The sequence below is a fragment of the Microlunatus sp. YIM B11417 genome (genome assembly GCF_059617205.1).
In genome coordinates, this window is record NZ_JCAMPJ010000008.1 from 113,140 (window position 1) to 170,040 (window position 56,901).

51 protein-coding genes (2 of these 51 cut by a window edge) are annotated in these 56,901 nt (G+C 70.6%); 13 read left to right on the forward strand and 38 right to left on the reverse strand.

Features of this window, described 5'->3' with window-relative positions; translation table 11 throughout:
- The 5 genes from AC6CCG_RS28045 to AC6CCG_RS28065 all read right to left on the reverse strand — a co-directional run.
- Positions 1–441, reverse strand: the 5' portion of a protein-coding gene (locus AC6CCG_RS28045; protein WP_496658060.1) for a Gfo/Idh/MocA family protein. The gene continues 549 nt to the left of window position 1, outside the view; only the first 441 of its 990 coding nucleotides appear in the window; the start codon lies at positions 439–441; its stop codon lies off the left edge, out of view.
- A complete protein-coding gene (locus AC6CCG_RS28050; RefSeq protein WP_496658061.1) occupies positions 438–1,682 on the reverse strand; it encodes an ROK family transcriptional regulator in 1,245 nt (414 codons plus the stop codon). Before AC6CCG_RS28050 ends, AC6CCG_RS28045 begins: the two co-directional genes overlap by 4 nt.
- A gap of 94 nt (positions 1,683–1,776) precedes the next feature.
- Positions 1,777–2,808, reverse strand: coding sequence for a LacI family DNA-binding transcriptional regulator (locus AC6CCG_RS28055; RefSeq protein WP_496658062.1), 1,032 nt, complete (start codon positions 2,806–2,808; stop codon positions 1,777–1,779).
- Between the two features lie 33 nt (positions 2,809–2,841).
- Complete coding sequence (locus AC6CCG_RS28060) at positions 2,842–3,318, reverse strand: DUF6912 family protein (protein ID WP_496658063.1); 477 nt, start codon at positions 3,316–3,318, stop codon at positions 2,842–2,844.
- Positions 3,315–4,757: a WS/DGAT/MGAT family O-acyltransferase gene (locus tag AC6CCG_RS28065; protein WP_496658064.1), complete on the reverse strand. Its 1,443-nt coding sequence runs from the start codon at positions 4,755–4,757 to the stop codon at positions 3,315–3,317. The genes AC6CCG_RS28060 and AC6CCG_RS28065 overlap by 4 nt, the downstream gene beginning before the upstream one ends.
- Before the next feature lie 138 nt (positions 4,758–4,895).
- On the opposite strand from AC6CCG_RS28065, the gene AC6CCG_RS28070 reads away from it, so the two are divergent.
- Genes AC6CCG_RS28070 through AC6CCG_RS28080 form a run of 3 tightly spaced genes read left to right on the forward strand, consistent with a single transcriptional unit; the run spans position 4,896 to position 7,780 of the window.
- Positions 4,896–6,056 carry a Gfo/Idh/MocA family protein gene (locus AC6CCG_RS28070; protein WP_496658065.1) on the forward strand — a complete coding sequence of 387 codons (1,161 nt, stop codon included), beginning with the start codon at positions 4,896–4,898 and terminating at the stop codon, positions 6,054–6,056.
- A gap of 20 nt (positions 6,057–6,076) precedes the next feature.
- Complete coding sequence (locus tag AC6CCG_RS28075; protein ID WP_496658066.1) at positions 6,077–6,814, forward strand: GntR family transcriptional regulator; 738 nt, start codon at positions 6,077–6,079, stop codon at positions 6,812–6,814.
- A gap of 18 nt (positions 6,815–6,832) precedes the next feature.
- Positions 6,833–7,780, forward strand: coding sequence for an alpha/beta fold hydrolase (locus AC6CCG_RS28080; RefSeq protein ID WP_496658067.1), 948 nt, complete (start codon positions 6,833–6,835; stop codon positions 7,778–7,780).
- A 34-nt stretch (positions 7,781–7,814) separates the two neighbouring features.
- Here AC6CCG_RS28080 and AC6CCG_RS28085 read toward each other — a convergent pair whose 3' ends face one another.
- Positions 7,815–8,312, reverse strand: coding sequence for a phosphoribosyltransferase (locus tag AC6CCG_RS28085; RefSeq protein WP_496658068.1), 498 nt, complete (start codon positions 8,310–8,312; stop codon positions 7,815–7,817).
- Positions 8,313–8,484: 172 nt separating this feature from the next.
- On the opposite strand from AC6CCG_RS28085, the gene AC6CCG_RS28090 reads away from it, so the two are divergent.
- Complete coding sequence (locus tag AC6CCG_RS28090) at positions 8,485–9,021, forward strand: Rv3235 family protein (RefSeq protein ID WP_496658069.1); 537 nt, start codon at positions 8,485–8,487, stop codon at positions 9,019–9,021.
- Positions 9,022–9,028: 7 nt separating this feature from the next.
- Here AC6CCG_RS28090 and secA read toward each other — a convergent pair whose 3' ends face one another.
- The 14 genes from secA to AC6CCG_RS28160 all read right to left on the reverse strand — a co-directional run bounded on the left by secA (position 9,029) and on the right by AC6CCG_RS28160 (position 25,055).
- Positions 9,029–12,001, reverse strand: coding sequence for a preprotein translocase subunit SecA (secA, locus tag AC6CCG_RS28095; protein WP_496658070.1), 2,973 nt, complete (start codon positions 11,999–12,001; stop codon positions 9,029–9,031).
- 130 nt (positions 12,002–12,131) lie between these two features.
- On the reverse strand, positions 12,132–13,841 hold the full coding sequence (locus AC6CCG_RS28100) for an ABC transporter substrate-binding protein (RefSeq protein ID WP_496658071.1): 1,710 nt from the start codon (positions 13,839–13,841) through the stop codon (positions 12,132–12,134).
- Positions 13,842–13,849: 8 nt separating this feature from the next.
- Positions 13,850–14,914 carry an ABC transporter ATP-binding protein gene (locus AC6CCG_RS28105; protein WP_496658072.1) on the reverse strand — a complete coding sequence of 355 codons (1,065 nt, stop codon included), beginning with the start codon at positions 14,912–14,914 and terminating at the stop codon, positions 13,850–13,852.
- A complete protein-coding gene (locus AC6CCG_RS28110) occupies positions 14,911–15,942 on the reverse strand; it encodes an ABC transporter ATP-binding protein (RefSeq protein ID WP_496658073.1) in 1,032 nt (343 codons plus the stop codon). Before AC6CCG_RS28110 ends, AC6CCG_RS28105 begins: the two co-directional genes overlap by 4 nt.
- Positions 15,939–16,859 (reverse strand): ABC transporter permease, encoded by a 921-nt coding sequence (locus tag AC6CCG_RS28115; protein ID WP_496658074.1) that lies wholly within the window; start codon positions 16,857–16,859, stop codon positions 15,939–15,941. The genes AC6CCG_RS28110 and AC6CCG_RS28115 overlap by 4 nt, the downstream gene beginning before the upstream one ends.
- Positions 16,856–18,022, reverse strand: a complete 1,167-nt coding sequence (locus AC6CCG_RS28120) for an ABC transporter permease (RefSeq protein WP_496658076.1) — start codon at positions 18,020–18,022, stop codon at positions 16,856–16,858. The genes AC6CCG_RS28115 and AC6CCG_RS28120 overlap by 4 nt, the downstream gene beginning before the upstream one ends.
- A gap of 155 nt (positions 18,023–18,177) precedes the next feature.
- On the reverse strand, positions 18,178–19,425 hold the full coding sequence (locus tag AC6CCG_RS28125) for a winged helix-turn-helix domain-containing protein (protein ID WP_496658077.1): 1,248 nt from the start codon (positions 19,423–19,425) through the stop codon (positions 18,178–18,180).
- An 87-nt stretch (positions 19,426–19,512) separates the two neighbouring features.
- Positions 19,513–20,175, reverse strand: coding sequence for a ribosome hibernation-promoting factor, HPF/YfiA family (gene hpf / locus AC6CCG_RS28130; RefSeq protein ID WP_496658078.1), 663 nt, complete (start codon positions 20,173–20,175; stop codon positions 19,513–19,515).
- 226 nt (positions 20,176–20,401) lie between these two features.
- On the reverse strand, positions 20,402–21,205 hold the full coding sequence (locus AC6CCG_RS28135) for a hypothetical protein (RefSeq protein WP_496658079.1): 804 nt from the start codon (positions 21,203–21,205) through the stop codon (positions 20,402–20,404).
- Positions 21,202–21,564 carry a hypothetical protein gene (locus AC6CCG_RS28140; RefSeq protein ID WP_496658080.1) on the reverse strand — a complete coding sequence of 121 codons (363 nt, stop codon included), beginning with the start codon at positions 21,562–21,564 and terminating at the stop codon, positions 21,202–21,204. Before AC6CCG_RS28140 ends, AC6CCG_RS28135 begins: the two co-directional genes overlap by 4 nt.
- 15 nt (positions 21,565–21,579) lie before the next feature.
- Positions 21,580–22,473, reverse strand: a complete 894-nt coding sequence (locus AC6CCG_RS28145; protein ID WP_496658081.1) for a fumarylacetoacetate hydrolase family protein — start codon at positions 22,471–22,473, stop codon at positions 21,580–21,582.
- A 50-nt stretch (positions 22,474–22,523) separates the two neighbouring features.
- On the reverse strand, positions 22,524–23,525 hold the full coding sequence (locus tag AC6CCG_RS28150) for an aldo/keto reductase (RefSeq protein WP_496658082.1): 1,002 nt from the start codon (positions 23,523–23,525) through the stop codon (positions 22,524–22,526).
- Positions 23,522–24,313: an SDR family NAD(P)-dependent oxidoreductase gene (locus AC6CCG_RS28155; protein WP_496658083.1), complete on the reverse strand. Its 792-nt coding sequence runs from the start codon at positions 24,311–24,313 to the stop codon at positions 23,522–23,524. Before AC6CCG_RS28155 ends, AC6CCG_RS28150 begins: the two co-directional genes overlap by 4 nt.
- 22 nt (positions 24,314–24,335) lie before the next feature.
- Entirely contained in the window at positions 24,336–25,055 is a 720-nt protein-coding gene (locus AC6CCG_RS28160; protein ID WP_496658168.1) for a ComF family protein, read from the reverse strand.
- Positions 25,056–25,388: 333 nt separating this feature from the next.
- Here AC6CCG_RS28160 and AC6CCG_RS28165 point away from each other — a divergent pair, with 333 nt between their 5' ends.
- Positions 25,389–26,009, forward strand: coding sequence for a helix-turn-helix domain-containing protein (locus AC6CCG_RS28165; RefSeq protein WP_496658084.1), 621 nt, complete (start codon positions 25,389–25,391; stop codon positions 26,007–26,009).
- On the opposite strand, the gene AC6CCG_RS28170 is transcribed toward AC6CCG_RS28165, so the two are convergent.
- From AC6CCG_RS28170 to mtrA, 4 genes are all read right to left on the reverse strand, one after another.
- Positions 26,010–26,999: an NAD(P)/FAD-dependent oxidoreductase gene (locus tag AC6CCG_RS28170; RefSeq protein ID WP_496658085.1), complete on the reverse strand. Its 990-nt coding sequence runs from the start codon at positions 26,997–26,999 to the stop codon at positions 26,010–26,012.
- Between the two features lie 85 nt (positions 27,000–27,084).
- Positions 27,085–28,833, reverse strand: coding sequence for an LpqB family beta-propeller domain-containing protein (locus tag AC6CCG_RS28175; protein ID WP_496658086.1), 1,749 nt, complete (start codon positions 28,831–28,833; stop codon positions 27,085–27,087).
- On the reverse strand, positions 28,830–30,596 hold the full coding sequence (gene mtrB, locus AC6CCG_RS28180; protein ID WP_496658087.1) for an MtrAB system histidine kinase MtrB: 1,767 nt from the start codon (positions 30,594–30,596) through the stop codon (positions 28,830–28,832). The genes AC6CCG_RS28175 and mtrB overlap by 4 nt, the downstream gene beginning before the upstream one ends.
- A gap of 21 nt (positions 30,597–30,617) precedes the next feature.
- A complete protein-coding gene (gene mtrA / locus AC6CCG_RS28185; protein WP_496658088.1) occupies positions 30,618–31,337 on the reverse strand; it encodes an MtrAB system response regulator MtrA in 720 nt (239 codons plus the stop codon).
- A 135-nt stretch (positions 31,338–31,472) separates the two neighbouring features.
- Between mtrA and AC6CCG_RS28190 the strand changes: the two genes are divergently transcribed.
- The 7 genes from AC6CCG_RS28190 (at position 31,473) to AC6CCG_RS28220 (ending at position 40,619) form a co-directional block, all read left to right on the forward strand.
- Positions 31,473–32,639: a hypothetical protein gene (locus AC6CCG_RS28190; protein ID WP_496658089.1), complete on the forward strand. Its 1,167-nt coding sequence runs from the start codon at positions 31,473–31,475 to the stop codon at positions 32,637–32,639.
- Positions 32,636–33,331, forward strand: coding sequence for a DUF4129 domain-containing protein (locus AC6CCG_RS28195; RefSeq protein ID WP_496658090.1), 696 nt, complete (start codon positions 32,636–32,638; stop codon positions 33,329–33,331). Before AC6CCG_RS28190 ends, AC6CCG_RS28195 begins: the two co-directional genes overlap by 4 nt.
- On the forward strand, positions 33,328–34,512 hold the full coding sequence (locus AC6CCG_RS28200; protein ID WP_496658091.1) for a DUF4350 domain-containing protein: 1,185 nt from the start codon (positions 33,328–33,330) through the stop codon (positions 34,510–34,512). The genes AC6CCG_RS28195 and AC6CCG_RS28200 overlap by 4 nt, the downstream gene beginning before the upstream one ends.
- Entirely contained in the window at positions 34,509–35,606 is a 1,098-nt protein-coding gene (locus AC6CCG_RS28205) for an AAA family ATPase (protein ID WP_496658092.1), read from the forward strand. Before AC6CCG_RS28200 ends, AC6CCG_RS28205 begins: the two co-directional genes overlap by 4 nt.
- A 2-nt stretch (positions 35,607–35,608) precedes the next feature.
- Positions 35,609–36,904 carry a DUF58 domain-containing protein gene (locus AC6CCG_RS28210; protein WP_496658093.1) on the forward strand — a complete coding sequence of 432 codons (1,296 nt, stop codon included), beginning with the start codon at positions 35,609–35,611 and terminating at the stop codon, positions 36,902–36,904.
- A gap of 104 nt (positions 36,905–37,008) precedes the next feature.
- Complete coding sequence (locus tag AC6CCG_RS28215; protein WP_496658169.1) at positions 37,009–38,643, forward strand: extracellular solute-binding protein; 1,635 nt, start codon at positions 37,009–37,011, stop codon at positions 38,641–38,643.
- A 29-nt stretch (positions 38,644–38,672) separates the two neighbouring features.
- Positions 38,673–40,619 carry an NHL repeat-containing protein gene (locus tag AC6CCG_RS28220; protein ID WP_496658094.1) on the forward strand — a complete coding sequence of 649 codons (1,947 nt, stop codon included), beginning with the start codon at positions 38,673–38,675 and terminating at the stop codon, positions 40,617–40,619.
- A gap of 9 nt (positions 40,620–40,628) precedes the next feature.
- On the opposite strand, the gene AC6CCG_RS28225 is transcribed toward AC6CCG_RS28220, so the two are convergent.
- The 9 genes from AC6CCG_RS28225 to AC6CCG_RS28265 form a co-directional block, all read right to left on the reverse strand.
- Complete coding sequence (locus tag AC6CCG_RS28225; RefSeq protein WP_496658095.1) at positions 40,629–41,471, reverse strand: hypothetical protein; 843 nt, start codon at positions 41,469–41,471, stop codon at positions 40,629–40,631.
- A 1,029-nt stretch (positions 41,472–42,500) separates the two neighbouring features.
- Complete coding sequence (locus AC6CCG_RS28230; RefSeq protein WP_496658096.1) at positions 42,501–43,970, reverse strand: hypothetical protein; 1,470 nt, start codon at positions 43,968–43,970, stop codon at positions 42,501–42,503.
- Positions 43,971–44,610: 640 nt separating this feature from the next.
- A complete protein-coding gene (locus tag AC6CCG_RS28235) occupies positions 44,611–44,814 on the reverse strand; it encodes a TetR/AcrR family transcriptional regulator C-terminal domain-containing protein (protein ID WP_496658097.1) in 204 nt (67 codons plus the stop codon).
- Between the two features lie 186 nt (positions 44,815–45,000).
- Complete coding sequence (locus AC6CCG_RS28240) at positions 45,001–46,083, reverse strand: LLM class flavin-dependent oxidoreductase (protein WP_496658098.1); 1,083 nt, start codon at positions 46,081–46,083, stop codon at positions 45,001–45,003.
- Positions 46,080–47,432 (reverse strand): LLM class flavin-dependent oxidoreductase, encoded by a 1,353-nt coding sequence (locus tag AC6CCG_RS28245; protein ID WP_496658099.1) that lies wholly within the window; start codon positions 47,430–47,432, stop codon positions 46,080–46,082. Before AC6CCG_RS28245 ends, AC6CCG_RS28240 begins: the two co-directional genes overlap by 4 nt.
- Positions 47,425–48,174 (reverse strand): ABC transporter ATP-binding protein, encoded by a 750-nt coding sequence (locus tag AC6CCG_RS28250; protein ID WP_496658100.1) that lies wholly within the window; start codon positions 48,172–48,174, stop codon positions 47,425–47,427. The genes AC6CCG_RS28245 and AC6CCG_RS28250 overlap by 8 nt, the downstream gene beginning before the upstream one ends.
- Positions 48,150–49,022, reverse strand: a complete 873-nt coding sequence (locus AC6CCG_RS28255; protein ID WP_496658101.1) for an ABC transporter permease — start codon at positions 49,020–49,022, stop codon at positions 48,150–48,152. Before AC6CCG_RS28255 ends, AC6CCG_RS28250 begins: the two co-directional genes overlap by 25 nt.
- A complete protein-coding gene (locus AC6CCG_RS28260; protein ID WP_496658170.1) occupies positions 49,019–49,798 on the reverse strand; it encodes an ABC transporter substrate-binding protein in 780 nt (259 codons plus the stop codon). Before AC6CCG_RS28260 ends, AC6CCG_RS28255 begins: the two co-directional genes overlap by 4 nt.
- Before the next feature lie 266 nt (positions 49,799–50,064).
- Positions 50,065–50,643, reverse strand: coding sequence for a flavin reductase family protein (locus AC6CCG_RS28265; protein WP_496658102.1), 579 nt, complete (start codon positions 50,641–50,643; stop codon positions 50,065–50,067).
- A gap of 164 nt (positions 50,644–50,807) precedes the next feature.
- Here AC6CCG_RS28265 and AC6CCG_RS28270 point away from each other — a divergent pair, with 164 nt between their 5' ends.
- Complete coding sequence (locus AC6CCG_RS28270; RefSeq protein ID WP_496658103.1) at positions 50,808–52,121, forward strand: DUF1266 domain-containing protein; 1,314 nt, start codon at positions 50,808–50,810, stop codon at positions 52,119–52,121.
- Here AC6CCG_RS28270 and AC6CCG_RS28275 read toward each other — a convergent pair.
- The 5 genes in view from AC6CCG_RS28275 to AC6CCG_RS28295 are tightly spaced (at most 12 nt apart) and all read right to left on the reverse strand, a layout consistent with a single transcriptional unit that may run on beyond the window.
- On the reverse strand, positions 52,102–52,917 hold the full coding sequence (locus AC6CCG_RS28275; protein WP_496658104.1) for an inositol monophosphatase family protein: 816 nt from the start codon (positions 52,915–52,917) through the stop codon (positions 52,102–52,104). The two genes, AC6CCG_RS28270 and AC6CCG_RS28275, sit on opposite strands and share 20 nt — an antisense overlap.
- Positions 52,914–54,131 (reverse strand): alpha-D-ribose 1-methylphosphonate 5-triphosphate diphosphatase, encoded by a 1,218-nt coding sequence (locus tag AC6CCG_RS28280; RefSeq protein ID WP_496658105.1) that lies wholly within the window; start codon positions 54,129–54,131, stop codon positions 52,914–52,916. Before AC6CCG_RS28280 ends, AC6CCG_RS28275 begins: the two co-directional genes overlap by 4 nt.
- A complete protein-coding gene (locus AC6CCG_RS28285) occupies positions 54,128–54,907 on the reverse strand; it encodes an ATP-binding cassette domain-containing protein (RefSeq protein ID WP_496658106.1) in 780 nt (259 codons plus the stop codon). Before AC6CCG_RS28285 ends, AC6CCG_RS28280 begins: the two co-directional genes overlap by 4 nt.
- Before the next feature lie 12 nt (positions 54,908–54,919).
- Positions 54,920–56,689, reverse strand: a complete 1,770-nt coding sequence (locus AC6CCG_RS28290; protein ID WP_496658107.1) for an alpha-D-ribose 1-methylphosphonate 5-phosphate C-P-lyase PhnJ — start codon at positions 56,687–56,689, stop codon at positions 54,920–54,922.
- A protein-coding gene (locus tag AC6CCG_RS28295) for a carbon-phosphorus lyase complex subunit PhnI (protein ID WP_496658108.1) crosses the window boundary here: on the reverse strand, positions 56,670–56,901 show its final stretch. It continues 920 nt past the right edge of the window; 232 of the gene's 1,152 nt are visible here — the last part of the coding sequence; the start codon falls outside the window, past its right edge; it ends in the stop codon at positions 56,670–56,672. Before AC6CCG_RS28295 ends, AC6CCG_RS28290 begins: the two co-directional genes overlap by 20 nt.

The window sequence follows — 56,901 nt, forward strand, 5'->3', positions numbered from 1 at the left end:
CAGCTGCATGCTGATCATGAGCGGGTCGCCGATCAGCTCTCGGGCCTTGGCCAGAAGTTCGTAGTAGCGCATCTTGAACGCGACCATGAGCATCGCGTCCGAGGCCGCGGCGGCCTCGCGCACCTGGAGACACTGCTCCAGCGTCATCGCCAGCGGCTTCTCCACCATCACGTGCTTCCCGGCGGCCAGGGCCCGGCAGCAGAGGTCGGCATGGCTGTCGTGCTGGGTGGTCACGTAGATGATCTTGACGTCGTCGTCGGCCAGGATCCGGTCGAACTCGGTCGTGCCGTAGCCGCCGAACTCGGCCGCCATGGCGTCGGCACGGGCCTGGTCGATGTCGCAGTACGCGATCGTCTGCAGGCCGTCGATCTCGGCGATGCAGCGGGCATGGGTCGCGCCCAGCCCGCCGCAGCCGACGATGGCCACGCCGAAGTTGATCATGGGGTCCCCTCGAGTTCGTCGGACAGGATGCGGTTCAGGGAGTAGCTGTCGTCGAGGTGGCGGCTGAGCCAGAGCGCGGCGGCTCCGGCCGGTCCGTTCTCCTCGCTGGTCAGGGAAAGCTGGAGGTCGCGCCGGGACTCGCCGAGCGCGCGGCGGCGCACCTCACCCTCGATCGCGGCCAGCAGCGGAGGCCCGAGGCTGGCGGTCGGCCCTCCGATGATCACCGAGTCCGGGTTCAGCGTGTTGATCAGGTTGGCGATCACCAGGCCCAGGCTGCCGCCGACCTGATCCACCGCGGCGAGTGCGATCGGGTCGCCGCTCGCGGCCGCCTCGGCCAGGATCGGTACGGTGAGCGAGGCCAGCGCGCCGTCGATCCGCTGCCACAAGATCGAATCCTCCGGCCGGTCGGCCTCCCGGAGCCGGGACCGGACGGCACCGAGGATCGCCTCCTGCGACGCGTACGTGTGCAGGCAGCCGCGGTTGCCGCAGCTGCACAGCTCGCCGTCGGCCCGGACCGTGACGTGGCCGATGTCGCCGGCACTGCCGTCCCGGCCGAAGTAGAGCCGGCGGTCGATCACGATGCCGGCGATGATCCCGGAGCCGAGATAGACGTAGATCAGGTCCTGCGGGCCGTCCGGCTGGCCGTGCCCGATCACGCCGAGCGCGGCCACCTTGGCGCGGTTGGCGATCACCACCGGGATCTCGAGTTGATCTTCGAGGCGGTCGGCGACCGGCAGGTCCTGCCAGCCGTGGGTGAGCGCGACGACGACCCGGCGGCCGTCCCGGTCGACATTGCCAGGGGTGCCGAGCCCGAGGCCGACGACCGGTGAGCTCGCCGCGTCCCGTACCGTCCGGAAGCCGTCGGCGACCGCCGCCAGGACCCGGTCCGGGTCGGTGCCGGGCAGCGGCACCCGGTGCCGGTGGTACGGGTTGCCGTAGAGGTCGGTCAGGACGTACTCGCAGACCTCGTCGTTCAGCTGCGCACCGACCACCGTCCGCGCCGCCGGGTCGAACTCCAGCACTGCCCGGCTCCGGCCCCGGCCCTGCTGCAGCCGGCCGGTCTCCTTGATCAGGCCGCGTTCCAGCAACTCGCCGACGATCACCGATACGGTGGCCTTGCTCAGGCCGGACCGCTGCAGCAGTTCCGTTCTGGTGGTCGGGCCGTCGCGCCGGACGGCGTCCAGCAGGGCGGCCGAGTTGACGTCCCGTACACCGGCGGCAAGACCTCTATTGTTCGCCACATCGAACAATATGACAGGCTGATCCGGCGACGGTCAACGACCGTCTCGCGGCAACCTTCAAGATTAGATCGACGAATTGATCGATATCCAGGTCTCAGGTTGGCTTGGAACTCTCCCGGACCTCCAGCGTGTACGGGACCGTGAGCTGACTCGGCTCGGCGGCCGGGTCGGTGATCCGGGCCAGCAGCAGGTCGAGCGAGGCCTCGGCGATCCCGGCCTTGTCCGGCGCCACCGTGGACAGCGTCGGCGTGCTGTAGCGGCCGTCGTCGATGTCGTCGAAGCCGACCACCGCCACGTCCTCGGGCACCCGGAGCCCCGCCTCGTGCAGGGCGCGCAGGGCACCGAGCGCGATCAGGTCGTTGTAGCAGAACAGCGCGTCGGGCGGATCGCCGTGCTCCAGCAGGTGCCGGACGGCACCCGCCCCGTCGGTCCGGTGGTAGCCGCGGGTGACCACGACCAGGTCCTCGTCGTAGCCCAGCCCGGCCTCGTCGAGGGCCTGCCGGTAGCCCTCGGTCCGCAGCGCTGCCGTACCGCTGCGGTTCTGGTGGCCGAGGGCCGCGATCCGGCGCCGGCCCTGCCCGGCCAGATGGCGGGTGGCCGCAGTCGCGGCGGCGACGTTGTCGATCCCGACGTGGTCGATGCCGCGGCCGGTGATCCGTTCGCCGAGCAGGACCAGCGGGGTCCGGTCCCGGCGCTGCTCGAACTCGGCCCGGTCGGTGCGCAGCGGGCTGAACAGGATGCCGTCGACCATGCCCGGGTTCATCCCGCCCAGCACGAACCGCTCGGCCTCGGCGTCGCCCTCGGTCTGGTCGATCAGCACCGTGTAGCCGCGGCGGCGGGCGGCCTGCACGATCAGCCGGACCAGCTCGGCGAAGTACGGGACGTCGATCTCCGGGACCGCCAGGGCGATCAGCCCGGCCCGGCGCAGCCGGAGATTGCGCGCGCTCAGGTTCGGCCGGTAGCCGAGCTCCTCGATCGCCTGCCGGACCCGGTCCTGGGTGGCCGTGGCCACCGGACGGTTGCCGGACAGCACGTTGGACACCGTGGTCGGCGAGACCCGGGCCAGCGCGGCCACGTCGCGGACGCTGACGATCCGCTGCTCGGCGTCCGATTGCTGCTCGACCATGTCCGTAATCCTGACAGACGGGCCGAACGGGCTTCAGGACAGGCGGTCCAGCTCGGTCGGGTCGTACCAGAGCAGATCATGATCATCGAGCAGCGCGCCGACCTCGGCCCGGTCGATCGCGTCGGCGACCGGCTCCCCCGGCCGGACCGCGGCCGCGGCCTTCCGGACGGCGGCGGCCGCCTCCGGCTCGTCGAGGTAGAGCGCCCAGACCCGGTCCCAGGTCAGCCCGGTCACCGCCACCGCGCCGTACGGGTCGTCGAGATCCCGCGCCCCGTCCGCATCGGCGGCCAGCACCAGCCGCCGCTCGCCGACCTGGTCCGGGCCGGCCAGCAGCGCCTGCACGCCGGCGTGACAGAGCGCGGTGTAGCCGGCGTCCTCGGCGTCCTTCGGGGTGAACCCGGCCGCGCTGAGCAGGGCCGGTGTCACCGCGGACCCGCGCCGGTCCGGCAGCGTGCCGCCGTCCCGCAGCGCGGCGGCCTCGGCCACCGTCGCCGGTACGTAGACGATCATGCCTCGCCCCGCTGCCGGGCCTCGGTCAGTTCGCTCAGCTCGGCCAGCGCGTCGACCAGGGACTGGGTCAGCACGTCCAGATCGCTGATCGCGTCCCGGTCGGCGGTCAGCCCGAAGAACACCTCGCCGTCGTAGGAGGTCACGCCGATGGCCAGCAGGTGCCCGGCGGTCAGCGGCAGCACCGGGTAGCTCGCCACCAGCCGCTCACCGGCCGCGTACATGGTCCGCTGCGGTCCGGGCACGTTGGTGATCAACAGGTCGTGCCGGGCCCGGATCACCTCGCCGGCGACCCGGACGCCGAGCGCATGGATCGTGGTCGGTGCGAAGCCGGCGATGTCGGTCAGGGTGCGCGCGTCGACCGCGCGGCCGGTGTCCTTGTGCGCCTGCGTCGCGTACGCGATCTGGTGCAGCCGGATCAGCGGGTTCGGCTCCCCCACCGGCAGCGGCTGCACGTGCGGCGCGACCTGGCTGCCCAGCGAGGTCGGCTCGCCGTCGTCCTCGGTGACGCTCATCGGCACCACCGCCCGGACCACGGTCTGCGGGCTGACCGGCTCGCCGCGGGCCATCAGCCAGGAGCGCAGCCCGCCGGCGATCACGGCCAGGATCACGTCGTTGACGGTGTGATCATGCTCGGCCCTGATCTTGCGCAGGTCGGCCAGCGGCAGCGACACCCCGGCGTAGCGGCGTTGCTCGGACAGCACCCCGGTCAGCGGCGACGTGCTCGGCGGGCGGGTCCCGCGCAGCGCGTCGCCGGCCAGTTCGCCGAGTGCCCCGGCGATGCCGCCGACCGCCTCGCCGATCGCGATCGCCGTGCCGAGGGCGCCGGTCAGCGCGCCGCGGACGTTCTCCACGGCCAGCTCCGGATTCCGTACCCCGTCCAGCACGGAGTTGATCAACAGCTCGGCGTCGGACGGCTCCGGGACCGGGTGCCAGTTGGCGCTGCCGAACCCGTCCGGCGGCGGGTCCTGCTCGTCCTCCAGCAGCACCTGACCAAGATCGACTCCGTCCACCCCGTCGATCAGCAGCAGGTGCGACTTGGCCACCAGGGCGAACCGGTTCCCGGCCAGTCCCTCGACCAGATAGACCTCCCAGAGCGGGCGGGACCGGTCCAGCCGGCGGGCCAGCACCCGGCCGACGAACTCGCGCAGCTGCTCCATCGTGCCCGGCCGCGGCAGCGCGGACCGCCGGACGTGGAAGGTGAGGTCGAAGTGCTCGTCGTCCACCCAGACCGGACCGGCCAGGTTCGCCGGCAGGAAGCGCAGCCGCTGCCGGTAGCGCGGGACGTAGGCGAGCCGCTCCCGGATCAGCCCGATCAGCCGCTCGTAGTTGAACCCGTCGCCGTCCGTGGCGAAGATGTCCACGGTCCCGATGTGCCCCGGCGCCCGCGCCGTATCGAGCGCGAGAACCGACACCTCCTCGGGCTTCAGCCGTTGCGGCATCACACCTCCCGCCCTTCGGTCCCTGAGCCTGTCCAAGGGCGAGCCCGACCGGCCAGTCCCTTCGACAGGCTCAGGGTGCGTTCTGTCTGGCGACCACCGTACTACCCGGGCTGCGGTGGATGACCGAGACTGATCACCATGACTTCTGCCGACTCCCCCGTCCGCGCCGCGATCATCGGTTTCGGCTGGATGGGTCAGGTGCACGCGCGGGCCTACCGCCGGCTGACCCAGCACTACCCCGACCTGCCGGCACCGGAGCTGGTCGCGGTGGCCGAGATCGGCGACGGGGAACGGATCCGGCGGCTCGCCGCCGGCTACGGAGTGGACACCGTGCTGGGCGACTGGCGCGAACTGCTGGCCCGCGATGATCTTGACCTGATCAGCGTCACCACGCCCAACTTCCTGCACGAGGAGGTCGGGACGGCGGTGGCCCGCAGCGGCCGGCATCTCTGGCTGGAGAAGCCGGCTGGCCGTGATCTTGCCGAGACGACGGCGATCGCGGACGCGGTCGCGACCGCGGGGGTCCGGTCGGCGGTCGGCTTCAACTACCGCTACCCGCCGGCCGTCGAGGCGGCCCGGGAGTTGATCATGGACGGCCGGCTGGGCCGGGTCACCATGGTGTCGATCCGGATGCTGGCCGACTACTCCGCCGACCCCGGCGGCGCGTTCTCCTGGCGGTTCGACCAGGCGCTCTCCGGCAGCGGCGTGCTGGGCGACCTGGTCTGCCATGGAGTTGATCTTGGTCGTTACCTGGTCGGCGAGATCGAGTCGGTGATCGCCGACGACGCGATCTTCATCGCCGACCGGCCGGAGGCGGGCTCCTCGACCTCCCACTTCGCCCAGGGCAGCGGGCCGTCCCGCCCGGTCCAGAACGAGGACTACCTGTCCGCCCTGCTGCGGTTCGCCGGCGGGGCCCGCGGGGTGCTCGAGTCCTGCCGGACCTCGGTCGGCGATCAGTGCCGGTACGGCATCGAGGTGCGCGGCACCGAGGGCGCGCTGGCCTGGGACTTCCGCCGGATGGGCGAGCTCGAGGTCTGTCTGGACGGCGGCCGGGCCGGCGCCGCGTACCGCACCGTGCTGGTCGGGCCGGAGGCCGGCGACCTCGGCGCGTTCCAGCCGGCGCCGGGCATCGCGCTGTCGTACGACGATCTCAAGGTGATCGAGCTGCACCGCCTGATCACCGCGATCCGGACCGGCAACGAGACCGGCGCGACCATGATCGACGCCGTCGCGGCGGCCCGGGTCGCGGCGGCGCTGAGCCGTTCCATCGAGCAGAAATCCTGGGTCGACGTCGGCTGAGCAGGCTTACGATGTCAGCCATGGTCGGCCGCCGCCTCGACATCACGCTGGACCGGTCCGCGGCCGAGCCGTTGTATCTCCAGCTGTCCCGCGCGATCGAGCGCGCCATCGCGACCGGCGAACTGGCCGACGGCGACCGGCTGGAGAACGAGCTCTCGCTGACCGACCGGCTCGGCGTCTCCCGGCCGACCGCCCGGCAGGCGATCCAGGAACTGGTCAACAAGGGCCTGGTGGTCCGCAAGCGCGGCGTCGGCACCCAGGTGGTGCGGTCCAAGTTCAGTCGCGACGAACGGTTGTCCAGCCTGTACGACGATCTGATCGAGGCCGGCAAGACTCCGGCCACCCGGCTGCTCGACTTCCGGATCGCGCCGCTGCCGGACGAGATCGCGCAGCGGGTGTCGCTGCCGGCCGGCGAGCCGTATCTGCAGCTGCGGCGGTTGCGGCTGGCCGACGACCTCCCGCTGGCGGTGCTGGCCAACTACCTGCCGGCCCGGATCGAGCTCGACCCGGAGGACCTGGAACGGCACGGCCTCTACCCGTGCCTGCGCCGGGCCGGGGTGAACCTCAAGCTGGCGCACCAGCGGGTCGGGGCGCGGCTGGCCAGCGAGGAGGAGGCGGACCTGCTCGGCGCGATGCCGCCGCTGGCCTGCCTGACCGCGGACCGGCTGGCGTACGACGACTCGGGGCGGCTGGTCGAGTACGGCCGGCACATCTACCACGCGGCCCGCTACAGCATCCGGTCGTCGCTGGCCGTCTAGCCCGAGGGGAGGCGCGACGTGAACGAACCCGTGGACGTGCAACAGCGAGTGACGCTCGGCGGGCTTGAGCAGCAGATCGTCGTTCGAGGCGCCGATGCCCGCAATCCGTTGTTGCTGATCCTGCACGGCGGCCCGGGCTTCGCGGAGATGCCCCTGTTCTCCACGTACAACGCCGACCTGGAGGCACACTTCCTGGTCGTCCACTGGGATCAGCGCGGCGCGGGCCTGTCCTACTCGGGCACCATCCCCGTCGAATCGATGACGATCCGCCAGTTCGTCGCCGACGCACTCGAGCTGATCGCTTGGCTGACCGCCCGGTTCGGCCAGGACAAGCTCTATCTCGTCGGCCACTCGTGGGGCAGCCTGATCGGCGCGACGGTCGCCAGCGAGCACCCGGCACGGGTGCACGCGTTCATCAGCGTGGGTCAGCTCGTGGCCGGGTTGCGCAACGAGCAGCTGTCGTACGGCTTCACCCTGCGTCGAGCGATCGAGGCGGAGAACCACGAGGCGGTCAGCGCGCTGCGAGCGATCGAGGGCCGGTACACCCCGTCAGGTGGGCTGACGTTCGCGGATCTCGTGGTGCAACGGGGCTGGCTCGACCGATTCGGTGGCCAGACCCACGGTGACACCGGGGCGCTGTTCGACGGCGTCGACCCGCAGCTTCGTGAACAGTACTTCGGCGAGATCTCGGCGGCCGCGCAGGAGTTCTCGTTCGCCTGCCTGCTGGACGAGCTGCTCGCGGTCGATCTGCGGCGCACGGCCCGCACGTTCGAGGTTCCGGTCTACTTCGCGGTGGGGCGGCAAGATCACAACACGCCCGCCCAGCTCGCGGTGGAGTACTTCGAAGCGATCGAGGCACCAGCGAAGGAGCTGCACTGGTTCGAGCAGTCGGCTCACATGGTCCCGTTCGAGGAACCGGCGAAGTTCAACGCGCTGCTGACCGACGTCGTGCTGGGTCGTCGCTAGGAAGGCGCCCGAACCTGTCCGTGGTCCGCGAGCGTCAGGACTCGGCGGCGCCGCCGCGGCTGACGACCGGAGGCTCGACGGACCACGGGAAGGTGATCCAGTGGTCCGTCGTCGCCCACGCGTAGTCCGGTTCGACGATCGACTGGGACTTCCGGTAGAGCACGGCGGTCCGCGCCTCTGCGACATGGCCGCTGCAGAAGTCGTGCACGAGTTCCAGCGTCTTCCCGGTGTCCGCCACGTCGTCGACGACCAGCACCGTCGCGTCGTCCAGGTCGGTCGCGTCGAGGAACGGCGGCAACATGACCGGCACGTCCAGCCGCTCGTCGATCCCGGTGTAGAACTCGACGCTGATCGTGAACAGGTTCTTGCAGTCCAGCGCGTACGCCAGCGCGCCGGCCGGGATCAGCCCGCCGCGTGAGATGCCGAGCACGATGTCGGGCCGGAACCCGCTCTCGGCCACCGAGGCGGCCAGCGCACGGCTCGCCGTACCGAAGATGGGCCAGGTCATCGCTTCGCGTTCGGCGGTCACCATGGCGATCACCCTAACGAGGGATGGTGACGATCGTTCGTCATCGGGCCGAACTGCCCATCCCTGACGCATCGACCGGTCAGTTCTGCAGCGACACGCCGCCAGAACCGCTGCTTTTCTGACCGGTCGGCGGATGGGGGTGGACGTGGGCTGCGGGTTGGGGTGGGGTGACGGCATGTCAGGCCCACGTCTGTTACCGGCGGTCGAATCCCGGCCGCCCGCGATCGGTTGGTTCGCCGCGCTGACCCGCCCGCTCCCGGTGCCGTCCGGCCAGCCGAGCCTGCTCGACGCGCCAGGCTGGCCGGAGCAGCCTGGGCCGGCCGTGATCACGGTCGAGGACGACAGCTGCCGGTGGCAGGTGACGCCGGACCCGCGCGTGCCGGATGCGGCCACCTGGTCCGCCTCGCTGGCGCTGGCCGCGGTCGAGGTGATCCGGGGCCGGCGGCCGCTCGGGCAGCTGTCCCGGTGGCTCGACGATGATCAACTCGACCGGCTGGCCGGGCTCGCGACCCGGCCAGGCCTGGTGTCGACGATCCCGCGCGGCCGACCGGTATGGCAGGCCTGGGTGCAGTCGGCCCGGGCGCAGCACCCGGCCGGTCTGGTCGCCGAGGCCGCCGTCCACGTGCGGATCGGACCGGCATCGATTCCGGTCGCGCTACGCCTGGAGGTGATCTATGACCGCTGGCTCGTCACCGACCTGCGGCTGCGCTGACCGGGGTTCAGCGCTGCGCGCTGGACCGGCCGTGGCACAGCTTGTACTTCTTGCCGGACCCGCACGGGCACGGTGCGTTCCGGGACGCGTTCGCGTACGGGTCGTCCTCGGCCTTCTTCGCCGTCCGGGAACTCCCGTCGGTGTTCGACCCGGAGTACGACAGCTGCCGCGACCGGCCGCCCCCGTCCAGGCCCTTGCCGCGCAGCTGCGGCCGACCGCTCGCCCCGACCGTCTCCGGCTCCTTGGCGTCCTCGGACTCGGCCAGCTCGGCGGCCGTCGCAGCGGCCAGCTCCTCGTTGGTCGGCTCCTCGACCCGGTTCACCTCGACGCCCGGTCCGTCCGGGTCCGGCCCGGACTCGATCCGCGGCTTCGCCTTCGCCTTGCCCCGGGTCTTGCCCTTGCCGTTCGTCCGGCCGGCACCGTTCTGACCCGAACCGTTCTGGCCCGAGCCGACCTGCACCGGCGCGCCCTGGGCGTCGGTCGCGACGCCGACCTTCGCGGCCGGCTCGACCTCGACCTCGATGTGGAAGACGAAGCCGACGACCTCCTCCATGAAGGCGGCCATCATCGCGTTGAACATCGCGCCGCCCTCGCGCTGGTACTCGACCAGCGGATCGCGCTGCGCCATCGCGCGCAGACCGATGCCCTCGCGCAGATAGTCCATCTCGTAGAGGTGTTCCCGCCACTTGCGGTCCAGCACCGTGAGCAGCACCCGCCGCTCCAGCTCCCGCATCACCTCGGCGCCGAGCTCCTCCTCGCGCTTGTCGTACGCGGCGGCGGCGTCGGCCTTGAAGTCGTCGATCAGCGTCTGCCGGTCGAGGTCCTCGGTGTCGTAGTCCTCGATCTTCAGCGAGACCGGGTAGAGCGTCTTGACGTTGGTCCAGAGCTGTTCCAGATCCCACTCGTCGGCGAAGCCCTCGGTGGCATTCGTGACGTACTGCTCGACCACGGTGTCCACCGTGTTGCGCAGCTGCTGCTCGACGTCGGCGCCTTCGAGCACCTTCCGCCGGTCCCCGTAGACGGCATGCCGCTGCCGGTTCATCACGTCGTCGTACTTGAGGATGTTCTTCCGGGTCTCGAAGTTCTGCGACTCGACCTGCGCCTGCGCGCTGGCGATCGAGGACGACACCCGCTTGTTCTCGATCGGCTGGTCGTCGGGCACCTTGAGCGCCTGCAGCACCCACTCCACGATGTCGGACTTGAACAGCCGCATCAGGTCGTCGCCGAGCGACAGGTAGAACCGGCTCTCGCCCGGGTCGCCCTGCCGGCCGGACCGGCCGCGGAGCTGGTTGTCGATCCGCCGCGACTCGTGCCGCTCCGAACCGATCACGTAGAGGCCGCCGAGCTCGACCACCTCGTCGTGCTCGGACTTCGTGGCCTCCTCGAGCTCCTCGAGCACCTCCGGGTAGAGCTTCTCGTACTCCTCGGAGTGCTCGACCGGGTCGATGCCCTTGTCCTGCAGCTGCTTGTCGGCCATGAACTCCGGGTTGCCGCCGAGCATGATGTCGGTGCCGCGGCCGGCCATGTTGGTGGCCACCGTGACCGCCTTCTTCCGGCCCGCCATGGCGACGATCGCGGCCTCGCGATCATGCTGCTTGGCGTTCAGCACCTCGTGCTTGACGCCGGCCTTCTTCAGCAGCGCGGACAGGATCTCCGACTTGGCCACCGAGGCGGTGCCGATCAGGATCGGCTGGCCCTGCTCGTGCCGCTCCACCACGTCCTCGACGATGGCGGCGAACTTCGCCTCCTCGGTCCGGTAGATGTAGTCGCGCTGGTCCTCGCGGATCATCGGCTCGTTGGTCGGGATCGGGACCACGCCGAGGCCGTAGATCTTCTGGAACTCCGCCGCCTCGGTCATCGCCGTGCCGGTCATCCCGGCCAGCTTGCTGTACATCCGGAAGTAGTTCTGCAGCGTGATCGTGGCGAGGGTCTGGTACTCCTCGCGGATCTGCACCTTCTCCTTGGCCTCGATCGCCTGGTGCAGGCCCTCGTTGTAGCGGCGCCCGACCAGCGTCCGGCCGGTGTGCTCGTCGACGATCAGCACCTCGCCGTCGACGACGACGTAGTCCTTGTCCTTCTTGAACAGGTCCTTGGCCTTGAGCGCATTGTTCAGGTACGAGATCAGCGGCGTGTTCGCGGACTCGTACAGGTTCTCGATGCCGAGCCGGTCCTCGACCACCTCGATGCCGGTCTCGAGGATCGCGACCGTGCGCTTCTTCTCGTCCACCTCGTAGTGCTCGTCGCGGCGCAGCCGGTCGACCAGCTTGGCGAACTGCGGATACCACTCGTGGCTGTCCTCGGCCGGGCCCGAGATGATCAGCGGCGTCCGCGCCTCGTCGATGAGGATCGAGTCGACCTCGTCCACGATCGCGAAGTGGTGCCCACGCTGCACGCAGTCGCTCAGCTGGAGCGCCATGTTGTCGCGCAGGTAGTCGAAGCCGAACTCGTTGTTGGTGCCGTACGTGATGTCCGCCGCGTACGCCTTCCGCCGCTCGGCGGGCGTCAGCCCGGAGAGGATGACGCCGACCTCGAGGCCGAGGAAGTGGTGGATCCGGCCCATCTGCTCGGACTGGGTCTTGGCCAGGTAGTCGTTCACGGTGACGACGTGCACGCCCTTGCCGCTGAGCGCGTTCAGGTACGACGCCAGCACCGCGACCAGGGTCTTGCCCTCACCGGTCTTCATCTCCGCGATGTTGCCGAGATGCAGCGCCGCGCCGCCCATCAGCTGCACGTCGAAGTGCCGCTTGCCGAGCACCCGCCGGCTGGCCTCGCGAACGGTCGCGAAGGCCTCCGGCATCAGGTCGTCCAGGCTGGCGCCGTCCTCGAGGCGTTTCTTGAACTCGTCGGTCTGGGAGCGCAGTTCCTCGTCCGACATCTCCTCGAAGTCGGGTTCGATCTTCGTGACATAGTCGGCAATCGCCTTGAGCCGGCGCAGCGTCTTGCCCTCGCCGACCCGCAGCAACCTATCCATCAAGCCCACGGCGGTCTTGGCTCCCTTGTATTGACGATCCCGGATTTCGCCGCGCGTCACCTGGCGCCGGCGCCTCCCTATCGTAGGCCAGCATCCGTACCAGACCAGCACGCCCGGATTTCCGGGCCGTCGGATCTCCCTATCGAGCGGGAGCGAGGTTGCGGATCGTCAGGATCGTGTCCGGCCCGAGCAGCGTGTGCGGCACGGACTCGGGCGCCGCCGGATCCGGCCAGCCGGTCCAGTTGGACGCGTTCACCTCGATGAACCAGGCCGCGGTGAAGAGCGGGGCGTACGGCACCTGCTCCGCCTGGATCCGCTGCAGCTGATAGCCCTGCTCCTTGGTCTGGTTCGGGTCCTCGGCGCGGTAGAGCTGCTTCAGCAGCTCGTCCGCCTCGTCGCTCTTGAACCGGCCGTAGTTGGCGTTCGCCTTCTCCCCGACCGGCTTGTAGTTCTCGCTGCCCAGGTTGGCGTTGAAGCTGGCCCACTGCGTGTTGCCGCCGTACATCCAGTCGAACGCGATGTGGTAATCGCCCTCGGCGATCTGGTTGAACAGCTGGGTCTCCGGCGTCGGCAGCACCTTGACCTCGACCCCGAGGGTCTCCTTCCACTGCTGGGCCAGGCCTTGGCCCCAGGCGGCCCAGTTCGAGTACTCGACGACCGGCTTGATGGTCAGCGGATAGGACTTGCCGTCCTTGGTCAGCACGCCGCCTTCGAGCTTGTACGAGGACTGCGCCAGCTCCGCCTTCGCCTCGTCCACCCGCTGGGCGATCTTCTGGCCGGCGAACTGGGGATCGATCAGGTCGTGCCAGACGTCGTCGGACATCCCGGTCTGGTTCGTCACCTGCTGCCCGGTCTTGTTCAGGGCCAGGATCTTCTCGGCGTCGATCGCGTAGTAGAGGGCGCGCCGGACGTGCACGTCGTCCAGCGGCGGCTTCGCGTTGTTGAAGTCGAGGCCCTCGGCACCGCCGGTGGAGTAGGCCCAGTACTTGTTGGTCTCCGGGTTCTTCGCGACGAACTGCTTCTCGGCGTCGGCCCAGGACATTGTCGACCAGTCCAGGTCGCCCTTCAGCATCATCGCCTTGCCCGCCTCCGGCGACGCGAACGGCTTGATGTTGATCTTCTTCATCTTGAACTGGCCGTTCCAGTAGTCGTCCCGGACGCCGAAGGTGACCTGCTGCGGGCTGAACGTCTCCAGCTTCACCGGTCCGGTCCCGACCGGCTCGGGGTTCGTCCACGACGACGGGTCCTGGTCCTGCCAGACGTGCTGCGGCACGATCAGCGCCGGCGCCGCCGAGCCGCCGAACCAGTCGATCTTCTGGTACGAGACGTCGTCGAACGTGACGACGACGGTCTTCTCGTCCGGCGCCTCGACCTTGTCGAACGGCACCGCCAGACCGAGGTTGTCGTGCTTCGACGGGATCTCGAAGGTGTACTTGACGTCGGCCGAGGTGAACGGCTTGCCGTCCGACCAGGTCACGTCGCTACGAAGGGTGAAGGTGAGCTTCTTGCCGCCGTCGCTCCACGCGAACGACTCGGCCAGCCACGGTTCCGGCTTCTTGGCCTGGGTGTGGTTGATCCGGATCAGCGGCTCGTAGATCAGGCCCGACGCCGGGCTCTTCTTGTCCACCGGCGAGAACGGGTTCCAGTTCCGGGCGAACGTCGGGGTCGCGGCCGAGGCGGTCATGTTCAGCGTGTCCACCGTCGAGGCGCCGCCGCTCGGGCCGCCGGAGCCGCCGTCGACGGTGCGCTCCGTGCTGCAGCCGGCGGCGAGGGTCAGGGCCAGAGCGGCCGAGGTCGCGGCGGCGATCAACCGGCCGGTCAGGCTCCCTGGCGAAGGGCGTCGGGTCATCGTTCTTCTCATTTCTTCTCTTCGGCGAGCTCGAGCAGATGGCTCTGCTTCTTCTGGTGCAGCCAGCAGCGGGCCCAGTGGCCGTCCGGGAACTCGGTGCGGGCCGGCAGTTCGGTACGGCATTCGTCCATCGCGAACGGGCAGCGAGGGTGGAACCGGCAGCCCGGCGGTGGGTCGCTCAGATTCGGCGGCTCGCCGAGCGAGCCCTCCAGCTCGAACAGCCCGGCCCGGCGGCCCTGGTCGGTGACGGTCCGGCCGGGGTCGGGCGAGGAGTCGAGCAGCAGCCGGGTGTACGGGTGCCGGGGCTGCTGGATCACCGAGTCGACCGGCCCGCCCTCGACCAGCTGGCCCGCGTAGAGCACGGTGATCGAGTCGCACAGGTAGCGCGCGCTGGCGATGTCGTGGGTGATGTAGAGCAGCGCCAGGTCCTCGCTGTCGCGCAGGTTGGCCAGCAGGTTGAGCACGTCCAGCCGGATCGACACGTCGAGCATCGAGATCGGCTCGTCGCCGAGCAGCACCTTCGGCTGGACGGCGAGGGCACGGGCGATCACCACCCGCTGCCGCTGCCCGCCGGACAGCTCGTGCGGCAGCTTGTCGATGAACGTCTCCGCCGGCGTCAGGTTCACCTTGCGGAGCAGCTCGATGATCTTGTCCTGCAGATCGGCGCCCTTCCGGGCGTGACCGTGGATCCGGAGCGCCCGGCCCAGCGTGTAGCGGACCGTCTTGAGCGGGTTCAGCGAGGCGAACGGGTCCTGGAAGATCAACTGGACCTGGCGGTAGTAGTCCCGCTCGCCGTCCTTCGACTGCGACACCGGCCGGCCGTCCAGCTTGATCTCGCCGGAGGTCGCCGGGTGGAACAGGGCGAGCAGCCGGGCCAGCGTCGTCTTGCCGGAGCCGCTCTCGCCGACCAGGCCGACCGTCCGGCCCGGGTGCAGGGCCAGGTCGGCCTCCTCCAGCGCGCGGACCAGCTTGGTCTGGCCGAACCGGTCGGTGATCTCGAAGTGCTTGGTCAGACCGACCGCCTCCAGCACCGGCGGCCGGCCGGGCTGCCGTTGTTGATCTTGGTCGGTCATCGGGGCGTTCCTTCGGGTCCGTACAGCAGGCAGGCGACCTCGCGGCCCTCGTGCTCGATCAGCGGCGGCTCGGTCGTGTCGCAGGCGTCGAAGCGGCGCGGGCAGCGCGGGTGGAAGGCGCAGCCGGTCGGCGGCGCCAGCAGGTTCGGCGGCGTGCCCGGGATGCCGCGCAGCTCGGTGAGGTCACCGTGCAGCGGCGGGAAGGAGTCCCGCAGTCCCTTCGTGTACGGGTGCAGCGGCGCGGTGTACAGGTCGGCCGCGGCACCGAGCTCCACCAGCCGGCCGGCGTACATGATCGCGATCCGGTCGGCCAGCTCCATCAGCAGCGACAGGTCGTGGGTCACGAAGATCACCGCGAAACCGAACTCTGCCTGGAGCTTGATCACCTGAGCCAGGATCTGCCGCTGCATCACCACGTCGACCGCGGTGGTCGGCTCGTCCATGACGATCAGCTGCGGGTTGCAGGCCAGGGCGAGGGCGATCAGGGCCCGCTGCCGCATCCCGCCGCTCAGCTCGTGGGCGTAGTTGGACAGCCGGTCCTCGGCGATCCCCACCATCCGCAGCAGTTCGCCGGCCCGGGCCAGCGCGTCCGCCTTCGACAGCGACGGATTGTGCGTGGTCAGCACGTCGACGAACTGGGCCGACAGCCGCAGCACCGGGTTGAGGCAGTGCATGGCGCTCTGCATGACGATGGCCAGGTCGTTCCAGCGGTACCGGCGCAGGCCGCGTTCGCTGATCCGGACCAGGTCGACCGGCTCGGCACCGTCGGGGTAGTAGACGATCCGGCCGCCGGTGGTCACGGCCGGCGGCCGCTGCAGGCGGAGCAGTGCCGTGATCAGGGTCGACTTGCCGCTGCCGGACTCCCCCGCCACGCCGAGGATCTCGCCCCGGCGCAGGGTGAACGAGACCTGGTCGCAGGCCGGCACCGGACCGGCCTGGGTCAGGTACGCCACGCTCAGGTCCTCGACCTCGAGCAGCACCTCGCCGACCTTCGCCGGGTTCGTTGTGCTGTTCGTCGCAGTGCTCATCGGGCGACCTCCGTCCCCGGCCGGGCCCGGAGCCGCGCGGCCGCCCGTTCGAACTGCTTGATCAACTTCCGGTTGGCCGCGCCGAGCCGGGGGTTCGAGACCTCGTCGATGCCGAAGTTCACCAGGGCGGTCGCGGTGCCGAGCACGGCGATGCACAGCCCCGGCGGGACGAACCACCACCAGACCCCGTTCAGGATCGCCGACTGCTGCTGCGCCTCGGAGATCATGGTGCCCCAGGACACGGAGGTCGTCGTGCCGATGCCCAGGAAGGCCAGCCCCGCCTCGGCGAAGACACCGGCGACCACGGCGCGCAGGAACATCGCCGAGATGATGCCGGTCAGGTGCGGCAGCACCTCCGCGAAGACCAGTCGGGTCTTCGACTCGCCGATCATGAGCATCGCGACCGCGAAGTCCCGGTTCCGCAACGAGAGCGTCTGGGCCCGCAGATAGCGGGCCCCGCCGGGCCACTCGAAGGCGGCGATCAAGATCGCGATCACCCACCAGTCGGCGCCCTGGATGTAGCCGGCGACGATCAGCATCAGCGCGAAGCTGGGCAGGGTCAGGAACAGGTTGGTGAAGACGGTGAGCACCTGGTCCAGCCGGCCGCCGAGGAAGCCGCTCGGCACGCCGATCACGACGGCGAGGGCAGTGGCCAACAATCCGGACGTGATCCCGACGAACACCGAACCCTGGGCGCCGATGATCACCTGGACCAGCACGTCGGCGCCCTGGATCGTCGTGCCCAGAGGATGGCCGGGGGCACCCGGCGGCGAGCCGAGGTGGTCGTAGTCGATCGCCCGCGGGTTGGTGTGCAGCACCTGGTCGACCACGAGCGGGCCGAAGATCGCGACCAGCAGGAACAGGCCGAACACGGCCAGCCCGACCCTGGCCTTGGTGTTGCGCAGCACCGCCCTCATCGGCTGGTCGCCTCTCTGGTCCGGGGATCGAGCAGGACGTAGATCGAGTCGGCGATCAGGTTGGCCAGCAGTACGGTGATCGTGATCATCAGGAAGATCGTCTGCATCACCGGGAAGTCCTGGTTCAGCGTCGCCACGTAGAGCAGGTGGCCCATGCCCGGGTAGGTGAACACGACCTCGGTCAGCAGCACGCCGCCGATCACCCCGCCGATCGCCAGCGCCAGCCCGGTGACGTTGGGCAGCAGGGCGTTGCGGGCCGCGTACATCAAGATCACCCGGCGAGTCGACAGCCCCTTGGCCTGGGCCAGCAGCACGTAGTCCTCGCTGACCGTGGTGACCATGACGTTGCGCATCGAGAAGAGCCAGCCGTTGAACCCGATGAAGATCAACGTCGCCGCCGGCAGCGCACCGTACTGGAGCACGCTGAGCAGGAACCAGACGTTGTTGATCTGGTACGGGACGTTCGGGTCGTAGCCGCCGGCGATCGGGAACCAGCCGAGCTGGAAGGCGAACACCCACAGGGCGAGCAGGGACAGCCAGAACGTCGGGATCGCGTGCAGGAACGTCGTCGCCGGTGTGAACAGGGCGTCGAACCGGCCCCCCGGTTTCCAGCCGAGGTAGGCCCCGATCGCCGTCCCGATCAGCCAGGCGAGCACGGTCGTGACGCCGACCAGGAGCACCGTCCAGGGCAACGCCTGGCCGACCAGCTGGGCCACCGGCACCGGGTAGTTCACCACCGAGATGCCGAAGTCGAACCGGCTCAGGCTGACCCAGTAGTCGAGGTAGCGCTGGAACAGGTTCTCGGTCGGGTCGCCGAACATCCGGCGCACCGCGGCGATCGCCTCCGGCGACGGCGGTTGTCCGGTCTGCTGCTGGATCGAGCGCAGCAGCGAGTCGGCCGGGTCGTTCGGCATGAACCGCGGAATGACGAAGTTGAGCGTCACCGCCGCCCAGAACGTGAACAGGTAGAAGCCGAAGCGCCGGGCCAGGAACCGGAGCCGGCCGGCGGCGGTCCGGACCGGGCGTCCGTTGCCACCGGAGCGCCCGGACGAACCGGCGCCACCGGGCGAGGCCGAGCGATCGGGCCTGGTCCCGCGTTGGGTGGGCGTCCCTGCGGAAGCACGCTCGGACGCGCCCCCGGGAACGTTCACGGCTTCGTGCACCCGGCTACCGTAAGTGATCGAACCTGTGTGGTCAATGCTTTAACCACTCATGAAACGACACAGTTACGTGCGTAGGTTGGAACCGACGGAGAAGGAGGACGGGGCCGGCGCCGCAAGGTACCGGCCGGGAGGCGACACCTCGGCCGGCAGAACGTTCAGGCTGCGCGCTTGACGGCGCCGGCCAGTGGCTCGGCCAGGTCGCCCCTGCCGGAGACGACGACCGTGGAGAGCCCGAGCCAGTCGGCCAGGGTCCGCAGTTCGGCGGCCAGTTCGACCGCGACCTCGGTCGGGTCCTCCCCCGGCTCCAGCCAGGCGGAGTTGACCCGGAGCCGATCGGCGGCCCGGTCGGCCTTGAGATCCACCCGGGCGGCGAACCGCTCTCCGAGCAGGAACGGGTAGACGTAGTAGCCGTACTGCCGCTTCGGCTCCGGGACGTAGATCTCGATCCGGTAGAAGAAGTCGAACAGGCGTTCCAGCCGGGCGCGTTCGAAGATCATCGAGTCGAACGGGCTGAGCAGGGCGCGGGCGTCGACCCGGCGCGGCACCCTGGCCTGGTGCCAGAGGTAGTGCTGCTTGTCCCCGTTTCCTGAGCCTGCCGAAGGGCCCTCGATCCGGACCGGCAGCAATTCCCCCGCGTCGACCAACTCGGCGACGGCCTGCCTGGTCATCGAGGCGTTGGTCCGGAAGTAGTCGCGCAGACAGAACTCGGTGGCCACGCCGAGCGCGGTGGCGGCGTGCCGGACCAGTTCCCGTACCGAATCCTCGGGGGACGGGTCCGGCCCGGCGAGCACCGTCGCCGGGAAGACCCGCTCGGGCAGGTCGTAGACCCGCTCGAACTGGCCGTTGCGCCGGGCCGAGGTGACTTCGCCGCAGTAGAACAGCCACTCCAGCACGGTCTTGACCGTGGACCAGTTCCAGCCCCAGTTGGTCTTGTTCCGGTCCTCCGCGTACTCGATCTCGCGCGCGGTCAGCGGCCCGCGGTCGGCGACCTGGTCACGGACCCAGTCGACCAGGTTCGGGTTCTCCCGGGCCGCACGCTCGACGCCGCCCCAGACGTCGCGGAAGCCGTCCCGCATCCGGAACCGCAGCTGCGGCTGCAGCCGGACGTCGATCAGGCTCGCCGCGTGGCCCCAGTATTCGTACAGCCGGCGGGGTGCCCGGTGCGAGGCGCGATCCAGCAGGGCCGTGTCGTACGGCCCGAGCCGGGAGTACAGCGGCAGGTAGTGCGCCCGGCGCACCACGTTGATCGAGTCGATCTGGAACTGGCCCAGCCTCGAGATCACCGACTGGACGTCGCGCATCCCGACCGCGCGCTCCGGGCGTGGGGTGCCGAAGCCCTGGGCCGCGAGAGCGACCCGCCTCGCCTGCGCGCGGCTCAGCCGCTCCCGCTGTCGTACCTGCACGCGGCGAGGCTATCGCCCGGCACCGACAGGCTGATCAGTCAAGGGGGACGCCCCTTCAGATCCCCCGCCCCGCTCCGCGCAAGGAGCTCAGACGAGCACCGACGATTCGGTCCGGGAGCTGCCGTTGACGTGCTCGTGCTCCTGGGCGCCGTGATCGAGCCTGATCACGCCGTAGTCGTAGGCGCGGCGCCGGTAGACCACGCTCGGCACGCCACGCTCGGCGTCGACGAACAGGAAGAAGTCGTGACCGATCAGCTCCATCGCCTCCAGGGCCTGGTCCAGCGACATCGGCGGATCGTTGTGGACCTTCTCGCGCACCACGAGCGGCCCGTCGCCGCGCACCTCCATGCCGGCGATCGTCCGTACCTCGGTGTCCTCGACCTCGACCACCTGGTGGCCGTTCGTCTCGGGCAGCTTGGCCGCCGCGTCGTGCAGCGACTTCGGGGTACGGGAGCCGCGGTGCACCCGCTTGCGGTCGGCGAGCTTCCGCAGCTGCGCCATCAGCTTGTCCAGCGCCAGGTCGAACGCGGCGCGCTTGTCCTCGGCCGCGGACTCGGCCCGGATCACCTTGCCCTTGCCGCGGACGGTGATCTCGACCCGGCTGGCCTGGTCGTGCTGCCGCGGGTTCCGTTCCGCGGAGACTTCGACCTCGACGCGGACGAGGCGATCGTTGAGCTTCTCGAGCCGGGCGATCTTCTCGTTGACGAGCTCCCGGAACCCGTCCGACACCTGGCAGTGCCTCGTGGTCACGACAACATCCATGTCAACCTCCGTTTAGGTGAGCGGCGGTCGGATCCCCCGGGGCGCGCGCCACCGCAATCGCCGTCGCAAGGGATCCTGGCCCGGGCTGGGCCGTGCTGTGCAACCGAGCCTCACCCGCAGTCGACCCCCGGAACCGTGGTCTCTCGTGGGCTGGTGCACCATAGGTTGACGGTAGTCCGAAGGCGCCCGTATTTCCATGGGCCGGGAGAGAATCTCACCCCCGAATTCGGGCGTTGACGGCCGGTGTCGCCGCCTGCCATCGTCGGGACCTTTCGGATGTGTCCAGCAGCGGGCAGGTCAGGCAGTAGCCGTGCTCGGGGTCCTTGAAGTCCAGGCAGCAGGCACCGCGGACGGCCCAGACGCCGGTCTGCTGGTCGCCGTCGTAGCGGGCCAGTTCCGGCCGGGACAGCCGCGGCACGCCGGCCCGGAAGAGCGCCTCGGCGAACGCCTCGGCCCGGCTCCAGGCGGCCACCCGGTCCCGGCCCAGCTGGCGGGCCAGGTTGATCATGGCGAAGCTCGCGGTGTCCACCACGTAGCTCCACAGGGTCCGCCGGCCGACCCGGGTGGACCGCCGGATGCCGTCGACGATCGGCGTGATCAGCGGCAGCAGGACCTCGGCGGCCTCCCGGTCCGATCCGGTACGGGCTCCGACGAGCAGACCCGGCACCGTCGAGGCGGCGGCCCGGCCGACGTCGCGGACCAGCCAGTCCCGCTCCTCGAAGAGGCTCGCCGCGCCGGTCAGGTAGAGGCTCGCCGCTGTCGCGAAGATCAACTCCCGGGTCAGCGTACGAACAGCGTGCACGGCGTGCGGGCCGGCCGTCGAGTGCTCGAGTTCCGTCCGGAGCACCGCCGCCAGGGTGAAGCCGTCGGGCGCGGCGGCTGGATCGAGGTCGAGATCGACCAGGGGCCGCCACCCCTGGTCCGGTGCCGGGGTTCCGGCCAGCAGTTCCGGGAACGGTGCGAAGCGAAGCCCCCGGGTCTGACGGTGGGCCTGCTCGATGGGCGGACCTGCCGTCATGCCGGCGATTCCCTACCGACGACGTAGTCGGGCTCCGGGTCGACCTGAAACCGGACCGCGTTGATCATGGTCTGCCCGGCGAGCCAGGCCTTGGCGATCCGGTGGCCGCCGTCCATCAGCCGGCCGTCGGCGGACAGGATCACCGGATGGCTCAGGTCGGCCCGCTGGATCCGAGCGGCGTGCCGGGCGACCTCCCGACAGGTCGCCGGTCCCCCGCCGAACCAGCAGTCCTGGTCGAATTCCGCGATCGAGTCGATCGGTACGGACTCGACCGGCATGTCGGCGGCCAGGGCCCACAGCCGTTCGGTCAGGAAGTAGGCCCGGCCGCCGGGAACCTCGCGCGAATGTCGCTCGGGCATCGCACGGGCCGTTGATCAGCGCGCGATGTTGGCGGCGCCGGCGGTGGCCGGCACGTCCGGGGCGGCGATGATCTTCTGCCGCTGCTCGCCGAGCCCGGCGATGGTCAGCCGCATCTCGTCGCCGACCCCGAGGAACGGGAACCGGCCGGACAGCGCGACCCCCTGCGGGGTGCCGGTGTTGATCACGTCGCCCGGGTCGAGCACCATGAACTGGCTCAGCTCGTAGATCAGCTGGGCGACCGGGAAGATCATGTCCGCGGTGGTCGAGTCCTGCCGCGGCTCGTCGTTGACCCAGGACTGCAGCCGTACGTCGGTCGGGTCGACCTGGTCGGCCGGGACCAGCGACGGGCCGAGCGGGTTGAACGTCTCGCAGCACTTGCCCTTCGACCACTGACCGCCGGAGACCTCGGCCTGGTAGACCCGCTCCGAGACGTCGTTGCTCACCGCGTAGCCGGCGACGTAGGACAGCGCCTCCTGCGCGGAGGCCAGGTAGCGGGCCCGACGGCCGATGATCACCGCGAGCTCGACCTCCCAGTCGGTCTTGGTGCTGCCCGGCGGCAGGTGTACGTCGTCGAACGGCCCGATCACGCTGTTCGGGTGCTTGAAGAAGATGATCGGCTCGGCCGGCGGCTCGGCCCCGGACTCGGCGGCATGGGCCGCGTAGTTCTGGCCGATGCAGACCACCGCGCCCGGCCGGGCGATCGGCGCGCCGTAGCGCAGGTCGGTCACGTCGAGCTCGGAGAGCTCCCCCGCCGCGAGTGCCGTACGGACTCCGGCGATCCCGTCGCCACCGAGGAAGTTGGCGTCGATGTCGGCGGTCAGCGGGCGAAGATCAAAGGCGCGGCCCTGGTCGACGACGACCGGGATCTCCTCGCCGGCCGGGCCTCGTCGCTGTAATTCCATGATCATCCTCAACTCTCGGTGGTGTCGAACACTCGCGACAAGATCATCCCGGACGGTCAGTCGGGCAGTTCGGCCGGGTCCGGCACCAGGGCCTCCAGCTCGGCCCAGCAGGCCTCGTCGATCGGCGCGTTGAGCTGCTCGACGGAGTCCGCGACCAGGTCCGGCAGGCCGGCCCCGAGCACGACCGCGGCGACCCGCGGGTCGCGCAGCCCGAACTGGAGCGCGGCGGCCCGGAGTGTGCTGCCGTACCGCTGGCAGACGGCCTCCATCCGCTGCGCGGCGGCCAGCAACGGAGCCGGGGCGGGTACGTAGTTGAACCGGGCGCCGGGCTCCGGAGCGACCAGGATGTTGCTGTTCAGCACGCCGGCGGTCAGCACGGCGACCCCACGTCCGGCGGCCGCGTCGAGCAGCCGGTCGGCCCGGCGGTCGAGCAGCGTGTAGCGACCGGCAATCATCAGATGATCGAGGTCGGTCTCGGCCACGAAGCGTTCCGCGGTCGCCGCGAAGTTCGTACCGACGCCCCAACCGCCGATGACGCCCTCGGCGCGCAACTCACCGAGCGCACCGGCCGCCTCGCCGAGGGCCTGGTCCAGATGGTCCTCCGGGTCGTGCACCAGGGCGAGGTCGATCCGGTCCAGACCGAGTCGCTCCAGCGATTCGGCGAGGCTGCGCCGGACCCCGTCGGCCGAGTAGTCGAGCCGCCGGGACCGTCGCGGTACGTCGGCGAAGCCCTCCGCGTCGGCCGAAGCGGCCGGGTCGTCCACCAGCAGCCGGCCGACCTTGGTGCAGACGACGAACTCCTCCCGCCGCCGGGTGCGGAGGAACCGACCCAGTCGTTCCTCGGAGAGTCCGGCGCCGTAGTGCGGAGCGGTGTCGAAGGCGCGCAGGCCCAGCTCCCAGGCCTTGCTCAGGCCGGCCTGGGCGTCGTCCTCCGAGACCGGGGCGTAGAGGTTCGCATAACCCGCGCCGCCGAGCAGGACCGGGCCGAACGGCGACCGGACCGCCGGCTCGACGGGCCGGGTCGTGGTGGCGCCGCCGGCCGAGGGGCTGCCGGTCACTGGGCGGCCCGCGGCCGGAGCCGGAGGTTCTGCATGCCGCCGTCCACCGGCAGCACCGTCGCGGTGTTGGAGCCCGACAGCGGGGACGCCAGGTAGACGATGCCGGCGGCCACCTCGTCGGCCGAGACCAGTCGGCCGTGCGGCTGTCGCGCGTTCAGGGCGGCGCGTTCGGCGGCCGGGTCGGGAGCCGAGTCGAGCAGCCGACCGACCCACGGCGTGTCCGCCGTGCCCGGCGTGACGCAGTTGACCCGGATCCCCTCGGCGATGTGATCGGCCGCCATCGCCTGGGTCAGCGACAGCACCGCCCCCTTGCTGGCCGAATAGAGCGCCCGCTGCGGGATGCCGGCGGTGGCCGCGATCGAGCAGGTGTTGACGACGCAGGCCGCCTCCGACTCGCGCAGGTACGGCAGCGCCGCCCGGGTCACCCGGACGATGCCGAACACGTTGATCTCGAACACCCGGCGCCACTCGTCCAGCTCGTTGTCGGCCACCGTGCCCTGGGCGCCGATGCCGGCGTTGTTGACCACGATGTCGATGCCGCCGAGCCGTTCCGCCGCGGCCGCGACACCGGCACTGACCGAGTCGTCGTCCGCGACGTCGACCGCGAACCCGGCCAGCCGCTCGGGCAACCCGTCCACGCGAAGGTCGAGGACGGCCACCGCGGCGCCGCGGTCGGCCAGCAGGTTCGCGGTGGCCAGGCCGATCCCGCTCGCTCCGCCGGTGACGATCGCCCTCAGCCCGGTGAACTCGCCCCGGCTCGGTGCCTCCTGCTCGGACCCCATCGTCATCGTTCCTCTCAGATTCGTCAGATCAATCGGGCGTCATCTTACCGGTCGCCGTCTGGTGCCTGCGGGTCGCCGCGATCGTCGCCGCGCCCAGGACCGGCAGTCCGGCCGCGGTCAACGCCCGGCTCGCCTCGGTCAGCGTGGCCCCGGTCGTCACCAGGTCGTCGACGATGATGATCAGCTTCCCCCGACGTGTCGCGGCTGCGGCCGCCTCTCGTACCCGAAGGCTATCGGCAAGGTTGCGCTGCCGCGCCGCCGCGTCCAGCCCGGATTGATCATGAACGCTCCGGTGGTGCCGGAGCAGCCGGCGGACCCGGGCCGGGGCGGCCGGCCGGAGCAGCGCGGCGGCCCGCCGAGCCAGGGCCGTCGTGGCGTCGTACCCGCGGCCGCGGACGGCCGCCCGGGCGGACGGGATCGGCACCAGTGTGAGCTCAGCGCCGGAACGGCTCGACCGGGTCCGGACCAGGTGCCAGCACGCCACCGCCAGCAGCTCGCCCAGGACCGGAGCCAGCGCGAGCGCCTGCCGCTCCTTGTGCGCGATGATCAAGCGTTGCAGCGGCTCGTCGTACCAGCCTGCCGTCGAGGTCGGCGGAAAGCCGGCCGGGCATGGGGTCGGCCGGGCGGCCCGCGGCACGCGGGACCGGAGCGCGGCGCGGCACGGCGGGCAGAGTCCCCACCACGGCCGCAGGCACGCCTGGCACCGCGCCCCGAGCAGCAGATCCCCCGCAGCCGCCACCCACCCCATCCCCACCCGACCACCCTCCCGGATCCCCCACCACCCCCACGCCGACCGGTCACAAGAGCAGCCGTTCTGCCGGCGTGTCGCTGCAGAAGTGACCGGTCGGCGGGCGGTTGAGGGCGGGGCTCGCCGGGCCGCAGCGCGCTGACCGCCGTCACGCGGGCCGACCTCGATCGTCGGAACTCCGTCCTCGGCGCGGCACGATCCGCGTCGCCGAGCCGTCACCCGACGATCATCATCGTCCGCTGCGGCGCTCCCGATCCCGGCGCCGCGCGGCCGTTCGACACGCCGCGGAATCCGTCGCCGGGGCGGCCGGTCGGCGGGTGGTTGACTGGGGGCGTGGCCGGCCGTGGCGATTCCGAGAAGACCCTGTCCGACGAGTACGAGCGCGTCCTGACCGGGGTCGGGCCTCGGTTGAAGGCGCTCCGGCAGGACCGGTCGGCGACGCTGCAGGACGTGTCGGCGGCGACCGGGATCTCGGTCAGCACGCTGTCCCGGCTGGAGTCCGGACAGCGGCGGCCGACACTGGAGTTACTACTCCCCCTGGCCCGGGAGTACGGGGTCGCGATCGACGAGCTGGTGGACGCGCCGGAGACCGGCGACCCGCGGATCCGGCTGCGTCCGGTGACGCACAACGGGATGACAATGATCCCGCTGACCCGGCGGGCGGGCGGGCTGCAGGCGTACAAGATGATCATTCCGCACCGCAAGGGTGCCTCGCCGGACCCGCAGCGGCACGAGGGCTATGAGTGGCTGTACGTGCTCAACGGCAAGCTCCGGCTGGTCCTCGGTGATCATGAACTGGAGCTCGGCCCGGGCGAGGCGGCCGAGTTCGACACCAGGGTCGGCCACTGGTTCGCGGCGGCCGACCCGGAGGGTGTCGAACTGCTGTCGTTGTTCGGCAGCCAGGGCGAGCGGGCCCACATCCGGGCCCGGACCCGCCGCGACGACCGCTCCTGATCAGGCCCCGCTGAGCTCCCGGGTCCGGGACCGGGAGCGCTCGACGGCGGCCTCGGTCTCCTCCTCGATCAGGTCCGCGTTGATCATGGCGCCGGCCATCAGCCCGGCACCGGCGGAGACGATCACCTGGGCCCGCGGGTCGGCGACGTTCCCGGCCGCCCAGACACCCGGCACGCTGGTCGCGCCGTTGCCGTCGGTGACGATCCGGCTGCCGATCCGGTGCTCGCCGGCCAGCACCGGCTCCACGCTCAATCCCAACGGGGCCAGGAAAGCCGCGCGAGCCTCCATCACCGTCCCGACCACCAGGGCGGACCGGCCGACGAACCGGCCGGAGGCCAGCACCACCCCGGAGAGCCGCTCGGCCTCGTCCCGTTCCAGGCCGACCACCTCACCGTCGATGATCTTGATCCCGCGAGCCTCCAGCCGCTCCCGTTGATCATCACCGAGCTCGGCCGTGTGGCTGAACATGATCACGTCGTGGGACAGCTGACGGAACATCAGGGCCTGGTGCGCCGACATCGGGCCGGTCGCCAGGACGCCGATCGCGGTGTCCCGGACCTCCCAACCGTGGCAGTACGGGCAGTGCAGCACGGAGTCGCCCCACAGCTCGGCCACCCCGGGCACCGGTGGCAGCGTGTCCACCAGGCCGGTCGTGATCAACAGCCGCCGGGAGCGAAGCCGGCGACCGTCGGCCAGGTCGACCGCGAAGCCGCCCCGTTCGTCGTCGCGGGCGGCCGCGGTCACCGAGCCGTCGATCAGGGTGCCGCCGTAGCCGGCCAGCTCGGCGCGACCGAGCTTGATCAACTCCGACGGCGGCAGGCCCTCGTGGCCGAGGTAGTTGTGCATGTGCGCGGCCGGCGCGTTGCGCGGCTCGCCGGAGTCGATCACGGCGACCGAGCGCCGCGACCGGGCCAGCGCCACCGCGCCGCTCAGCCCAGCGGGCCCGCCGCCGATCACGATCACGTCGTGGTCCAGTTCCGATCCTGACACCGTGTCCTCCAAGATTTGAGTCGAGGACTCCACAGTGCGCCGTACCCGAGAAATCGGCAAGGTTCCTTGCTGCTTCAGCAAACGGTCAGCCCGGGTACGCCAGCGAGTCGACCCCGGCCGAGATCCGGGTCCAGCGTCGCGCCGGATCGAGCCAGTACGCCTCGCCCTTCTTGGTCACGATCGCCACCTGGTTGTGCGTCGGCGAGGCGGTGATCTCGGCCGCCTCGTCGTCCGGCAGCTCGCCGAGCGCGGAGATCTGGGACGCGTCCTGGGACAGCAGGTACACCCCGACCGGCGCCAGCGGCGCCGCCGCGCCGATCACCAGCAGCCGGGAGTCGTCCTGCCAGCCGACGTCGCGGAACTGGGTGATCGTCGTGCCCTGATTGCCGGCGGTGTCCACCCGGCGCGGGCTGTCGACGAGGATCCGGCCCTCGACGCGGTTGATCCGGGCCAGGGTCAGTTGCCTGGTGGAGCCCACCTCGCGGACCATGGCGATCCGGCTGCCGTCGGGCGACAGCTTGAAGGAGACGATCTTGCCGTCCCTGAGCGCCGGCGCCTGGACCTCGACGACCTTGTCGCCGATCACGGCCCAGATGTGCTGTTCGCCGCCCCGGTTCCCGACCGCCCAGAGTTCGTCCTGCCGGGAGTACTGCGGCCGCAGCAGGTCGGACACGTCGTCGAGCACCGTGGTGGCCTTGCCGTCCTCGCGCTGCCGGCGCAGCACCGACAGCCCGTCGGTCACCACGGCGATGTCGTGGTCGTCCAGCGACACGGCGATCCGTTCGCTGTCGTCCTGCTTGCCGAGGTCACCCGAGATCGGCACCGTCTCCCGTTTGCCGGCCCGATCCGTGATCATGCGCGCGCCGTCGTCGGTGGCGGCGTAGAGCTGGTCGCTGGCGCGCGGCGGCCGGGCCGCGATGGCCCGGATCCGCTCGTCGTTCACCGAGATCGCACCGGTGTTCGGGTCGGCGCCGGGGATCCGGAAGAGTTCGCCGTTGTTCACCAGGAACCTGACCGACTGGACCTGGTACTGACGAAGGGTTTCGGCGACCTGGGCCGCCATGAGTATTCGTTGCTGATCGGTCAGCTGGTTGATCGCGTCGCTCAACTGCACTTCGGCCACGCCGCCGTCGATCGAGGCCGACTGGACGTCGAGGGTGGTACCGGCCGGCAAGGCGCTGCCCACCACCGGGCCGAGCCAGTCCGACGGCCCGGACAGCAGCGCCAGCATCAGCGCCGAGGCGATGCTGGCCCGCTCGGGCAGATAGATCACGTCCGGCACCAGCGTGCCGTCCCGGCCCACGAAGTAGACGTTGAAGCTGTCGTAGAACGTGTCGAAGGTCCATTTCGGTACCAGCAGCCCGGGCACCGGATTCTTGATCCGCCACTCGCCCTCCTGCTTCTCCACCGAGAACGTGGGCCGGAACCGCTGGTCGCGGACGGTGAACACCCGGTCCGGTCCCAGCACGCCGACCGTACGGGCGTCGAGCAGGAAGGAGGTCGGGCTGGTCGCGGTCATCTGGCCGATGTAGACCGTCGCACCCTGGTCCGGGTTCCAGCGATCGGCGGCCTCCTTGGTGAGGTACTTGCGGGCCGTCGCGTACGTCGGCTCGTAGGCGGCCATCGCCTGCAGGAAGCCGTCGACGATCGTCTTCGGGTCGTCGCCCGGCTGCGGGGCGGCCGGATCGACGTTGAGGCAGCCGCGGCAGGACGGTTCCGCGCCCTCCACCGGATCGACCGGACCGCTCGTCGGCACCTCGGCACAGCCCGCCAGGACGGCCAGCAGCAACGCCAGCAGGGCGGCGGCGAGCCGGCCGCGCGACGTGGTGATCACTGGTCCCCCCTTCTCGAGCTCCCGGATTCCGACGGTACGGAGTCGTCCGGCCCCATCCCCAGCTCCAGCACCTCGGGCGAGGCCGGTGAGGCCGCGGGCGTCGGCGAAGCCGGCAGCAGGGCCGGCAGGTCGTCGGAGTCCACCAGCGGCTGGGCGTACTCCACGCCGTCCACCCGGGAGACCGACGGCCCGACCAGGTCGCGCGGCACCAGCGGCAGCGGCGACTGCTCCAGGATGCCACCCCGTTCCCGGGGCAGCGTCAGCCGGAACTGGGCGCCCATCCCGGGCCGGCCCCAGGCGGTCAGCCAGCCACCGTGCAGCCGGGCGTCCTCCATCGCGATCGACAACCCGAGCCCGGTGCCGCCGATGGTCCGGGTCCGGGCCGGGTCGGCCCGCCAGAACCGGTGGAACACCAGCTTCGCCTGGCTCGCCTCGAAGCCGACGCCGTGGTCGCGGACCGCGATCGCGACCGCGTCGTCGTCCCGCGCCAGCCAGATGTCGATCGGGCGGCCCTCGCTGTGCTCGATCGCGTTGGTCAGCAGGTTGCGGACCACCCGCTCGATCCGGCGCGCGTCGACCTCGGCGACGCACGGGCCGGGCGAATGCACGGTGACCGTGGTCCCGGCCTCCTCGGCGAACCGCTGATGAGCCTCGACGACGCGCTCGACGACGCCGACCAGATCAACCCGGTCGAGGCTGAGCACCGCGACGCCCGCGTCGAACCGGGAGATCTCCAGCAGGTCGGTCAGCAGCGCCTCGAACCGGTCCAGCTCGGCCTGCAGCAGCTCCGCCGACCTGGCCGAGACCGGGTCGAAGTCCTCCCGCGCCTCGTACAGCACCTCGGCGGCCATCCGTACCGTCGTCAGCGGCGTCCGCAGCTCGTGCGACACATCGGAGACGAACCGGTGCTGCACCGCGGACAGCTCCTCCAGCTGGGTGATCTGTTTCTGCAGCTCGCTCGCCATGTAGTTCATCGACGCGGCCAGCCGGGCCAGGTCGTCCTGGCCGCGGACCCGCATCCGGTTGTCCAGGTTGCCCAGGGCGAGGCTCTCCGCGGCCCGGCGGGCGGCTCGGACCGGCGCGACCACCTGGCGGCTGACCAGTGCGGCGATGATCGTCAGCAGCAACACCAGCAAGGCGCTGGTGCTGATCACCGCGGTGCCGAGGACGTTCAGGGTCTCCTGCTCCTGCTCCAGCGGAAAGATCAGGTACGTCTCGTACGAGCCGCTGCCCGGCAGCTGCAGCATGGTGCCGACGACGAACGCGGGGCGCGTCGTGTCCTGTTCCTTGGTCGTCTTGGCCGAGGTCGGCGTGATGTAGTAGCGGCCCTCCGCGTCCGACTTGGTGACCTGCTCCCGGAGCGCCTTCGGCACGCTGCTCACATCGGCGTCGGCGGTCCGTACGGTCTGCCGGTTGACGAAGGCGATCACCCAGTACCGGTCGGAACCGCTGCGGCCGGCCAGGTTCACGGCCAGGGTCTGGAACAGTTCGTTGGCGTTGACGCTGCTGGTGACCGTCGAGTCGTCCAGCGTCTCCTGCGCCTCGGCGAGCGCGGCGGTCGCCTCGGACTGGACCGCACGCTTCTTCGTGTCGATCACACCCGTGGTGGCCTGACGCATGATCAGGAAGCCGCCCAGCACGACGACCACCAGCGACGCGGCGAACACGGACGTGATCACCCGGAGCGGCAGCGACCGCCACCACCAGTTCAGCGGCAGCTTCCACCACGGTTCGGCCTCGTCGAGCCCGGCCGGAAGAGACATTGGATCAGCCCATCACGATGATCACCGGGCCGGCTTCGGCTCGCCCGCCTTGTAGCCGATACCGCGTACGGTGACGACGATCTCCGGGTGCTCGGGATCGCGCTCGATCTTGGAACGGAGCCGCTGCACGTGCACGTTGACCAGCCGGGTGTCGGCGGCATGCCGGTAGCCCCAGACCTGCTCCAGCAGCACCTCGCGGCTGAACACCTGCCACGGCTTGCGGGCCAGTGCCAGCAGCAGGTCGAACTCCAGCGGCGTGAGCTGGATCGGCCGGCCGTCGCGCTGCACCGAGTGCCCGTCGACCTTGATCGTCAGGTCGCCGATGAGCAGCGTCTCGGACTCGTTGTCGTCCAGCTGGCGGCGCAGCCTGGTCTTGATCCGGGCCACCAGTTCCTTGGCCTTGAACGGTTTCGCCACGTAGTCGTCGGCGCCGGCCTCGAGCCCGGCCACGACGTCGATCGTGTCGGACTTGGCGGTCAGCATGACGATCGGTACGCCCGACTCGGCCCGGATCTGACGGCAGATCTCGACACCGTCGCGACCGGGCAGCATCAGGTCGAGCAACACCAGGTCGGGCTTGGACTCGACGTAGGCCGGATAGGCCTGGTCGCCGTGGGAGCACCAGATCGGCTCGAAACCCTCGTTCCGCAGCACGATGGTGAGCATCTCCGCCAGGGACGCGTCGTCGTCGACGACGAGCACCCTGCCGCGGCTGCTCCCGCTCTTCGTTCCCTCTGACACCGAAAGCCTCTCTGACATAGCGACATAGCGCTGGGCGAGTTCATCCTACTGATCCAGGGCAGAAGAACGCGGTCGTTCGGCATCGGGTGTCTGTCGGAGCCTCGTCGGCACCTCTCGGATGCAAGACTGGCCCGGATGGCGGCGACGATCAACCCCGGTGGCGGACCGGTGCTGCCGGGGCTGCGGCTGCGGCGCCCGGCGGTGCTCGACGCGTCCCGGGCTGCCCTGATCCCGCTCCGGCCGCTGACCATCACCGAGGTGCTGGACGCGGCGTTCCTGGTGGTCCGGGCCAACGCGCGGATGATGGTCGGGCTGCCGTTGGTCATCGCCGGCGGAGCGGGGGTCTACCTGCTCGGCGGGATCGGCCTCTGGTTCCTGCTCGGTGACACCTCCGGCGAGACGGCGCAGATCGCCACGGTCGTCCTGTACGGGCTGCTCGGCCTGTTGCTGCTCACCATGTGCCTGGTCTGGATGACCGCGGTGCTGTCCCGGATCACGCTGGAGACGGTGCTCGGGCCCGGTTTCGTACCGGCGACGCCGTGGACGCTGCGCCGGGCGCTGCGGATGTTCTGGCCGATGGTCGGGCTGTCGCTGCTGCAGTGGGTGGCCGCGTCGACGATGCAGTCGATCATCATCTCGGGCGTCTACTACGTGGTGATCCTGGTCCTGCTCGCGTCGGGCGCGGGCCTCTCGGCGACCGTGGTCGGGTTCGTGGCGACCGTGGTCACGGCGATCGGGTACGTGATCTCCGCCGCCGCGTACAGCTATCTCTCCCTCGCCGTCCCGGCCTATGCGACCGAGAACCAGCATGCCCCGGCCTGGATCGGTACCCCGGCCCGCCGGACCAACATCATCACCGCCTTCATCCGCTCGTTCACGCTGATCGGCTGGCGCAACCTGCCCCGGGCCACCGTGATCATGGCCGGCGCCTTCGGCATCGCGGTGCTGGTGATCACGCTGGTCGGCTTCGGGTCGCTGCTGGTGCTGCTGCTCTACGCGACCTCGCTCGGGGTCGACGTGTTCGATCTGCTCTACAACCCGTGGACCTATCTCGGCGTGTTCGGGTTCTCCTCGATCGTCGCCATGTCGGCCCTGCTGGCCTTCGTCGCCGCCGTGCAGACGCTGCTGTACGTGGATCTGCGGATGCGCCGCGAGGGCCTCGACCTGGCGATGCGGTTCGACTGCGTACCCATCCCGCAGCCGTCCGCTCCCCCGATCGTCTACGTCGCACCGCCGCTGCCGCCCCGCCCGCCGATGCCGCCACCACCACCGATGTCACCGCCACCGGGACAGGGCCGATGATCCCGCTGGACGTGCCCGTCGAGCTGAGCCGGGAAGAGGCCCGCCGGCGGGTGCTGGAGGAACTCGGCAAGTCGCGCTACACCGAGATGCCGCAGTGGCTGCGGGACCTGCTGCAATGGCTCTACGAACTGATGGAGCGGATCATCACGTTCGTGCTCGGGGTGAGCTCGGGCCCGGCCGCCGCGGGTGGCGGCGGGATCAACGTCGCCTTCGTGATCATCCTGGTGCTGATCGCCGGCGCGATCGCGCTGCTGATCTGGAAGGTCGGGCTGCCGCGGTGGCAGACCCGGCGGCGGCGCGACGCCGAGGTCGACCTGAGCGAGGCGCTGGAACCGGACGACTACCGGTCGGCCGCGCAACGGTTCGCCGAGGCGGGCGACTGGCGTTCGGCGGTACGGGATCGGTTCCGGGCCGTGGTCAAGGAGCTCGAGATCGCCACCATCCTGGACCCGCGGCCGGCCCGGACCGCCTTCGAGGCCTCCGCCCTGGCCGGCCGGGCGCTGCCGGACCAGGCCGCCGCCCTGGACGACGGGGCCCGCACGTTCTCCGAGGTGATGTACGGCGACCGGGTGGCCGACGCGGCCGCGTACCAGCGGATGGTCGAGTTGGACGACCGGATCGGCGAGGCGGCCGGACAGGCCGACCTCGCCGGCGACCAGCCGGAGCCGGCCGGCCGGGGGGCCGACCGATGACCGCCCCGACCGTGGCCGAGGAGTCGCCGAACGCCCCGGCCCAGCCGCCGCAGCGGCCGGCCTGGTCGAGGTTCCTCCGGCATCGGGCGACCCGCTGGGTGGCCGGGCTGCTGGTGGTCGTCCTGATCGTGCTCGGCACCGTGGCCGCGTTCAGCGCCGCCACGGCCGGCCAGGCGGCCAACGATCCCCGCTCGTCCCGGCCGGACGGCGCCCGCGCGGTCGCCGCCGTCCTGCAGCAGGAGGGCGTCGAGGTCAGGCCGACCGAGCGGATCGACGACGCGGTCCGGGACGGCGCCGGCGCGACCGTGGTGGTCGCCCATCCGGACCGGCTGTCCGACGACCAGGTACGCCGGCTGCTCGAGATCCCGGACGCCCGGCTGATCCTGCTCGGCCCGGACGACGGCCTGGGCCGGTTCGTCGCGGGCGTCGAGTCGCGCTACGCCGACGGCGACTCAGTCGAACCCGGCTGCTCCGATCCGACCGCCGAGCGGGCCGGTTCGACGACCTTCGCCGGCGGCCGTACCTTCCGGACCGAGGCTGCGACGTCCCTGGCCTGCTACGGGACCGAGGACGGGTACGGCTACCTGAAGCTGCCGTCGACCACCGGCCGGGAGATCGAGCTGCTCGGCGGCGGCTGGACCAACCGGACGGTCGCGCTGGACGGCAACGCCGCACTGGTGCTCGGGCTGCTCGGCTCCCGGGACCGGCTGGTCTGGGTGATGGCGACCGGTAGCGGCCCTTCCGGCCCCGGCCAGGAGACGGCGCCGCCGCCGACCGTACTGCCGCCGTGGTGGGCGGTCGCGGTGGCCCAGGCGGTGGTCGCGTTGATCATCGTCGGCATCTGGCGCGGCCGCCGGCTCGGCCCGATCATCCTGGAACGGCTGCCGGTCCGGGTCCGGGCCTCGGAGACCGTCGAGGGGCACGGGCAGCTGTATCACCGGCTGCAGGCGCGGGAGCGAGCCGCCGCCGCGCTGCGTGACGGAGTGGTGCGCCGCCTCGGCCGCCGGTACGGTCACGGGAACGACCCGATGGCGCTGGCGGCGGCCCTGGCCGAACGCACCGGGCGGGACAGCCGGCAGGTGTACCACGTCCTGTTCGGGCCGGTCCCGGACGACGATGATCAACTTCTGGACCTTGCGGAGAATCTCGATGATCTTGAGCAGGAGGCACGACAGCCGTGAGCCATGACCCGTACCAGCAGCGGCCCTACCCGGGCCGTCCGCCCGTCGCGCCAGGCTATCCGGCGTCGCAGCCGTCGGCCCCGCCGCAGCTCGGACCGCAGCCGTCGGGGCTGCCGCAGCCCGGACCGCCGCCGCCTCCGCCGCAGTCGCCGGCCCGGGCCGCCCTGGCCGCGCTGCGGGCCGAGGTCGGCAAGGCCGTGGTCGGCCAGGAGTCCGCGGTCACGTCGTTGATCATCGCGCTGATCTGCCGCGGTCACATCCTGCTCGAGGGCGTACCCGGGACGGCGAAGACCCTGATGGTGCGCGCCTTCAGCAAGGCGATGCGGATCGAGACCAAGCGGCTGCAGTTCACCCCGGACCTGATGCCGGGCGACATCACCGGCACGGTGATCTACGACGCGCGGTCCTCGGAGTTCACGTTCCGGGAGGGCCCGGTCTTCACCAACCTGCTGCTGGCCGACGAGATCAACCGCACGCCGCCGAAGACCCAGTCGGCACTGCTGGAGGCGATGGAGGAACGCCAGGTCAGCGTGGACGGGACCCCGCGCCCGCTGCCCGACCCGTTCATCGTGGCGGCGACCCAGAACCCGGTCGAGTACGAGGGCACCTATCCGCTGCCGGAGGCGCAGCTGGACCGCTTCCTGATGAAGATCAAGATCGATCTGCCGCAGCGCGACGCTGAGATCGAGGTGCTGAACCGGCATGCGCACGGCTTCGACCCGCGCGATCTCGACGCGGCCGGGTTGACCGCGGTGGCGACCCCCGATGATCTTCGGCAGGCGCGCCGGGAGACCCAGGCGGTGCTGGTCCAGCCGCAGGTGCAGGCCTACATCGTCGACGTGGTCCGGGCCACCCGGCAGTCGCCCTCGCTGCAGCTGGGCGTCTCGCCGCGGGGCGCGACCGCGATCCTGAACACGGCGCGCGCCTGGGCCTGGCTGTCCGGCCGGGACTACGTGTCGCCGGACGACGTCAAGGCGCTGGCGTTCGCCACCCTGCGGCATCGGGTGGCGCTGCGCGCCGAGGCCGAGTTGGAAGGGGTCACCGCCGACTCGGTGATCGAATCGATCCTGGCTACCGTTCCGGTTCCCCGCTGATCATGGTCCTCACCTGGCGGGCCGGCCTGCTGGCCGCGATCGCCGTGGTCGCCGTGGCGATCGCGGGTCACTGGCTCGCGTTCGTGATCGCGACCGGCCTGCTGGTCCTGGTGATCACCGTCGACCTGGTGCTCTGCCCGTCCCCGGCCAAGATCACGGTACGGCGTTCCGGCGACACCTCGATCCGGCTCGGCGAGGAGGCATCCGTCTCGGTCCTGCTGACCAACCACAACCGGCGGGCGATCAAGGCGACGGTCCGGGACGCCTGGACGCCGTCCGCCGGAGCCCGCAACGGCATCACGACGCTGACCATCCCGGCCCGGCAGCGGCGGCTGGTGCGGACCACGCTGCTGCCGACCCGGCGCGGCGACCGGCCGAGCGGCCCGGTGATCATCCGCAGCTACGGCCCGCTCCGGATCGCCGGCCGGCAGCACGCCCACCACGGGGCGCCGTGGCAGGTCCGGGCACTGCCACCCTTCAACAGCCGCAAGCACCTGCCCAGCCGGGTGGCCCGGCTGCGCGAGCTGGACGGCCGGTCCAGCATCCTGCAGCGCGGCCAGGGCACCGAGTTCGACAGCCTGCGCGAGTACGTGCCGGGCGACGACGTCCGCTCGATCGACTGGCGCGCGACTGCCCGCTCCACCACCGTGGTGGTGAAGACGTGGCGCCCGGAACGCGACCGGCACGTGTTGATCGTGCTGGAATCCGGCCGCACCTCGGCCGGCCGGGTCGGCGATCAGCCGAAACTCGATCACTCGATGGACGCGGCGCTGCTGCTCGCCGCGCTGGCGTCCAGGGCCGGTGACCGGGTCGACCTGCTCGTCGTGGACCGCGAGGTCCGGGCCAGCGTGGTCGGCGAGCCCGCGTCGACGATGCTCAACTCGTTCGTCAACGCGATGGCCGGCGTCGAGTCGGTCCTGGTCGAAGCCGATCACCGCAAGCTGGTGGCGGAGGTGATGACCCGGGTGGCCCAGCGGTCGCTCGTGGTGATCTTGACCGGGCTCGACACCGCCGCGATCACGGACGGCCTGCTGAGCGTGATCGGACCGGTGCGGCGCAAGCACCGGATCGTGATCGGCGCCGTGTCCGATCCGCGGATCGAGGAGTTGCTGAGCCGGCGCGAGGAGCCCGGCGACGCGTACGCGGCGGCCGCGGCCGAGGTCGACATCGCTCGCCGGGAAGGGCTGGTCCGCCGGCTCCGCGATCTCGGCATCTCCATCGTCCAGTCGCCGCCGGACACGTTCGCTCCGGCGCTGGCGGATCACTATCTGGCGCTGAAGAAGGCCGGCCGGCTGTAACGAGACTTCAACACACGAACCCTTGCGTTTAGGCGTGCACGATCGCTAATTTGATCGTGTCCATAATTGGGGCGCCTCAGGTTGACGTAAGGATGCGAGTGACCATGGCCAGTTCGATGATCAGCCGGCGGGACCTCCTGGCCGGCGGCACTCTTGCGGTGACCGGCGCGGCGCTGCTCGGAGGGTGCAGTACCTCCGGCCAGACCGAGAACACGGACGCGGCCAACCGTGCGGTGACGTTGCCCGCCTACGTCCCGTACACCGGGATCAAGGCGGACCTGCCGTCGACGAACGAGGCGGTGATGCCCGGCTTCCTGAGCTATCCGAAGGGAGACGTCACCGCCACCGAGGGCAAGCCGTTGGCCAGTGGCAAGCCGCTGACGATCTTGACCAACACGAACACCCAACTGCCGCCGGCACTGAACGACAACAAGTACTGGCAGGCCGTCAACGACGCGGCCGGCGCCGAGCTCCAGTACACGATGGCCAATGCGGCCGACTATGTCGCCAAGCTGAACGTGGTCATCGCGGGCGATGATCTTCCGGAGATCGTGTCGATGCGGCCGTTGGCCGACCTGCCGCGGCTGCTCGAGGCCCGGTTCACCGACCTGAGCGAGCACCTGTCCGGCGACGCGATCAAGAAGTACCCGAACCTGGCCAACATCCCGACCATCTCGTGGAAGTCCTGCGTCTACAACGGCGGCATCTACGGGATCCCGCTGAACCGGCCGGCCGCGGCCGGCGAGATGCACGCCCGGCTCGACATCATCAAGGCCAAGGGTGCGAATCCGGAGCCGAAGAGCTACGCCGAGTTCCTCGAGATGTGCCGCACGGTCAACGATCCGAAGCGCAACAAGTACGCGATGGGCAGCCCGCAGTCGACGCTGAACTTCCTCAAGGAGATGCTCGGGCTGCCGCTGAACTGGGGTGTCGACGAGGCGGGCAAGTTCACCCATGTCGCCGAGCGGGAGGAGTTCCGCCAGGCCCTGGACGCGGTCACCCAGCAGTGGAACGAGGGGCTCTACCACCCCGACTCGTTCACCCAGGAAACCCTGCTGGCGCAATGGGTCGGGACCGGAGCCGTCGCGGTGAACAACGGCGGCGCGGGGTCGGTGGCCGGCTACTTGATCACCTATGCCGCGGTCGCGCCGGAGATGGAGATGGGCGTGCTGGTGCCGCCCAAGTGGGACGGCGGCGGCGACGGCCAGAAGCTGCTCGGCCCGGCCGTGTACGGCCCGGCGGTGCTCGCGGTCACCAAGACCACCCCGGAGCGACTGGCCGAGATCCTGGCCTTCTTCAACTGGCTGGCCAGCCCGTTCGGCACCGTCGAGCAGCGGCTGCTCACGTACGGCATCGAGGGCCACACGTTCGAGTACAAGGACGGCGACCCGGTGAAGACCAAGACCGGCGTCCTGGAGACCAACCTGCCGGTCAACTACACCGGCTCGCCGCCGGTCGTGAACTTCACGCCGGGCCGGCCGGAGGCGACCGAGATGTATCACGCCTACCAGGAGCGGTGCGCGAAGAACAGCCTCCCGCTCGCCACCCAGGGTCTCTACTCCCCCACCCAGCAGTCCGACGGCGCCGCCCTGGACAAGAGTCTGGTGGACGGCATGAACGACGTGATCACCGGCCGCAAGAAACTGGCCGACTTCGACGCCGTCGTCTCCGCCTTCCGGTCCGGCGGCGGCGACAAGATCAGGACCGAGTACGAGGAAGCCTACGCCGCCGCGCGGTGATCAACTTCGCCCCGAGGAGAGAGCACGCCATGGCGCGCCGCTTCGCCCTGCCGCCTGCGCAGGATCCGTTCGTCAACACACCGCTGATCAGCCTCGGCCCAGGTCCGGACGGGCAGGAACGGTTCTGGATCACCTCCTGGAACAGCGTTTCCGGGACCCAGGCGATCATGATCACCGAGGACGGCCGGTCCGAGCTGCACCGCTTCCCCGACGATCCGGGCTTCTACAGTGCCGGGCCGGAGAACTCCGACATCCTGTGGCTCTGCGGGAATCTCGGGACGGTGGCCCGTTACGACCTGCGGACCCGGGAGCTGGAGCGTTTCGAGACCGGGGCGCCGTCCGCCCTGATGTTCGGCGGCATGGTCGTCGATCCGGAGTCCGGGAAGCTGTTCGGGCTGGCGTACCCGCCGCCGGATCCGACCGCGATGAGCTTCGACTTCCGCAGCCGCACGGCCGGGCCGGTGACCTCGCGGCCGTGTGCCGAGCTCTACTCGGCCTCCCACTTCGCCAACGGCGACGGCACCTTCACCCTGCTCGCCTTCAATCCCGATCTGGCCTTGCTGCGTTGGGATCCGGCCACCGAGAAGGTGACCACCACGCTGGCCAGTGAACTGCTCGGGCGGCCCTGGCACTGCACCGAACGGTCGACGATCAGCGCGACGATCACCGATGAGGCCGGCCGGGTCCACCTGCCGGAGCTCGGCTGGTACGACCCGATCGGGCAGCGCCTGGTCGACGGCCCGATGGCGCCCGCGCGGATGAACTGGTTCGCGCTCCGGGACGGTGTCGCGTGGGGTTCGGTGATGGCCGGCGAGATGCTGACGGTGGCCCGTTGGGACCTGGCCAGCGGCAGGCTCACCGAGCTGTGCCGGATCCCCGACGGGACGATCCAGGGAACCCGGCTGACCGCGTCCGGCCGGATCGTCGCGGTGACGATGTTCGGCACGTTCCACCTGATCGACGCCGAGACCGGCTCGCTGTTGCACGCGCGCCACGTACCGTCGGATTCGGTCGGCCACGTCGACTGCGTGCGCCGGATCGACCAAGATCGACTGCTCGGCACGACCTTCATCACACAACGGTTCTGGAGCCTCGACCTGAGGACCGGCGCCGGCGAGGATCTCGGCCGGGCGGCGCCGGGCAGCGGTGAGGTGCTGCAGACCTGGAAGGTCGACGGCCGGGTCTACCTGGCCGCCTACACCGGTGCCGAGCTCGTCGAGTACGACCCCGACCGGTCCGCCCGTTTCCCGGAGAACCCGCGGGTCGTCGCCAAGCCGGCCACCGGAATGCGTCCGGTCGCGGCGGCCGACGACGGCCGGATGATCTTCTACGCGTCGAGCCACCACTACGGCGAGCTCGGCTGCGTGCTGACCCGGTACGACACCCGGACCGGGTTGGCGCACTATGCCGACGATCCCCTGCCCGGACAGGCGATCCGCAGCCTGGTCTTCGATTCCGCGGGCACCGCACTGCTGGCCGGGACGACGATGGAGGCGGACTGCGAGAGCGCGCCGCCGTCCGCTGATCATTGCCTGTTCGCCAGGATCGATGCCGAGACGATGGCAGTGATCACGACCACGGTGGCGCCGGCCGGGACTCGGGTGGCCAGGGTGCGCGGCGCGATCGACCACGATCGTTTCCTGGCCACTGTGGCCGGCACGTTCGAGGGGCGGAGCGAGAAGCGCTGGCTGGTATTGCCCGACGCCGGCGCCTGGCCCGAACTCACCCTGGCCGACACCCGGCCACTGCCCGACGCCGCGACTGTGGTGGTGCCGACCGGGATCGCGGGGCTGTTCGTTCTCCGTACCGCGGCCGGTTTCGCCCTCTGGGACTTCCGCGGCGGCGACCAGGCCCGGCTGGCCACCGTCTGCGACGATCCGGACGCGTACCTCTGCGAGATCCAGGACGGCTCGATCCACGTCCTGCTCCCGGACTCCGTCCTGATCGACGACGACCTGCTGTCCCGTTTCGCCTGATCCTCGGGGTCAGGGCCGCGGCAGCCAGGGCCGGCGGTTCACCGCACGCTTGAACGCCTCCGCATGGAAGGCGGCGCCGCGTTCGTCGCCGTTGCGGTCGTTCCACCAGGCGTTCATGATCATCTTGAATCCGGCCCACCAGTGGACCGCTGTCTCGGTCCGGTCCTCCGGTGTGATGTCGACCCGGCGGATGAACTCGGCCCAACGTGGCTGCGGCAGGAAGCCCCAGATCTGGCTGCCCACGTCGCGCAGTGGATCGGACAGGTCGACCAGATCCCAGTCGAGCAGGTACGGCCGGCCGTCGGCGATCACGTAGTTGTGCCAGTGCGGATCCGGATGGATCGGCCGCAGCGCCATCTGCGGCAGGGCTGCGGACTGCTCCCGCCACCGTTGCAGCCGGAGCTGCAGGTCGTGATCACACAGTGACGCCGACGTCGGTTCCGGCTGCGAGTCGATCATGGTGACGGCGTCCGGCACCGAGAGTCGCCAGTCCCCTGGCCTCCCTGCGAGGAGGCGCCGGAGTGGCTCGTCGTTGAGATAACGACCCACCAGGTCGGCCCACCGCGCCAGGTTCCCGTCGAACCAGGCATGATCGGGATGCGGCCCGTCGATCACCCGCTGCACGACATACTCCCGCCCCTCGTGCACGCCGTTCCCCAGGATCGGCGGCGTGACACCAAGATCACCGAGGCGGATCAGAATCTCGACCGGGGTCGCGACAAGCTTGACCGCGACCGCCTCACCGCCTCGCTCGGCCAGCCTGGTCATCCCCGTCGATCCCCGAACCTCGGACACCCGCCAACCCGTGCCCGGGAGCACGGCCCGGACGAAGTCCTCGGTCAGTTCAGCCATGCTCCAGACCTATCAGGCGAACCTGGAGTGTCGCGATCACATTTCTGTCGTCAGCCCAGCCCAGGACAGCGACGACGACCTGAGCCCGAGCGCAACAGTCAGTCGCCCGGCGCGGAGCTCAGCGGTGGCGGTCCGATCTTCAGCAAGTGGAGACCGCTGGGACCGAGAACGCGCGGGCGCGAGGTCAAGCGCGCCCGAAGGAAGGGGCGCGACCGTGCTTCGCACACCGGCCCCGACCGCGTCCAACTGCCGGGCGCCGAGTGGCAGGATCTCGACGTGCAGTGGCTCAGGCCACCTCGGCGATCCGACCTCGCGATCACCACAGAGGCGGACTCGCTGGCAGCACCGGCGCCTGGTAGGTGGCGCCCGTGGACTGCTGGTGACGCGGGCGCGACCACGAAGGCCGGCGACGCCGGCGCCGTTGTGCTCGCGGCTGAGCCGAAGCCCATCCGCCGGTCGGCAGACGATCGCGCTCCTGTTCGGTGACGACAAGCCTCCCGGAAGGCGCGCTCCTGGGCCCGGTGAAACGGAAGGTCGTCACGAAAGGTTCGCGCGGCGGGGATTCACTGCCGCAGCACGCGAGCCAACATCCGTCCCGTCTCAGGGAGCGAGGGTGGGCGGAGAGCACGGGCGGCCAACCCTGCACCTGGATCATGATGCCCGCGAGGTTCGCGACTGTTACGTGATCATGAATGAGGGCAAGGCGACCACGGTAGGGTTCGCACAGCTGGCCCCGCTGTGCCCCGCCACCAACAAAGGAGCGGCGAGGGCAGATCATGGTGCCGTTGTGCCTGACCCGACGGCACCAGCGGTTCCAGCCGAGCAAGATCGGGTAGACCTCATCCGGGAGCCAGCGTTCCCTGTTGAAGGAGGCGGAGCGGAGCGATGGTTGGCTACCGTCGGCTGGGGCGAGGGCGGTGGACCAGTCACCCTCGGCGAGCTGAGCAAGCACCAGACCCGGTTCTGTCTCGGTGCACGTAGCTGAGTCCCACCGTGTTCTGCCGCAACGACCCGCTCGATCCGGCGCGCTCAGCGAGCGATGGCGGCCCAGAGGACGTGGGCGACCGGTCCGGTACCAAGATCATGAGTGCCGGAACGATTCGTCAGATACACATTCCCGTGCGGTGACCGGAAGACCATCGTCGTCGGATCCGGCCTTCGCCGCCACCAACCGCCGTGGGTCACGGCGCGATGCTCGTTCCGGGCCAGCGGGACCAGCTTCTCCACTCGCGTCTGGCCAGGCGGCCCGTTCGGCTGGAACGGATCCGTGTGATCAAGATCGAGCTTCCGAGTCGCGGTCGACCAGGGGAACGCACTCGCCGGTTGCCGCAAGAACGCGTGGCCGCGGTGCCGATCCGGGATCTCGTAGGCGTCCACCGGCGGCGGAGCATCGTTCAAATCGATCACCGGCCGCACCACGACCCGATCATGACGCAGCCACTCACCAACGACACTCTTCAGAGACGGGCCGACCCCCGGCACCCGGCACACGCCATCGGCTTGAGGTAGGTCTTCGGCCGCGATGTGCACCACCACCGTCGAGGTCGGCACTAGGACCTTCGGGTCGAGATTGGCCGCGAGCCGTTCCACCGCAGCCTCGAAGATCGTCGACTCCACGTCGACCGAGCCAGGGCGGTCCCTCAGGGCCGGGTGCACGTCGGACTCCTCCACCACCACTTCGGGCTCGCCTTCGGGAGTCAACGCAGCGACGGCCTCGGCGAGTTCGTCGTCGAACAGCTCCGGTTGACGGCGCTGGGCCCGCAACCGGGTGACCGCGCCGACATCACCCAGCATGCCGAACGCCTCAGCGCGCCGCTCATCCGCAGTGCCCTCGGTCAGGCAGTCGGCCAGCTCCTGGACCTGGGCATACAGCCGCAGTGCTGCCAACGGCTCCAACCGCCCGAACACTGCTTTGTGCCCGTTGTCGTCGGTCTGCGACAACCACACCCCGCGCTGCTTCCGGCGCTGCTCGTAATCGGCCCGCGCCCGCTCACCATCGACCCGCAGCATCTCCGCCTCCGCCGCGTCCCGGAGTTTGCCGTAGGGCTGCGTCCCGGCGAACCACGCCACGGCCCGGTCCACCTGTGCTGCCTGCGCCATGGTCATGCGGTGGGTCAGGCGGGCGATCTTGCAGGCCTGCCACTCCTCCACCTCACAGCGCATCGTCTTCGCCCACAACAACGGCAACCTGTGCCGCAGATCGAGCACGTCCCCGATGAACAGCATCCCCGCGGCATGGCCCTTGCCGATCTTGGCCAAGAACTCCACCATCGCAAGATCATTCACCGCCGGCGTGCCTTCACCACCCGGCCTGACCGCCTGCGCCAACCCCGGCCCGGTCTCCATGATCGACTCCGCCGGATGAGCATCCACCCACGCGACCGTCCAGACCAGCAGTTCGTTCGCCGCCGCGATCCGGGCACGCCGCAACCCGCCCGCAGCTTTCAGGATGTCGGCGGTGCCGTACCCGGCAGCCTTCGCCTCCAACGATTCGAACATACAGATCATTCTAGCTCACCGGGCTGACAGAAACCCAACAAAACAAGGGATCTGTGGACAGCTCGGGCACGAATTCTCCAGGAGGACTGGGGCGCCGGGCCAAGGGTTCCGAGCGCGCGGTCGCAACGCCGCTGCGCCAATGATCAGCTTGCGCGTGACCCCCTGTGCCGTGCCCGGTGATCCAAGGTCGCCTCATGATCAGCGCACCAGGCCGGCCTCACGACAGCGGGGCCAGCGAATGCGCGTCTCTGCATTGCCACCTCGCCCGGAGCGCCCGAATCGCCGGATCACCCTGGATCGACCGGACCGCTCGGACCACCGGTTCACCTAGTGCGCCCGGACCCCGGACCCACCGGATCACCCGAACCGCCTGGATCGCCCGACCACCCCGACTGCCCCGACTGCCCCGACCGCCCCGACCGCCCCGACCGCCCCGACCATGATCACTTGGCTCCAACCGTGGCCGTATGCCCCACCCCGAGAGGTCGGCATTCGCACGCTTGGCCTACGCCCGGCGACACTCGCCCCGCGGCGACCTCTCCCACGATGCCGGCGACCACCTTCCGTGCCGCCCTCGACGACTGGGCTCCAGTCCCTTGATGACCGGCGGGACCTCAGTCAAATTGAAGGTCCTCCCTGGTCACGTCGCGGCATACCGCGCGACCGTGGTGCGGACGGCCTCGTCGACCACCTTCGTGACACGTTCGGCGCTCGCCTCCCAGCCCGGCACGAGGAGCGTCGGCCAGATGACGTAGTTGGAGGTCATGCCCAGGAACTGGGTGGCTGCATGATCAGCACAGACGCGCCGGCTGGAACGACGCCGCGCCTGATGCGTCCTTGGCACACCTACCCGAGCGGATCCGGCGAGCCGTCAAGATCACGCCCGCAGGCACCGCGAACGCACCCTCGACATCGCGACCGTGGGGCGCAGCACCGGCCGACCGACCCGGCTCGAAATCTGAGCTGCCAGCCGGCTGATGCGGATCAGCTCCTTCCTCGGTCCGACCGACCCTGAACCGTCCCGCGAAGCTCACCCCACGTCGACGCCCGCCGGCGTCTTCAGCAGCGGCAGAAGTTGATCACCGATGCGGGCGACCTCGTCGAGGTACGGGGTGTCGGAGAGGACGAAGTGACTGACGCCGAGGTCGGCGTAGCGGTGCAGGGCGGCCGCGACGTCGTCCGGCGAGCCCACCAACCAGGTCGTGCCGGCTCCTCCGCCGCCGTACCGGCCCGGCGCCGTGTACAGGCAGCTGTCCAGCACCTCGCCTCGCTCCGCGAGCTGGTAGAGCCGCTGCTGACCGACGGCCCGCTTCCAGTTCTGGCCGATCTCGCCGTGTCGCGCGGCCATCGCGGCGACCCGCTCCTCCGCGACCCGCCACGCCTCCTCCGCCGTCGGCCGGATCACGGTGGTGACCCGGAGCCCGAACTCCAGCGGCTCGTGCGCCCGGCCGAGCTCGGCGCTCAGGGCGCGGAGCCGGTCGATCCGTTCGGCGATCCCGTCCAGCGGCTCGCCCCAGAAGAGTTGGACGTCGGCCTCGACCGCCGAAACCCGTTCGGCGGCCGGTGACGCGCCGCCGAAGTAGAGTCTCGGTTGCGGCCCGCGCTCCGAGGCGTACGGACCCGGCCGCACGGTCGAACCCTCCACGGTGAAGAACTCACCGCGGAACGTCACCCCTTCCTCCCGCCAGAGCCGGCGGACCAACCGGAGGAACTCCAGCGTGCGGTCGTAACGCCGGGCCGGGTCGCTGTGGACGTCGCCGTACGCGGCAAGATCATCGACGCCGGTCACGATGTTGATCAACAGCCGGCCGCCGCTGAGTTGATCAAGGGTTGCGGCCGCGGCGGCGAACTGGGCCGGCTGCCAGTAGCCCGGCCGGATCGCCACCAGCGGGCGGAACGTGGTGGTCCGGGCCGCCAGCGCGGTGGCCACCGTGAAGGTGTCCGGCCGACCCCAACCCGCCCCGAGCAGCGCTCCGGACCAGCCGTGGTCCTCCACCGCCCGGGCGTGCCGCACCGACAGGTCCAAAGACCCCCAGCCGTCCACCACGTCGTCGCCGCGGTGCCCGGGCTCGACGGTGTTCGGGATGTACCAGAGGAAGTCGCGCCCGGTCATCCGGTCACCGCCAGGTCCGTCGTCGCGGCGGCCGGTCTCGGCAGCCCGTAGTGATCACGCAGGGTCCGGCCGGTGTACTCGGACCGGAACAGCCCGCGCCGGACCAGGATCGGGACCACCTCGTCGACGAAGGTCTCCAGCCCCGACGGCAGCACCGGCGGCATCACGTTGAAGCCGTCCGCTGCGCCATGATCGAACCAGTCGACGATCGCGTCCGCCACCTGCTCCGGCGTACCGGTGAAGGTACGGTGCCCGCGGCCGCCGCCCAGCCGCCCGATCAGTTGCCGGACCGTGAGCCGCTCGGCGCGAGCCAGGTTGACGATCAAGGTGTACCGGCTCTTGGCGCCCTCGATCTCGTCCTCGCTGGGCAGTTCCGCCGGCAGCTGTGCGTCCAGGTCGAGTTCCTCGGGACGCAGCCGCAGCGTCCTGGCGAGTTGATCACGCGCATACTCCGGCCTGATCAACTCGTCCAGCTCCCGGTCCAACGCCTGTGCCTCCGCCTCGGTGGATCCGAGCACCGGAACGATTCCGGGCAGGATCTTGATCAGCTCCGGGTCCCGGCCGAGGGCCGCCGCCCGTCCCTTCAGGTCGCGGTAGAAGTCCTGCGCGTCGGCGAGCGTCTGCTGGGCGGTGAACACGGCCTCGGCGTACCGGGCCGCGAAGCTCCGGCCGTCCTCGCTGCTGCCGGCCTGCACGATCAGCGGATGCCCCTGCGGCGACCGGGGTACGTTGAGCGGCCCGCGGACCCGGAAGAACCGCCCGGCGTGATCGACGGTCCTGATCTTGGACGCGTCGCCCCAGACGCCGGAGTCCTTGTCGGCGAGCGCCGCGTCGTCGGCCCAGCTGTCCCACAGTTGCGCCGCCACGTCGAGAAACTCGGCCGCCCGCTGGTACCGCTCCGCGTGCGCCGGCTGATCATCGAGGCCGAAGTTGCGGGCCGCCTCCGGACCGGCCGTGGTGACGACGTTCCAGCCGGCCCGCCCGCCGCTGACATGATCGACGGAGGCGAACCGGCGGGCCAGGTTGTACGGATCGTTGTAGGTCGTGGACGCGGTGGCGATCAGGCCGATCCGCTCGGTCACGGCCGCGATCGCGGTGAGCAGCACGGTCGGCTCCAGGGAACCGGCGGGACGCCGGCCGACGTCGCCGCGCAGCACCGGAGAGTCGGCGAAGAAGATCGAATCCAACTTCCCGCGCTCGGCGATCCGGGCCAGCCGTTGGTAGTGACCGACGTCGGTGTTGGCGTACGGATCGCTCTCCGGCAGTCGCCAGGACGCCTCGTGGTGCCCGGTGCTCATCAGGAACGCGTTCAGGTGCAGCGTGCGCGGGACGATTTCATGATCAGACATGGACGGACTCCTTCAGGCCGAGGGCCGACAACAGGTGTTCCCGGATCCGGGCGAACGCGGGGTCCGCCACGGTCCGTGGCGCGGGGACGTCGATGCCGACCTCGGCGGTGATCACGCCGGCCTCCAGCACGATCACCCGGTCGGCCAGCACGATCGCCTCGTCGACGTCGTGAGTGACCAGCAGGACCGCCGGCCGGTGGCGCTCGCAGAGCCGGCGGAGCAGGTCGTGCATCCTGATCCTGGTCAACGCGTCCAGCGCGCCGAACGGCTCGTCGGCCAACAGGAGCTGCGGATCCCGGACCAGCGAGCGGGCCAGCGCCACCCGCTGCTGCTCGCCGCCGGAGAGCTCGTTCGGCCAGGCGCGTTCCCGGCCGGCCAGGCCGACCTCGGCCAGCGCCTCGCGGCCCCGTACCGCCGCCGCGGCCCGGGAGTCGTCCAGCCCGAGCACGACGTTGTCCAGGACCCGTTGCCAGGGCAGGAGCCGGGAGTCCTGGAAGACGACCGAGATCTTGTCCGGGACGTCCAGCCCGCCGTCACCGGCCACGTCGTCGTCGAGTCCCGCCAGCGCCCGCAGCAGCGTGCTCTTGCCGGACCCGCTGCGCCCGATCAGGGCGACGAACTCGCCGTCGGCGATGGACAGGTCGACCGCGTCGAGCACGGTCCGGGCACCGTAGCGGCGGGTCAGGCCGGTCACCCGGACCGCCGGCTGATCTTGATCTAGTCGGCCAGCGTGCGTCGCCATGACAGCCCCTTCCGTTGAATCAACCGGACCAGGCCGTCGGACCCGAGGCCGAGCACGCCGTACACGACCAGTCCGACGATGATGATGTCCGTCTGCCCGTACGTGCGCGCCAGTTCCATCATGTAGCCGATCCCGCTGGTGGCATTGATCTGCTCCACCACGACCAGCGACAGCCAGGCCCCGGTCACCGCGAAACGCAAGCCCAGCAGGAATCCCGGCAGGGCGCCGGGCAGCACGACCTGCCGGATGAAGGCGCCTCGGCCCAGCCCCAGCGACTGCGACAGCTCCACGTAACGGCTGTCGATCGCGCGCAGCCCGTTGTGGGTGTGCAGGTAGATCGGCACGAACACGCCGAGGGTGATCGTGATGATCTTCATCGGCTCGCCGATGCCGAACCACAAGATCAACAACGGCAGCAGGGCCAGCGACGGGATCGCCCGCTTGAGCTGGACCGGTCCGTCGATCAGCGCCTCACCGGCCCGGCTCAGGCCGGAGATCAGCGCCAGCACCAGGCCGAGGGTGACGCCGAGCACGAACCCGGTCAGGGCACGCGCCGCGGAGGTCGCCAGGTTCGCCGGCAGCCGGCCGTCCACGGTGAGCTCGATCGCGGTGATCACGACGGTCCACGGCGCCGAGAGGATCCGCGGATCGATCCAGCCGAGGGCCGCGCCCGCGGCCCAGGCCGCCAGCAGCAACAGCGGCCCGATCGCGATCGCGAACGGGATCGGCCGACCCAGCCCGAGCCGGGTCGTGCGGCGCCGGCGGGCGGTCGTGCGCCGCTCGGCCCCGCGGCGCTCGGGTACGGCAGCGAGGCCGGCCGGGGCCTCGAGCCGGACGTCGGCGCTCACGACGCACCCCCGGCCTGCTCGAACGCCTCGGCCGCGACCGGGACGAACCGCGGGTCGTACAGGTCCTCGGCCCGCAGCGGATCGTTGCCGGTCTCCGCCGCGAGCAGGTCGATCGTCTCCTGATGCCGTACGTAGACGTCGGCGAGATCGGACGGCACCTCGATCGTCCCGGTCCGCTCGACCAACCACCGGCCGTCCTCGGCACTCAGGCCCTGGTCGGCCACGTAGTAGCCCTCGATCCACTCCTCGGGGTGCTCGTCGACCCAGCGCGCCGCCCGGGCCCAGGCCGCGACATAGGCCTTCAGCGCGGCGGCCTTGCCCGGATCGGTCAGCGAGGACTCCAGGGCGTAGACGTGCCCGGGGTCGTCCCGCAGCCCGTGCTGCACGGTCGCGGCACCCTCGCCGGCGTACTTGGCCAGATAGCGCTTGATCTGCACGCCGCCGATCGGCGCGATGTCCACCTGGCGGGCGGCCAGCGCGTTGGCGTAGACGTCACCGGTGCTGGGCAGTTCGACCAGCTGGACGTCGGCCTTGGTCAGCCCCGCCTTCTGGAGTGCCTTGAGGACCAGTGCACCCTGCGCCTGGCCGGGCGAGAAGGCGATCTTCTTGCCGCGGAAGTCGGTCAGCGTGGTGGCCGTGACGCCCGGTGCGACGCCGAACTCGTACACCGGATGGTGCAGCGGGTCGACCCGGAACCTGGACGCGATGATCTTGGTCTGCAGCCCGGTCCAGCGGGCGTGGATCGGCGGGATCTCGGCGACCGAGCCGGCGTCCAGGGCACCGGCCCGGAACGCCTCCGTGGTCTGTGGCCCGCCGGAGAGGTTGGCCCATTCGACGAACGGGAGGCGGTCGAGCTCTCCGGACAGCTGCAACGCCTTCTGGGTGGTCGGGTCGCCGACGATGATCTTGGTCCCGGCCGGGACCTCGTCCGGCAGTGGCGCGTCCAGGCCGAGCGAGCCGCCGGCCGGCTGGCCGGCAGCCACGGCGCAGCCGGACAGGGCGAGCAGCAGGCCGGCCAGTGCGACGAGGACTCTGCGCGTGATCATCGACCGCCCTCCGTCCGGGTCCGGTCCTCGGGGCGGACGACCAGGCCGTAGCCGCCGTCGTGATAGACCAGCGGCCGGTACGGTCGCCGTACCTCCGCCGTGAGCAGCCGGAGCACGATGATGTGATGATCACCGACCGCGAACCGGTGGGCGATCCGGCCGTGCAGCCGGCTCGGTGCATCGTCCAGGACCGGCGTGCCGTCGGGCAGCGCCGACCAGCGCGTCGGCCCGGCGAACCGGTCGATTCCCTTGCTCGCAAAGCGAACGGCGATCCCGGACTGGTCCGCGTCCAGGAAGTTGATCGCGGCGTGATGGGCGCGGTCGACGGCCGGGAAGCTCGACGAGCCGGCCGCGAGCGAGAACGAGACCATGGCCGGTTCGAGGGAGAGCGAGACCACCGACGTCGCGGTGAAGCCGACCGGCCCGGTCCCGGCGTCGGCGGTGATCACCGCCACGCCGTCGGCTCGTTGCCGGAACACGGAGCGGTAGAGGTCCGGAGCGATGGTGGGCTCCGGGTCGGGCGGCACCAGGCTGAGGTCGGGCCTTCTGGTACCGAAAGCGGGGTGAGCTGACATGGAGGGACTGCCTCTCGGTAGAGAGATGATCAACAAGCTGCAGCCGTTCCAGTTTCACACAATCCCCAGTAGCTAAATAGGGAATCTCGTCATGCGGTCACCGGCCACCGGCAGGCCCGACCGGGTTTCGACGCCTGACCTGGTGCGGACCTAGGGTTTGCGGAATGGCGAGAGACGAGAGCACCGGCTCCTTCGACGACGTCAACGTCGTCAACGACCTGGTCGATGTCGGGTACGAGGTCGGCGAGGCGGACGACCACGACGAGGTCCTCCCGAGCATCGAGGAGCCGGCGGACGGCCCCTGGCTTCCACCGACCCCGGTCGAACGACTGCTGTACCGGGACAAGGACGACTCGGACGTCTCCGGTTACCTGTCGATCCTGGCGACCGTCGGTGTCTACCATCCGGTGGCGATCATCCATGCCCACGAGGAACCGGCGCAGCGGCAGCCGATCATCACCGACCTGGGCAGCGGGCTGCGAGCCATGTCCGTCTACACCATGGATGTGCTGCCTCGACCGCACCCGAAGATCGTGTACGAGTTCACCAACCTGCGCGGCCTGGCCGGGATGCTCGAAGACGTCGACATCCTGCTGGTCAACCCGCAGACGCCGTGCCAGAACGTCCTGCAGCTCGGTGACACCATGATCAGACTGATGCTCGACCTGAACGAGGAGTACTGGCAGTCGGGCTACTACCACGGCCGCATCCTCACCCGGCAGAGCAACGCCACCGAACCCGGCGATCTCCTGCACGGACTGGCCTGCGGTGCGCAGCTGTGCGCCACGAACGGCTATGCCTGGAACACCACGGAGCACCACGGCCACGGCTACAGCGCGGAGCGCGCACTGCTGGAGAAGTGGTGGGACGTCAAGGTCCGCGACGAGTGGCGGGAAATCCAGCGCCGGCTGCTCGACCGTGAGGTCGGGTCGTCGGCGTGGGACGACGTGCTGGACACACGCAACCGGCTGGCCGACCACTTCGGTGGCCCGGTCGAAGCCGCCCAGTGGCGCCAGTACGACGAGTCGGGGCTGCGGCAGCACGTCGCACAGTCCGGTGATCCCGCTCAGCCGGGCGCGAATCCCCGGCTCGACGAGGTCATTGCGAGTCGGCGCGACCTGATCACCCGGATCTCGTGGTACGAGGGGCGCTTCCGCGAGGACGGGCTGCTTCCGCAGGACGGATACGTACGCTCGACCGCCGCGTGGGACCTCGGCCGGGCCTCGGCGATGGCGCGCTGGGGCCGGAGCACCCGGTTCTGCACCCAGGCCGAGATGTTCGACGCCCTCCGCGAGCTCAGCCAGGAAGCGCGGCGCCGCTACGCCTCATGGCAGGAGTTCGGCGTCGGCTATCTGCTCGGCCGCTGCCTGCACTTCGACGACGAGAACTTCGGCACCTGGTACACCGAGGCCAAGGACAACCACGAGCGTCTGCTCAGCTACGAGTTGAGTCCCTGGCTCACCGTTCCGTTCCACTGATCACCTCGACGATCTCCTCGGCCAGTTCCTCGGTCGCGGCGACGACGCCCGAGTAGCGCCGAGTCAGATCATGATCGAATTCCAGCGGCCGGCCGAACGCGTCGCAGACGTGCCCGCCGGCGATCGGCATGATCACCATCGCGGCCGCGAGATCGACCAGCCGGTGGGTGTCCGAGCCCGGATCCGCGAACGCGTCGACGGCGCCGGTCGCGACCAGCATCGCCTCCAGACAACTGGACGACAGGATCCGGACTCGGCCGGCCCGGCGGTACAAGGCCATCCAGGTTTCGGCGGTGTCGCCGCGGGCCCCGTGCTTCGGCCGCAGCAGGGACAGGGCCTGCCCGGCCAGCCGGCGTGCACCGCTGGTCCGGTACGGCGCCGGTTCGCCGACCTTGGCCGCGATCGTACGACCGGTCTCCAGCCAGCAGGTCAGCGCTTCGACGGGACGGCCGTCCTCGAGCAGGGCCGCCGAGTAGCAGGACAGCGGCACCCCGGCGGCCGCGTTCGCCGAACCGTCGACCGGGTCGACGACCAGGGTCAGCGCGCTGCCCAGGTCGACGAAGCCCGCCTCCTCGCTGAGCACGTTGACCCCGTGGTGCCGTGCCGCGGCCAGGATCCGCTGCTCCACCAGGTCGTCGATCAGCATGGTCGGCGTACCGTCCGCGCCCATCCGGGTCTCCGCGGAGAGTTCCTCGCGCCCGTACCGCTGCTGGGCCTCGGCCAGTGCCACGAAGGCGGCCCGGCAGGTGTCGGCCAGGGCCGGATGGACGTCGCCGAGGACCAGCTCCGCGGTCATCGGCTGCTCTTGAACGTGGCCAGCACCGTCGGCCAGCCGGCACCCCGGTCGTCGACCAGGGCGAAGTCGGCCAGCAGGCCCGGCGCGATCCGCCCCCGGTCCTCGAGCCCGGCCACCGCCGCCGGTCCCGCCGTGACCAGCCGCGCCGCGGCCGGCAGCTCGGCGACACCTGAACGGACCAGCGTGAAGACGGCGCCGAGCAGGGCGCTCGGCAGGTAGTCCGAGGCCAGCGCGTCGACCAGGCCGAACCCGATCAACTCGGCCGCGCCGACGTTGCCGGAGTGGGACCGGCCGCGGAGCACGTTCGGCGCGCCCGCCACGGAAGTGAGGCCGAGGTCGCGGGCCCGGCGCGCCGCCTCCACCGTGGTCGGGAACTCGGCCGTGGTCGCACCGCGCTCGTGCAGTTCGTCGATCGCCGCGGCGGTGTCCGGGTCGTGGCCGAGCAGCCGGATCCGGCCGGCCCGGGCCAGTTCGCCCAGCCAGGCCAGGTTGTCCCGGCGGATCGGCTCGGTCCGCTCGGCGTCGGTGAGGATGTCCGCCACCCGCCGTTCCGCCGCGTCGCGATCCAGTCCGCCGTCGCCCATGATCGCCTTGATCAACACCTGCTGATCGGCGTACTGACCCTGGCCCGGCGTGTGGTCCTCGTGCGAGACCAGCGGCTGCGCGCCTTCGGGCAGTGAGTCCAGGCGCCGCCGCAACAACTCGGCGCCACCCTCGGACCGGACCGCGAACCGGTGCAGCACTCGATGATCAACTCGGGACGACGAGTGCGCGTCGACCGCCTCGCACAGCTCCAGGGCTCGCTCCGGGGACCGCTCGGTGCCGCCGGCCGCCTTGTGCTGAAAGCCGGCCCCGTGGAAGATCGTCGTCACGCCGGCGGCGGCCAGCTTCGCCTCGTACGAACTCAGTGCGAAGTCCCACGGCAGAACGGCGTTCGCGCGGGGTGCCCGTTCCTTCTCCAGGGCATCGCTGTGGACGTCGATCAGGCCCGGCAGCAGCAGTCGGCCGCGGGCGTCGACGTCGGACGGCAGGACCCGCTCGGTCACCTCCGCGATCAGCCCGTCGGCGATGATCACGGTCGCCGGCTCGGTGACCCGGTCGGCCAGCACGACCCGGGCGTTGCCGATCCGGTACGAGGCGGGCGGCTCGCCCACCGGCCAGCCGGAACCGGTCACCCGTCGTTCATGATCAAGTTCGGTCTGTGCGGAATTCATACGTACGCCTCCTCCATCACATCGTCGAGGGCCCGATGGCCCGCCGCCAGCACCTGGGCCGGCGGCCCGTCCGCGACCAGCCTGCCACCGTCGAGCACCAGCACCCGGTCGGCCATCCGCCGGATGATCGCGAGATCGTGGTAGACCGCGAGCACGCTGACCCCTTGTTCGGTGAGCTTCTCGATCACGGTCAGCGCGCGGGCACGGTTCGCCGGGTCGAGGGCGGAGACCGGTTCGTCCAGCAGCAGCAGGCGCGGCGGGCTGACCGTACCGGCGGCGAGATTGACCCGCTGCCGCTCGCCGCCGGAGAGCAGGCTGCAGTCGACGTCCCAGAGCCGTTCCGGCAGACCGAGCAGTTCGAGGGACGCGGCTGCGGCGGCCCGGGCCGCGTCGGCGTCGAGCCCGCGGCGCTGGGCCGCACCCGCGACCAGGCGCAGCGGACCCTGCCGGGGCGGCGCGACCAGGAACTGCGAAACGTACCCGAACTCTCGGCCCCGCAGCCGCGCCATCCGCCGGTCCGGCAGTGAGGTCAGCTCCAGCTCACCGGTCTCGGTGTGCAGCACCACCCGTCCCGAGTCCGGCCGGTAGTTGCGGTACAGGCAGCGCAGCAGGCTGGACTTGCCGGCCCCGCTGGCACCGGCGATCGCGAGATGCTCGCCGGCGGCCAGAGTGAACGACACCGTGTCCAGCGACTGCACGCGTCGGCCGCCGATCGCGTGCAGGGTGAAGGTCTTGGTCAGGTCGGCGACGGTCAGGATCGGGGTCTTCATGATCATTCAGCCTTCCGGTCAGTGCTTCGCCGCCGCGACGAGGCGCTGGGTGTACGGGTGGTGCGGGTCGGCGAACAGCTGGTCGGTCAGGCCGGTCTCGACCACCCGGCCCTGCCGCATCACCAGCGCCCGGTCGGTCAGTGCGTCGATCACCGCGAAGTCGTGACTGACCACGACCACCGCGATCTCCCGCTCGGCCAGCAGTTCGCGGAGCAGGTCCAGCACCCCGGCCGCGACCGACGCGTCCAGCCCGGTGGTCGGCTCGTCCAGCAGCAGTACCTGCGGATCGGTGGCGAGCGCCTTCGCGATCTGCACCCGCTGCCGCATGCCGCCGGAGAACTGGCCGACCACGTCGTCCATCCGCGCCAAGGGCACCTCGACCCGCTCCAGCAGTTCGGCGGCCCGGTCCCGGATCGCGTGGTACGAACGCCAGCCGGCCGCCGTGAGCCGGTCGGCGATGTTCCCGCCGGCCGAGATGCCGAGATCGAGGCCGGCCGCCGGGTCCTGGTAGACGACGCTCAACGTACCGATCCTCAAGCCCCGGCGCTCGGCCGGATCAAGATCGAGAATGTTCGTCCGGCCCTCCCCCACCGAGCCGAGGAAGACCTCGCCGGTGGCCTCGAGCTCGTCGCCGATCAGGCAGCGCATCACGGTCGACTTGCCCGAGCCGGACTCGCCGATGATGCCGAGCGCCTCGCCCGGCGCGACGTCGAAGCTCACCTCGGTCGCCGCGACCACCTCGCTCGAGCCGCGGTAGCCGCGGTAGGTCTTGCCCAGGTCGGCGACCTTGATCGACCACTCCTCCCCGGGCGCCGTGATGCCGGCCGGCGGTGCGGTCCAGACCCGGCGTTCGGCGCCGGCGGTGGCGCGGACGCGGCGGGCCGGGTCCGGCAGCAGGTGCAGCGGCGACCGGTCGCGATGATCATGGTCGGCCTGTCCGGCCCGGACCTTGAGGCACCACTGGACGTCGGAGCAGATGAAGTCGCCCGCGGAGGTCTCGACCATGAAGGTGTCGTCCGAGCCGCACAGGCCGCACCGGCTGCCTGCCGTGTACTCCACCTCGAACGGCACGTCGGTGAACGTCAGCGGCTCGACCTTGGTGTGCGGCGGCACCGCGTAGATCTTCTTGTCGCGGCCGTGGCTGAGCAGGGTCAGATGATCACTGTCGTCGAGCCGCGGGATGTCCCAGCGCGGGATCGGGCTGGGCGCCATCAGATAACGATCGTGGACCATCACCGGGTAGCCGGCCCCGCCGCTGATCACGCCGTTCTGCGCCAGGCCCTCGTAGAGCCCGACCCACATCTTCGCGTAGTCGCCCTCGGCGTGCCGGCGCTTGCACTCGTACACCGACTTCTCCACCTTGCGCAGCGGTTCGGACTGGGGCACCTGCAGCACCAGGATGTCGTCGGCGTCCAGCTTGTCCTCCGGCACCCGGTGCCGGGACTGCACGATCGAGGCGTCCAGGGTGTCCGCGGTGGTACGGCAGCGCAGCGTGCCGGCGATCAGCCGCCGCAGGTTCACCGCGTTGACGCCCTCCTCGTCGCCCTGGTCGATCACCTTGACCGCGTCGTCCGGGCCGCCGATCGCGAGCGTGACCTGGAGCCCGCCGGAGCCCCAGCCGCGGGCCACCGGCATCTCCCGGGAGCCGAACGGGACGATGTAGCCGGGGACGCAGACGCCGGACAGGCAGGCCCGCCGGACCTCCCGCTTGGCCTGTTCGTCCAGCACCACCGGCGCCGCGTCCTCCGGCCGGTCCTCGATCAGTCGATCAAGCGTGGTCGTGATCATGGTCGCACTCCTCCTCTTGCTCGAGCGGCACGGCTTCGGTGGCCGGGACGGCCTCGCCGGCGGCCGCCTCGGCCCGTTCCAGCTGGGATCGGAACGTCACGTAGTGCGGCAGCTTGAGATGCTCCAGGAAGCCGCAGGAGGCCAGTCCGTCCGTGGTGTGCAACAGGATCTGGTCGAGCCGCCTACCGCCGTCGGTGCCGCGGAACCGGTGC

Excerpts from the sequence above, each read along its gene's own strand:
- AC6CCG_RS28145 (WP_496658081.1), bottom strand. The coding sequence starts at position 22,473 with ATGATCATGGAATTACAGCGACGAGGCCCGGCCGGCGAGGAGATCCCG.
- AC6CCG_RS28135 (WP_496658079.1), bottom strand. The coding sequence starts at position 21,205 with ATGACGGCAGGTCCGCCCATCGAGCAGGCCCACCGTCAGACCCGGGGG.
- AC6CCG_RS28190 (WP_496658089.1), top strand. The coding sequence starts at position 31,473 with ATGGCGGCGACGATCAACCCCGGTGGCGGACCGGTGCTGCCGGGGCTG.
- AC6CCG_RS28055 (WP_496658062.1), bottom strand. The coding sequence starts at position 2,808 with ATGGTCGAGCAGCAATCGGACGCCGAGCAGCGGATCGTCAGCGTCCGC.
- AC6CCG_RS28110 (WP_496658073.1), bottom strand. The coding sequence starts at position 15,942 with ATGAGCACTGCGACGAACAGCACAACGAACCCGGCGAAGGTCGGCGAG.
- AC6CCG_RS28075 (WP_496658066.1), top strand. The coding sequence starts at position 6,077 with ATGGTCGGCCGCCGCCTCGACATCACGCTGGACCGGTCCGCGGCCGAG.
- AC6CCG_RS28195 (WP_496658090.1), top strand. The coding sequence starts at position 32,636 with ATGATCCCGCTGGACGTGCCCGTCGAGCTGAGCCGGGAAGAGGCCCGC.
- AC6CCG_RS28220 (WP_496658094.1), top strand. The coding sequence starts at position 38,673 with ATGGCGCGCCGCTTCGCCCTGCCGCCTGCGCAGGATCCGTTCGTCAAC.
- AC6CCG_RS28245 (WP_496658099.1), bottom strand. The coding sequence starts at position 47,432 with ATGTCTGATCATGAAATCGTCCCGCGCACGCTGCACCTGAACGCGTTC.
- AC6CCG_RS28155 (WP_496658083.1), bottom strand. The coding sequence starts at position 24,313 with ATGACGATGGGGTCCGAGCAGGAGGCACCGAGCCGGGGCGAGTTCACC.
- AC6CCG_RS28230 (WP_496658096.1), bottom strand. The coding sequence starts at position 43,970 with ATGTTCGAATCGTTGGAGGCGAAGGCTGCCGGGTACGGCACCGCCGAC.
- AC6CCG_RS28280 (WP_496658105.1), bottom strand. The coding sequence starts at position 54,131 with ATGAATTCCGCACAGACCGAACTTGATCATGAACGACGGGTGACCGGT.
- AC6CCG_RS28250 (WP_496658100.1), bottom strand. The coding sequence starts at position 48,174 with ATGGCGACGCACGCTGGCCGACTAGATCAAGATCAGCCGGCGGTCCGG.
- AC6CCG_RS28290 (WP_496658107.1), bottom strand. The coding sequence starts at position 56,689 with ATGATCACGACCACGCTTGATCGACTGATCGAGGACCGGCCGGAGGAC.
- mtrB (WP_496658087.1), bottom strand. The coding sequence starts at position 30,596 with ATGTCTCTTCCGGCCGGGCTCGACGAGGCCGAACCGTGGTGGAAGCTG.
- AC6CCG_RS28090 (WP_496658069.1), top strand. The coding sequence starts at position 8,485 with ATGTCAGGCCCACGTCTGTTACCGGCGGTCGAATCCCGGCCGCCCGCG.
- AC6CCG_RS28115 (WP_496658074.1), bottom strand. The coding sequence starts at position 16,859 with ATGAGGGCGGTGCTGCGCAACACCAAGGCCAGGGTCGGGCTGGCCGTG.
- AC6CCG_RS28240 (WP_496658098.1), bottom strand. The coding sequence starts at position 46,083 with ATGACCGGGCGCGACTTCCTCTGGTACATCCCGAACACCGTCGAGCCC.
- AC6CCG_RS28285 (WP_496658106.1), bottom strand. The coding sequence starts at position 54,907 with ATGATCATGAAGACCCCGATCCTGACCGTCGCCGACCTGACCAAGACC.
- AC6CCG_RS28210 (WP_496658093.1), top strand. The coding sequence starts at position 35,609 with ATGGTCCTCACCTGGCGGGCCGGCCTGCTGGCCGCGATCGCCGTGGTC.
- AC6CCG_RS28275 (WP_496658104.1), bottom strand. The coding sequence starts at position 52,917 with ATGACCGCGGAGCTGGTCCTCGGCGACGTCCATCCGGCCCTGGCCGAC.
- AC6CCG_RS28065 (WP_496658064.1), bottom strand. The coding sequence starts at position 4,757 with ATGCCGCAACGGCTGAAGCCCGAGGAGGTGTCGGTTCTCGCGCTCGAT.
- AC6CCG_RS28100 (WP_496658071.1), bottom strand. The coding sequence starts at position 13,841 with ATGACCCGACGCCCTTCGCCAGGGAGCCTGACCGGCCGGTTGATCGCC.
- AC6CCG_RS28085 (WP_496658068.1), bottom strand. The coding sequence starts at position 8,312 with ATGGTGACCGCCGAACGCGAAGCGATGACCTGGCCCATCTTCGGTACG.
- AC6CCG_RS28105 (WP_496658072.1), bottom strand. The coding sequence starts at position 14,914 with ATGACCGACCAAGATCAACAACGGCAGCCCGGCCGGCCGCCGGTGCTG.
- AC6CCG_RS28140 (WP_496658080.1), bottom strand. The coding sequence starts at position 21,564 with ATGCCCGAGCGACATTCGCGCGAGGTTCCCGGCGGCCGGGCCTACTTC.
- AC6CCG_RS28265 (WP_496658102.1), bottom strand. The coding sequence starts at position 50,643 with ATGTCAGCTCACCCCGCTTTCGGTACCAGAAGGCCCGACCTCAGCCTG.
- AC6CCG_RS28200 (WP_496658091.1), top strand. The coding sequence starts at position 33,328 with ATGACCGCCCCGACCGTGGCCGAGGAGTCGCCGAACGCCCCGGCCCAG.
- AC6CCG_RS28160 (WP_496658168.1), bottom strand. The coding sequence starts at position 25,055 with ATGGGGTGGGTGGCGGCTGCGGGGGATCTGCTGCTCGGGGCGCGGTGC.
- AC6CCG_RS28070 (WP_496658065.1), top strand. The coding sequence starts at position 4,896 with ATGACTTCTGCCGACTCCCCCGTCCGCGCCGCGATCATCGGTTTCGGC.
- AC6CCG_RS28060 (WP_496658063.1), bottom strand. The coding sequence starts at position 3,318 with ATGATCGTCTACGTACCGGCGACGGTGGCCGAGGCCGCCGCGCTGCGG.
- AC6CCG_RS28215 (WP_496658169.1), top strand. The coding sequence starts at position 37,009 with ATGGCCAGTTCGATGATCAGCCGGCGGGACCTCCTGGCCGGCGGCACT.
- AC6CCG_RS28270 (WP_496658103.1), top strand. The coding sequence starts at position 50,808 with ATGGCGAGAGACGAGAGCACCGGCTCCTTCGACGACGTCAACGTCGTC.
- AC6CCG_RS28225 (WP_496658095.1), bottom strand. The coding sequence starts at position 41,471 with ATGGCTGAACTGACCGAGGACTTCGTCCGGGCCGTGCTCCCGGGCACG.